At 69.7% G+C, this 56278-nt stretch carries 47 protein-coding genes and 5 pseudogenes; 36 read left to right on the top strand and 16 right to left on the bottom strand.

Annotated features, from left to right (window positions below; translation table 11 throughout):
• The 6 genes and pseudogenes from ABZ738_RS30770 to ABZ738_RS30745 all read left to right on the top strand — a co-directional run.
• A partial coding sequence (locus ABZ738_RS30770; RefSeq protein ID WP_357219097.1) for a helicase associated domain-containing protein occupies positions 1-906 on the top strand: 906 nt, incomplete at its 5' end.
• A gap of 52 nt (positions 907-958) precedes the next feature.
• A complete protein-coding gene (locus ABZ738_RS30765) occupies positions 959-1903 on the top strand; it encodes an endonuclease/exonuclease/phosphatase family protein (protein ID WP_357219094.1) in 945 nt (314 codons plus the stop codon).
• Between the two features lie 924 nt (positions 1904-2827).
• Positions 2828-3178 carry an Lsr2 family protein gene (locus tag ABZ738_RS30760; RefSeq protein WP_357219091.1) on the top strand — a complete coding sequence of 117 codons (351 nt, stop codon included), beginning with the start codon at positions 2828-2830 and terminating at the stop codon, positions 3176-3178.
• A gap of 366 nt (positions 3179-3544) precedes the next feature.
• Positions 3545-4072: pseudogene (locus ABZ738_RS30755) on the top strand (DUF6244 family protein).
• A gap of 2 nt (positions 4073-4074) precedes the next feature.
• Entirely contained in the window at positions 4075-4554 is a 480-nt protein-coding gene (locus ABZ738_RS30750) for a DddA-like double-stranded DNA deaminase toxin (RefSeq protein WP_357219088.1), read from the top strand.
• Positions 4551-4964, top strand: a complete 414-nt coding sequence (locus tag ABZ738_RS30745; RefSeq protein WP_357219085.1) for an Imm1 family immunity protein — start codon at positions 4551-4553, stop codon at positions 4962-4964. Before ABZ738_RS30750 ends, ABZ738_RS30745 begins: the two co-directional genes overlap by 4 nt.
• Before the next feature lie 556 nt (positions 4965-5520).
• Here the strand turns inward: ABZ738_RS30745 and ABZ738_RS30740 are convergent.
• The 3 genes from ABZ738_RS30740 to ABZ738_RS30730 all read right to left on the bottom strand — a co-directional run bounded on the left by ABZ738_RS30740 (position 5521) and on the right by ABZ738_RS30730 (position 7851).
• The gene (locus ABZ738_RS30740) at positions 5521-5739 is read right to left on the bottom strand and encodes a hypothetical protein (protein ID WP_357219082.1); all 219 of its coding nucleotides are present in this window, start codon (positions 5737-5739) and stop codon (positions 5521-5523) included.
• A gap of 214 nt (positions 5740-5953) precedes the next feature.
• Positions 5954-7480 (bottom strand): tyrosine-type recombinase/integrase, encoded by a 1527-nt coding sequence (locus ABZ738_RS30735; RefSeq protein ID WP_357219079.1) that lies wholly within the window; start codon positions 7478-7480, stop codon positions 5954-5956.
• A 92-nt stretch (positions 7481-7572) separates the two neighbouring features.
• A complete protein-coding gene (locus ABZ738_RS30730) occupies positions 7573-7851 on the bottom strand; it encodes a helix-turn-helix domain-containing protein (RefSeq protein WP_357219076.1) in 279 nt (92 codons plus the stop codon).
• Between the two features lie 125 nt (positions 7852-7976).
• Here ABZ738_RS30730 and ABZ738_RS30725 point away from each other — a divergent pair.
• The 3 genes and pseudogenes from ABZ738_RS30725 (at position 7977) to ABZ738_RS30715 (ending at position 11362) form a co-directional block, all read left to right on the top strand.
• A pseudogene (locus tag ABZ738_RS30725) lies at positions 7977-8329 on the top strand (helix-turn-helix transcriptional regulator).
• Positions 8330-8516: 187 nt separating this feature from the next.
• Entirely contained in the window at positions 8517-8981 is a 465-nt protein-coding gene (locus ABZ738_RS30720; protein WP_357219073.1) for a hypothetical protein, read from the top strand.
• A gap of 143 nt (positions 8982-9124) precedes the next feature.
• Positions 9125-11362 (top strand): tetratricopeptide repeat protein, encoded by a 2238-nt coding sequence (locus ABZ738_RS30715; protein WP_357219070.1) that lies wholly within the window; start codon positions 9125-9127, stop codon positions 11360-11362.
• A gap of 462 nt (positions 11363-11824) precedes the next feature.
• Here the strand turns inward: ABZ738_RS30715 and ABZ738_RS30710 are convergent, their stop codons facing one another.
• From ABZ738_RS30710 to ABZ738_RS30700, 3 genes are all read right to left on the bottom strand, one after another.
• Positions 11825-12271, bottom strand: a complete 447-nt coding sequence (locus tag ABZ738_RS30710; RefSeq protein ID WP_357219067.1) for a hypothetical protein — start codon at positions 12269-12271, stop codon at positions 11825-11827.
• 143 nt (positions 12272-12414) lie between these two features.
• Positions 12415-12549, bottom strand: a complete 135-nt coding sequence (locus tag ABZ738_RS30705) for a hypothetical protein (RefSeq protein WP_357219064.1) — start codon at positions 12547-12549, stop codon at positions 12415-12417.
• Between the two features lie 81 nt (positions 12550-12630).
• Positions 12631-12789 (bottom strand): hypothetical protein, encoded by a 159-nt coding sequence (locus tag ABZ738_RS30700; RefSeq protein WP_357219061.1) that lies wholly within the window; start codon positions 12787-12789, stop codon positions 12631-12633.
• A 121-nt stretch (positions 12790-12910) separates the two neighbouring features.
• Here ABZ738_RS30700 and ABZ738_RS30695 point away from each other — a divergent pair, with 121 nt between their 5' ends.
• From ABZ738_RS30695 to ABZ738_RS30680, 4 genes are all read left to right on the top strand, one after another.
• A complete protein-coding gene (locus ABZ738_RS30695) occupies positions 12911-13999 on the top strand; it encodes a tyrosine-type recombinase/integrase (RefSeq protein WP_357219058.1) in 1089 nt (362 codons plus the stop codon).
• A gap of 28 nt (positions 14000-14027) precedes the next feature.
• On the top strand, positions 14028-14327 hold the full coding sequence (locus ABZ738_RS30690) for a helix-turn-helix transcriptional regulator (protein ID WP_357219054.1): 300 nt from the start codon (positions 14028-14030) through the stop codon (positions 14325-14327).
• A 330-nt stretch (positions 14328-14657) separates the two neighbouring features.
• Positions 14658-15716, top strand: a complete 1059-nt coding sequence (locus ABZ738_RS30685; RefSeq protein ID WP_357219051.1) for a hypothetical protein — start codon at positions 14658-14660, stop codon at positions 15714-15716.
• A 115-nt stretch (positions 15717-15831) separates the two neighbouring features.
• Positions 15832-15972, top strand: a complete 141-nt coding sequence (locus ABZ738_RS30680) for a hypothetical protein (protein WP_357219049.1) — start codon at positions 15832-15834, stop codon at positions 15970-15972.
• 9 nt (positions 15973-15981) lie between these two features.
• Here ABZ738_RS30680 and ABZ738_RS30675 read toward each other — a convergent pair whose 3' ends face one another.
• The 8 genes and pseudogenes from ABZ738_RS30675 to ABZ738_RS30640 all read right to left on the bottom strand — a co-directional run bounded on the left by ABZ738_RS30675 (position 15982) and on the right by ABZ738_RS30640 (position 25058).
• Positions 15982-19770 carry a HEAT repeat domain-containing protein gene (locus ABZ738_RS30675; RefSeq protein ID WP_357219046.1) on the bottom strand — a complete coding sequence of 1263 codons (3789 nt, stop codon included), beginning with the start codon at positions 19768-19770 and terminating at the stop codon, positions 15982-15984.
• Between the two features lie 139 nt (positions 19771-19909).
• Positions 19910-20143: a hypothetical protein gene (locus ABZ738_RS30670; RefSeq protein ID WP_357219102.1), complete on the bottom strand. Its 234-nt coding sequence runs from the start codon at positions 20141-20143 to the stop codon at positions 19910-19912.
• A gap of 260 nt (positions 20144-20403) precedes the next feature.
• Positions 20404-20955 (bottom strand): annotated as a pseudogene (locus tag ABZ738_RS30665) (DNA methyltransferase); the annotation flags it as partial.
• An 89-nt stretch (positions 20956-21044) separates the two neighbouring features.
• Positions 21045-21818: a hypothetical protein gene (locus tag ABZ738_RS30660; RefSeq protein WP_357219042.1), complete on the bottom strand. Its 774-nt coding sequence runs from the start codon at positions 21816-21818 to the stop codon at positions 21045-21047.
• Positions 21787-22338 carry a DNA (cytosine-5-)-methyltransferase gene (dcm, locus tag ABZ738_RS30655; RefSeq protein WP_357219039.1) on the bottom strand — a complete coding sequence of 184 codons (552 nt, stop codon included), beginning with the start codon at positions 22336-22338 and terminating at the stop codon, positions 21787-21789. The genes ABZ738_RS30660 and dcm overlap by 32 nt, the downstream gene beginning before the upstream one ends.
• Positions 22335-23198 carry a hypothetical protein gene (locus tag ABZ738_RS30650; protein WP_357219036.1) on the bottom strand — a complete coding sequence of 288 codons (864 nt, stop codon included), beginning with the start codon at positions 23196-23198 and terminating at the stop codon, positions 22335-22337. The genes dcm and ABZ738_RS30650 overlap by 4 nt, the downstream gene beginning before the upstream one ends.
• Positions 23195-24151 carry a DNA methyltransferase gene (locus ABZ738_RS30645; RefSeq protein ID WP_357219033.1) on the bottom strand — a complete coding sequence of 319 codons (957 nt, stop codon included), beginning with the start codon at positions 24149-24151 and terminating at the stop codon, positions 23195-23197. Before ABZ738_RS30645 ends, ABZ738_RS30650 begins: the two co-directional genes overlap by 4 nt.
• Positions 24144-25058 carry a hypothetical protein gene (locus ABZ738_RS30640; RefSeq protein WP_357219030.1) on the bottom strand — a complete coding sequence of 305 codons (915 nt, stop codon included), beginning with the start codon at positions 25056-25058 and terminating at the stop codon, positions 24144-24146. The genes ABZ738_RS30645 and ABZ738_RS30640 overlap by 8 nt, the downstream gene beginning before the upstream one ends.
• 193 nt (positions 25059-25251) lie before the next feature.
• On the opposite strand from ABZ738_RS30640, the pseudogene ABZ738_RS30635 reads away from it, so the two are divergent.
• Positions 25252-25434: pseudogene (locus tag ABZ738_RS30635) on the top strand (transposase); the annotation flags it as partial.
• Positions 25435-25479: 45 nt separating this feature from the next.
• On the opposite strand, the gene ABZ738_RS30630 reads toward ABZ738_RS30635, so the two are convergent.
• Entirely contained in the window at positions 25480-25791 is a 312-nt protein-coding gene (locus ABZ738_RS30630) for a hypothetical protein (RefSeq protein ID WP_357219027.1), read from the bottom strand.
• Between the two features lie 292 nt (positions 25792-26083).
• Between ABZ738_RS30630 and ABZ738_RS30625 the strand changes: the two genes are divergently transcribed.
• The 22 genes from ABZ738_RS30625 (at position 26084) to ABZ738_RS30520 (ending at position 54697) form a co-directional block, all read left to right on the top strand.
• Positions 26084-26530, top strand: coding sequence for a hypothetical protein (locus ABZ738_RS30625; protein WP_357219024.1), 447 nt, complete (start codon positions 26084-26086; stop codon positions 26528-26530).
• Between the two features lie 620 nt (positions 26531-27150).
• Complete coding sequence (locus ABZ738_RS30620) at positions 27151-28023, top strand: hypothetical protein (protein ID WP_357219021.1); 873 nt, start codon at positions 27151-27153, stop codon at positions 28021-28023.
• A gap of 553 nt (positions 28024-28576) precedes the next feature.
• On the top strand, positions 28577-28948 hold the full coding sequence (locus ABZ738_RS30615; protein WP_357219019.1) for a pilin: 372 nt from the start codon (positions 28577-28579) through the stop codon (positions 28946-28948).
• A 3-nt stretch (positions 28949-28951) separates the two neighbouring features.
• Positions 28952-29866, top strand: a complete 915-nt coding sequence (locus tag ABZ738_RS30610) for a conjugal transfer protein TrbL family protein (protein WP_357219016.1) — start codon at positions 28952-28954, stop codon at positions 29864-29866.
• Entirely contained in the window at positions 29863-30816 is a 954-nt protein-coding gene (locus tag ABZ738_RS30605; protein WP_357219014.1) for a PrgI family protein, read from the top strand. Before ABZ738_RS30610 ends, ABZ738_RS30605 begins: the two co-directional genes overlap by 4 nt.
• Entirely contained in the window at positions 30813-32579 is a 1767-nt protein-coding gene (locus ABZ738_RS30600; RefSeq protein WP_357219011.1) for a DUF87 domain-containing protein, read from the top strand. The genes ABZ738_RS30605 and ABZ738_RS30600 overlap by 4 nt, the downstream gene beginning before the upstream one ends.
• Before the next feature lie 477 nt (positions 32580-33056).
• The gene (locus ABZ738_RS30595) at positions 33057-33431 is read left to right on the top strand and encodes a hypothetical protein (protein WP_357219008.1); all 375 of its coding nucleotides are present in this window, start codon (positions 33057-33059) and stop codon (positions 33429-33431) included.
• Positions 33428-36886 (top strand): tetratricopeptide repeat protein, encoded by a 3459-nt coding sequence (locus ABZ738_RS30590; RefSeq protein WP_357219005.1) that lies wholly within the window; start codon positions 33428-33430, stop codon positions 36884-36886. The genes ABZ738_RS30595 and ABZ738_RS30590 overlap by 4 nt, the downstream gene beginning before the upstream one ends.
• A 1000-nt stretch (positions 36887-37886) precedes the next feature.
• Positions 37887-40283 (top strand): DUF87 domain-containing protein, encoded by a 2397-nt coding sequence (locus ABZ738_RS30585; RefSeq protein WP_357219100.1) that lies wholly within the window; start codon positions 37887-37889, stop codon positions 40281-40283.
• A gap of 204 nt (positions 40284-40487) precedes the next feature.
• A complete protein-coding gene (locus tag ABZ738_RS30580; protein ID WP_357219002.1) occupies positions 40488-41363 on the top strand; it encodes a replication-relaxation family protein in 876 nt (291 codons plus the stop codon).
• Between the two features lie 490 nt (positions 41364-41853).
• Positions 41854-42651 carry a hypothetical protein gene (locus ABZ738_RS30575; protein ID WP_357218999.1) on the top strand — a complete coding sequence of 266 codons (798 nt, stop codon included), beginning with the start codon at positions 41854-41856 and terminating at the stop codon, positions 42649-42651.
• 186 nt (positions 42652-42837) lie between these two features.
• On the top strand, positions 42838-43254 hold the full coding sequence (locus tag ABZ738_RS30570; protein ID WP_117230652.1) for a hypothetical protein: 417 nt from the start codon (positions 42838-42840) through the stop codon (positions 43252-43254).
• A gap of 367 nt (positions 43255-43621) precedes the next feature.
• Positions 43622-44524 carry a hypothetical protein gene (locus ABZ738_RS30565; protein ID WP_357218995.1) on the top strand — a complete coding sequence of 301 codons (903 nt, stop codon included), beginning with the start codon at positions 43622-43624 and terminating at the stop codon, positions 44522-44524.
• A gap of 148 nt (positions 44525-44672) precedes the next feature.
• Entirely contained in the window at positions 44673-45563 is an 891-nt protein-coding gene (locus tag ABZ738_RS30560) for a MarR family transcriptional regulator (RefSeq protein ID WP_357218992.1), read from the top strand.
• A gap of 96 nt (positions 45564-45659) precedes the next feature.
• Complete coding sequence (locus ABZ738_RS30555; protein WP_357218989.1) at positions 45660-46295, top strand: GGDEF domain-containing protein; 636 nt, start codon at positions 45660-45662, stop codon at positions 46293-46295.
• A 100-nt stretch (positions 46296-46395) separates the two neighbouring features.
• Positions 46396-47028, top strand: a complete 633-nt coding sequence (locus ABZ738_RS30550; RefSeq protein ID WP_357218986.1) for a hypothetical protein — start codon at positions 46396-46398, stop codon at positions 47026-47028.
• A 164-nt stretch (positions 47029-47192) separates the two neighbouring features.
• Positions 47193-47555 carry a hypothetical protein gene (locus ABZ738_RS30545; protein WP_357218983.1) on the top strand — a complete coding sequence of 121 codons (363 nt, stop codon included), beginning with the start codon at positions 47193-47195 and terminating at the stop codon, positions 47553-47555.
• A gap of 42 nt (positions 47556-47597) precedes the next feature.
• Positions 47598-48638 carry a hypothetical protein gene (locus ABZ738_RS30540; protein WP_357218980.1) on the top strand — a complete coding sequence of 347 codons (1041 nt, stop codon included), beginning with the start codon at positions 47598-47600 and terminating at the stop codon, positions 48636-48638.
• 145 nt (positions 48639-48783) lie between these two features.
• Complete coding sequence (locus ABZ738_RS30535) at positions 48784-49422, top strand: hypothetical protein (RefSeq protein WP_357218977.1); 639 nt, start codon at positions 48784-48786, stop codon at positions 49420-49422.
• Between the two features lie 1024 nt (positions 49423-50446).
• A complete protein-coding gene (locus tag ABZ738_RS30530) occupies positions 50447-51598 on the top strand; it encodes a DUF4314 domain-containing protein (RefSeq protein ID WP_357218974.1) in 1152 nt (383 codons plus the stop codon).
• 332 nt (positions 51599-51930) lie between these two features.
• Positions 51931-53082, top strand: a complete 1152-nt coding sequence (locus ABZ738_RS30525) for an AAA family ATPase (RefSeq protein ID WP_357218971.1) — start codon at positions 51931-51933, stop codon at positions 53080-53082.
• Between the two features lie 22 nt (positions 53083-53104).
• Positions 53105-54697: a VWA domain-containing protein gene (locus tag ABZ738_RS30520; protein WP_357218969.1), complete on the top strand. Its 1593-nt coding sequence runs from the start codon at positions 53105-53107 to the stop codon at positions 54695-54697.
• A gap of 810 nt (positions 54698-55507) precedes the next feature.
• Here ABZ738_RS30520 and ABZ738_RS30515 read toward each other — a convergent pair.
• Positions 55508-56278: pseudogene (locus ABZ738_RS30515) on the bottom strand (hypothetical protein); the annotation flags it as partial.

The raw sequence follows: 56278 nt of genomic DNA, 5'->3' as shown, positions 1-56278 counted from the left end.
CACGGACACCTGAAAGTCCCCGTCGACCACGTGCGCCACGGCGTGCGACTGGACCGCTGGGCCGCGCGCCAGCGAGCCGACTACCAGGCACAACGGCTTCCACAGGACCGGGTCCAGTCCTTGACCGAGATCGGCTTCGACTGGACACCCACGACGCGAGCCTGGGAGCGAGGCGTCGCTGCCGCCACCGCGTTCCGTGCCGAGTACGGCCACCTGGACGTGCCCACCGGACATGTGGTCGACGGACTCGACCTCGCCCTCTGGCTAGGGCAACAACGCGGCTACCACCGCAAGGGCACCCTCGCCGCCGAGCGAGTCGCCGCCCTCACCGCCCTCGGGATCGACTGGACCGCCAAACGCCGCCCCTCCTACCAAGACGGCTTCACCGCCCTGCACCACTTCCACGCCACCCACGGCCACATCCGAGTCCCGTACGGCCAGCTCATCAACGGCATCAACCTCTACGATTGGCTCGGCGCCCGCCGCACCGACTACCGACTCGGACGCCTCACCACCGACCGCATCCGCAGCCTTGAAGCACTCGGCATGCAGTGGTCCATCCGGGACGCCACCTGGGAACGCAACCTGGCCACCGCCACCGCCTTCCACCAGCGCGAAGGACACCTGCACCCACCCCGAGGCCACCGCGACGGCGACATCGACCTCTCCCGGTGGATCCACGCCCAACGCGCCGCGCGACGCGACGGCACCCTCTCGCAAGACAGGATCGCCGCCCTCGACGCGATCGACATGCACTGGGAGATACCCAGCGGCTGGAGCGGATTTCACCAGGTCACCGCGAGCCGAAGTAGCCGCTCGCACGGCGACACCGGCCCCACAGCACCTGGCACCGCACCGTCACCTCCAGCCGACCTGGCCCCCCAAACAGGGCAGCCCACCGGATGAGAACGCCTTCTGAACCCGCTGTAACACCCCGCGCACCATGCTGGAGTAGCTATTGACCCGCCTGGAGATCGCCTTACTCAACTTCGAAGCCGGCGGCCTACGACCAGGTCAGGGACGGTACCTGCGACTGCTCGTCGACGCGTTCCATACCGTCGAACACGCCCCCGCGTTGCTGCTGCTCAATGAGGCGAAGTACTGGAGGGAGGACGGGAGCCGACCCTTGCACCAGGCGGCCGAGCTGCTCGCCGACCGGTTCCACACCCGCTACGTCGGTCTGCTCGGGCACGATCCCGACAGCCCCATGCCGTCGGCGATCATCTACGACCCCACCGTGCTGACCCTCCGAAGCTGGCCTGAGGCCGGTGACCCGCACCTGTTCCCCGACAAACGCAACATCGCGGTCTTCGCCGTCACCGACACCGCCGACGTCGAAAGCGACCGCGTCGAGTTCGCCGCGGCCGTCACCCACTGGACACCGCACTGCGGCATCCGCCGCCGCCAACAAGCCGCACTTCTCGACCGCTACGGCACCACCCGCCGACCCGTCATCATCGGCGGGGACCTCAACTCCACCGCCAGCGGCGACCACCTCCCCCAACGGGACTGGACCGCCGCCGACCACCGCACCCGTGCCCAGAAAGGCCGACGCCTACCCGACGGCACCTGGACCGCCGACACCGACGCCGTCGACCACCTCATCGGCCGCTGGAATCCCCACACCCGACAGCGCGACGACGGATGCGGCTTCCACGCCCTCGCCGACCTCGCCTGGCAAACCAACCCGGACACTGAGCTGCTGCCCACCGTCAACGACCAAGACCACGTCGGCGGCGGCCTGCTCATCGACTGGCTCCTCGCCAACACCGCCATGCTCCCGCACGTCATCCCCGACAGCTACCACGTCCACCTACCCCACACCAACCCGCCGCCGTCCGACCACCGCCTCATTACCGCCACCCTGACATTCCCGACAATATCGTCCGGTAAGGGCGGTTGACGATGATGTGGATCTCGGCACCAGTGGAGTCGGAATCAGCGGCTGTCCGGGTGATCCGTGTGGCGCATCGGATCGCAGCCCTCGTGCTCGTCCACACGCCGATCTCGCTGATCGCAGGCGCGGTCACTTACGTGGTGACCGCCACCGCCCTGCGTGCGGTGGCACCGGATCTTCCCACGTCGGCACGCCGGTAACGCGATGACGTAACCCTGACTGTGGGTTGTTTGCCGGACACCGGCGGACTTCATTGACGCCTACGGTGATGGCAACTCCTCAGAGGAGTTTAATGTTCGTCTCGTAGAAGGGAACGCGCTTCAAGGCCCCGCGAAGATTGATAGAGGCCAGTGCGATTAATGATAGGCGTCGTCGCGCGCTAAGGCATCAACCGCCTGTAGCGAGTCACCTCCTCACGTGTTGGTCGCATCTCGGCAGCGTCTACCGACACCACTCACGCTCGGCTGGTGTGCCACACCCATCGCGGCCCCCGTCGTCGCCGAACCTCGTGCTCTCCCTCGGTCGTTGGCACCCGCGAGCCGCGCTGTGCCTCCAAGAAGGCGCTGGACCGCGACTGGGCGCGGATGGCCGCGCCACTTCCGTGAACCCCTGGGCGGGCCATGTGCCAGGCGGCCCATGCCTATCGAGCGAGACCGAATCGACCTCAGGTGTCGCGCCGCTGATCAACGGAGTCGTCCGCCAGTCGAATGCAGGTCACCCCCTCCCGGACATCGCCTGCCAGGCTGACGAGGGGTCACCATTCACTTACTGGAAGCCAGAGTGCTTGGCAGGTTAAGGAGTAGTTTCCGGAAGGCTCGACCGGTCAATACGAGTCCAGCCGAGTCCATCTGGTTGACGCGGCAAGCGTCACTCGGGATATCGTGTCCCTACGTTCGTAGGATCACCCTGCTCGAGAGGAATGCGCGTACCGTGGCGAAGCAGATAATTCAGAAGCTGATCGATGACCTGGACGGCGGAGACGCCGAGGAGACCATCAAGTTCGCTCTCGATGGCGTGCAGTACGAGATTGACCTGTCGAGCAGCAACGCCGGCAAGCTGCGCGAACTGTTCGCTCCCTATGTCGCCCATGGCACGAAGGTCGGCCGAGGCGGAGTGGTAGTCGGTGGACGCGCTGCTCGCGGCCACGGCACGGCCAGCACCGACCGCGAGCAGAACAAAGCGATCCGGGCATGGGCCAAGAAGGCCGGCAAGGACATCTCCGATCGAGGACGAATCCCGCAGGAAATCGTCGACGATTACCACGCGAAGGCCGGCAGGTAAAGGCACACACACGCCGACCCTGCGCGCACCTCGACCGCACCGTAGTCGTGGTCCCGTGACAGCGGCGTCGTCCTGCGCCACCACGCTAGTTATGCCCACACAAGATTCACTGGGCGACGTTCGATGTCGCGGCGTCGGTCGGCGTCGCGTTCACGGATGACGTGTGCCACGTGCGGATGTCCCGCGTTGCCAGCTTGTAGGCGTGAACGAAGTAGTCACGCACGCCGGGATCATCCTTCAAGAAGCAGCCGGAAGAGGACACCGCTGGCGGCTTCGCTTCCCGGACGTTGTGTTCCGTCGGCGGGCGTCTCTAGGCTGCCACCGTCGGGTGGTAGGCGCGAGGCGTTCGAGCGGGGTGATGAGGCGATGTCACTGACCGACACCATCGGCGCCGACCTGCAGGCGATGACCGCGGGTGTAGACCGGTCCCAGCAGGAGACCGCGGCGGTCGACCGCGCCATTGAGCAGATCGCCGCTCGCGCGGTGGCCTCTGGCTTCATCGGTATCACGGCCGGCCTCGGGCGGGTACGAGAGGTGCTCGGGCAAGCCCAATCCCGGTTGAACGAGGCATCGGGCGTCCTGAGTGAGGCATCGCGGTCCGTAGGTTCGGTGGCGCAACAACCATCGCCACAGGAGACCATCGCCGCGCTCACCCCAGTGCTCGCGGCGCTCAATACGGTGGATGGCAGCGTGGCCGCTGCGGCATCCGCTGTCGACGAGGCGCGGCGGCTCACCATGGCGGCGCTGTAGGGCGGTCAGCCCGGTCCGACGCTGGCGCGTCTGCAGCAGGTGATGCAGATCCTCGCGGCTGTCTGTACTCGCAGGACTGAGGCCCAAGGCCGGGTCGACGCGGCGCTGGCGCAGGCACGGCAGGTCGGTGAGCTGGGAAACTGACCATGGGCGGTGGTCGCGACCTCAGCTCACCGCCCACCCCACGCGACACCGCCACGAGTGCGACCGAAGACGCCCCATCCGCGCGGCTGCCCGAGTGGCTGACGGACGCCGCCCGAGACCTGCCTTGGCGGCAGGCGAAGGATCCGACCTCCGGTGTGGCGCTGATCAACGGGCAGCGGATACCTATGAAGTCTGGCCGTGACCCGGCTGCCGCCGTCGACCTCAAACCGGCGTATCAGCTCATCGCTACCACGACCGATCATCTGGAGGCCAAGCTCGCGGCCCGGATGCGTCGCGACCACGTCACCCAGGCGGCCGTGGTGACGAACAACCCGCCCTGCGACTACACCCCCTACGGCTGCGAGAAGATCCTCTCCCGGCTACTGCCAGCCGGCGCGCAGATGGACGTGTTCGTACGCGACGATGACGGGCAGGTACGCCACTGGCGCACCTACACCGGCAACGGAAAGGCGATCGGATGAAGGTGACCTGGACCTACGACCGGGGCGACCACCGCGACAACCACGAAACCGACCTGACCGACGCCGATGCCCTGGAAGCCCTCCTACGCGAGATCGACCAGGCCGGCGAGCCTGTCGTCGTCACGATCTTCAGCGACATCACCGACGACCCCGACGACCTGCCACCCGGCCTGCAGATCGGCCTCGGCCACCGCACCCACGCCTTCGCGGTCCACATCGCCGACGACGGCGGCTACCTCAACGACCCCACCGTGCCACCACCGGACCAGCAACTCCACTTCGACCTCGGCGGTGTACCCACCGAGTACCCCACCGAACACCTGCGGCTGCGACCAGACACCGCCATACAGGTAGCAGGCACCTTCCTCAAGACCGGCGGAACACCACCACACCTGCCCTGTCCTGAGTAGCCGCGGCGAGATCGGGTGGGGTGGCTGGCGGCAGGGGCACTGAGGGCAGTCCGCTGACGCCGGCCGGGAGATCGACCGTCTCCTGTCTTTCGTGTCCAGGGATTTGGCGCCCTTCGGGCACCTTCACGCCTCCGTTCTTCGGAATTCGCGAACTCCTGCGAATGTGGTTGCCGCTCCTGCAAGGAACTGTAGCGAGCCGGAGATCAGCGAATACCAGGCGTCGCCCCGAGTGAGAGCCAAGGCCGATCCTGTAAACCAGAGGAGCGCGAAATTCAGAAAGCCGCAGCCGATCAGTCTTCGTCGGTTCCGCATCAGAAGACCACCCTCGCTGTCTGTGAAGTTGACGGCCACGTCCATCCGCGATCGGTGGCGGCCGAACCTCGTCGAGGCCGTCGAGTCACGTCTGCAAGATCCGCGATCTTGTGGAGGCGGAGGCTCCCAGCGTGGTCGACAGTCACCGCTCTCGCTCCACGAGCGCGCGCGACCGGAGCAAAGACTCCGGGCAGGACGGCAGGGATGAGCCCCATCAAGCCGGTGGCCAACAGGATCCAGTGGGTCACTCGGTGTCGCCCGTGGCTGTACGCGACCGCCGCCCTGCGGCTAGCACACTGACCATCAACAACCACACCAGCAAGACTTCGTCGAAACGATGGGGCAGTGCCTGCCCCCGCACCTCGCTGAACTCTTCCAGCGCTCCGATGGTCGCTAATGCTGACAAGCCGGATAAGCCAGTCAACGAAATCGTCAATAGCCGACGCGAGGTGTGGACAGCCATTTCCGCCCTCCTCGGCGACGGCTTGAACTCGGCGCTGCCAGTACACCAGCCGTGGCCCGCGTGGATCATCCACCGTCCGCCTAAGGATGTCGGCAGATGCCACGCGGACTCCGTCTGACCCGTCGCGTGCACCGCCCACAAGCGGCGAGCGCGCTTTCCGTCGGGGATCTCGGTGAGTGGGTTTCAGCAGCGGACGGCGCTGTCGCTGACCGCGTCACGCGGCGGAACGGTGTCCGCCCTCCGCCTCAAGGTCGCCGACGCGGTGGCGCCGGCGGGGGATGAGTTTGGTGGTGGCTTCGGCGGTGGAGTGTTTGAGTTCCTGGAGCACGCTGGTGTAGGTGTCGGCGGTCAGTTTGTAGCTGGCGTGTCCGAGGGTGTCTTGGATCTCCTTGATGCCCGCTCCGGCGGCGAGCATCAGGGTGGCGGCGGTGTGTCGCAGGTCGTGGAACCGGATGGGTGGGAGTCCGGCGTTGGTGACGTGCCGGTCGAAGCGGGTGGTGATCAGTTCGGGGTGCCATGGGCGTCCGTCGCGGCGGACGAAGAAGACGTCGCTGTGATGCCACCGGTCTCCGGCGGAGAGTTTCCAGGCGGCGCGCCGGGTGAGGTACTCGCGTAGCCCCGCCACCGTGTCCTTGGCCAGCGGCACCACTCGGTCACCGGCGGCGGACTTGACCGCCTTCTCGATGACCTTGTAGCCGACGCTGGTGCGTTGGTCGACGATGGTCAACTCGTTGGCGGTCAGGTCGACGTCGTAGTCGTGGAGTCCGGCGAGTTCACCGCGGCGGGGTCCGCGGTGCACGGCGAGGTCGAACAGAGTGGACAGCTCCAGGTCGTGGGCGTCGACGTAGTCGAGGAACTCGCCGACCTGCTGTGGGGTCCACACCATCACCGGGCTGGGACGTCGGCCGGTGTGACGCCACCGGTTGACCGCGGAGGCGGTCCAGAGTCGCGGCTTGGGTGGGGCACCGGAGCGCAGGATCACCGACTCCGCCGGGTTGTGGTCGACGAGCCTGTGCCGGTAGAGGCGACGGGCGTCGTTGAGTGCCTTGCGGAGGGTGGCCAGGATGCGGTGCATGCTCGCCGGTCCGACCGTCCGCACCCCCTTGACGCTGTCCCGCACGGACTGCAGCGTGCTTTGGCGGGCGGTGAGGATCTCGGCGTTGCGTGCCTCGATGCCGGCGAACACCGACTGGATGTGCCCGGCGGTGAGGGTGTGCAGCGGTACGTCGCCGAGCTTGGGGATCCAGTACTTGTTGATGTGGTCGCGGTAGCTGCGCATGGTGGCCGGTGCGAGGCCGGTGACGTCGGTGATCCAGGTGGTGAGATAGACGCCGAGGGTCAACGGCGTACCGGCACCGGCCGTGGGCGTACCGGCGTCGCCGCTTGCTGGGGTGGTGTGGAGGTCGCGGGCGAGGGTGTCGCGGTCGGGTAGCGGTTCACCGTGCCGGAGGCGATGCAGCAGATCGGCCACGTGACGGCGCAGAAGTCTGTCGGTGCCGCCGAGGTCGAGCAGCGCCTGCGCGCGGTCGCGTTCGGTGGCGGCGGCGGCGCGGCTGTCGAACCCGGCCCGCCGTAACTGCCGTCTGGCCCCGGTGGCGTCGGGTGGGAGTTCGAGTTGGTACGCCCACATGCCGTGGTGCGGGTTCCATCCGTTGCCGCGGCGCAGCCTGGGGCACTTCACGCCGAGGCGCTTGCCGTTGTGGCGGCAGCCGCAGCGTTTGGTGATGGATCCATCGGCCATCGGAACAAGGTCTCCTTCGTGCCGATGCCGCACGGGGCATCGGATTGTCGGGTGTCGTTGGATGGTGATCCACGCTCGGTCGCGGGGACGGGTCAAGTCACCTGCGGTGGACGGTTGAAGTCGGTGGCGGTGAGGATGGCGATGATGGCCGGCACGGACACCCGGTAGCGGGAGCCGATCCTCATGACCGGTATCGGCAGCCTGTTGGACCGGGCCAGCTCGTAGGCGCTGGACCGCGACAGACCGAAGATGGCGCCCGCGGTGGCGACATCGGTGGTCGTGCCGAGCGCGCGAACCTTGTCGAGGCTCCACGCGCCACTGCCCGACGTCGATGTAGTCGATGTAGAGGTCGAGGGTCGGTCGGATGACATGACTACTCCTTGAATGGCAGTGAAAGTCGGTCGGGGATCTGGCGCGCCCAGAACGGGGCCAGCCCCGAGGATCAGTCGGTATGCCGGAATCGAGGTCGGCGGCGCCAGCCGTGCGGCGCCTGCGGATGCGGCGGAAGGCTGCTGAACGCGGGATCTGGAGTCCACGGAGATGCGCCGGCTGCTGGCGGAGCACGGGCTGGAGATCACCGCGGGCAAGATGTCGGCGCTGTGGACGACCACGCCGACGTCGATCCGCTTAGACGACCTCGACGTGCTCTGCGCCGTGCTGAACTGCACCCCGGCGGAGCTGCTGCTGTACGAGCCGCAGCAGGTGAAGGCCCGCCGTGACGAGCTCAAACGGGCCGCCAACGCCGACATCGCGCCGACCGGCAGTCAGGTCGTACCGCGGCTGGGCCGTCATCGATCCCTGCCTCCGGCACGACGACGGCGCCGCCCAGCGTCCACGCTGCGCGCCTGACCCGTTGCACCGTCTGCCGGCAGCCGCCGGTGGCCATGCGCAGAACGGGACGGTTTGCCCGGCGCCGGACGCCCAGCCGTAGGCACACCTGCCGGATCGGGTCGTGGCTGCGGGACTTCTCGTCGATGTCGATCTTTCGACGAGATGTGACACAATCGACCAGTCCGGTCGACGGAGGGTGAGCTTGATGTCTGACGTTGAGTTGATCCTAAATGCGTTGATGGTCGGCGCGGCAGCCGGCACGACGGCCGGCGTGACCTCGGCCGCACAGTCCGTGGTCGTAGACGCCTACACCGGATTGCGGGATCTGCTAAGCCGGGCATTTGTCCGGGAAGGTCGGTCGGATGCGGTGCTGGAGGCGGTCGAGGCGGAGCCCGGCGCCTGGCAGAGCGACGTCAGCGAGGCCCTCACCATCGCCCGCGCCGGTGAGGACCCTCAGGTCCTCGCCGCTGCACAGGCGCTCCTGGCCGCAGCCGATCCGGCCGGGCGGCAGGCAGGCAAATACCGGATAGGAACATCAACGATCAGCGGCGGGCATGTCGGGGACACCATCAATCAGGTCACCAACAACTTGGGAGCGACGGGCGAGTTCCACGCCCAGGTCAGCTTCGGCGCCACTTCGATCCCCCCAGCCCAGCCGGGTGTGGCGTAGGGTCACCCATCCCCGGCGCACCGACCGACCTGGCCCAGCGTTCCACGAACGTCAACTTGGGCGCACAGGGAACCTTCCGCGGCCCCGTCACCGTCCATCACCACCAGTACGCAGCGGAGTCTGGACCAGCTCCGGTTCAGGTGGTGCACGGCCTGCCCCCAGGCATTGCCACGTTCACCGGTCGCGGCGAGCAAATCCGGGAAATCACCGATTCCATCACCCCCCTCACCGGCGGCGTGGTGGCCATCCACGCGGTCGATGGCATGCCTGGGGTCGGTAAGACCGCGTTGGCCCGCCACGTCGCGCACCTGGTGGCTGACAGATTCCCGGACGGGCAGCTGTTTGTCGACCTGCATGCCCACAGCCCGGACAGGGCCCCGTCCGAGCCGGGCGATGTCCTCGCCGGGCTGCTGGCCGCGACCGGCTTGACCGCCGAACACATCCCCGAAGGCACGTCGGCCCGCGCGGACCGGTGGCGCGACCGGATGGCAGGAAAGCGGCTGCTACTCGTTCTGGACAACGCCGCCACCGGCGAACAGGTCGCCCCGCTGCTACCCGGCTCAGCGGGCTGTCTCGTTCTGATCACCAGCCGCCGCCGGCTGGCCGGGCTGCGCCGCGACTACGGGGCCACAATTCTGCCCCTCGAAGTCCTGCCCGAATCCGAGGCTGTCGCCTTGTTCACCCGCGTCCACCCCCACCGGCTCGATGCTGCCGGGCAGGCCGCTGTGGTCCGCCTGGTTCGCCTCTGTGGCTACCTGCCGCTGGCCATCACTGTCCTCGCCTCCGGTATCGGCACCGATGGGCAGGCCGGCGGTGTCACCGATGTCCTGGCCGACCTGGAAGTCACTCAGGACCGTCTCGCCGGCATCGACGAGTACCGCGACAGCCTGGAACTTGGGGTTGCCGCCGTGTTCGACCTGTCTTACCAGCGGCTGACCGCAGAACAGCAACGTGTTCTGCGGCTGCTGAGCCTCACACCGGGCACCGATGTCGACCTCTACGCTGCAGCCGCCCTCACCGATTTGCCGGTCACCGCAGTCCAGAGGCATCTGCGGGACCTGTACACCCACCACCTGGCCGAGCAGCCCGCTCACCACCGTTACCGGCTCCATGATCTGATCAACCTCTACGCCCGCGCCCACACCATCACCGACGAAGCCGACGCGGCCGCCGGCCGGTTGCTGGACTTCTACCAGCACACCGCCGCCATCGCCGCGACGCGAATTCGGCGCCGGGGCACGACGCCCCGCCACACCACCACTCCTGCATGCACTAGCCCCATACCAGACCTACCCGACCAAGCTCAAGCCGCAGCATGGCTCCGCGCCGAACGCGCTAACCTGGCCGCCTGCGTCGCCTACACCCGCCGGCACAGCCAACACGCCCGCACCGTCGACCTGGCCGCCAGCTTCGCCGCTTTCCTCCGCCAAGACGGTCCATGGACCGACGGCATAGCCCTCCAGACCGACGTCCTGGCCATCGTCAGGGGGTTCGGTGATCGCAACGGAGAGGCCTGGACCCTCAGCGAGCTGGGCAACCTGCGGGTGGCGACCGGTGACTACCCGCAGGCCACCGTCCTGCTGGAGCGTGCGCTGACCATCCATCTGGACATTGGTGACCGCCACGGCGAGGCGTACACAGTCACCGAGCTGGGCTGCCTTCGTCGGTTGACCGGTGACTACCTGCAGGCCGCTACGCTGTTGGAGCGTGCACTGACCGTCTTCCGGGGCTTCCGTGACCGCAACGGAGAGTCCTGGGTCCTCTGCGAGCTGGCCAATCTGCGGCGGCTCACCGGTGACTACCCGCAGGCCACCGCCCTACAGGAGCAGTCGCTGACCATTCGCCTGGATATCGCTGACCGCCACGGCGAGGCCTGGACCCTCGCCGAGCTGGGCAGAATTTGGCGGCTGGCTGGTGACTACCTGCAGGCCGGTGCCCTGTTGGAGCGTGCACTGACCGTCTTCCGGGGCTTCCGTGACCGCAACGGAGAGTCCTGGGTCCTCTGCGAGCTGGCCAATCTGCGGCGGCTCACTGGTGACTACCCGCAGGCCACCGTTCTGCTGCAGAAGGCGCTGACAATTGCCCGGGATCTCGGCGACCGCCAGACTGAGTCCGAGGTGCTTAACTACCAGGGGGAACTGTTGCGGAGCTCGGGCAATTCTGAGCAAGCGCGAGCATGTCACGTCCAAGCACTTCGACTGGCCCGTGAGGCAGGAAGCCCCCTCGACGAGGCGCGGGCGTCGGCGGGTATTGGTCGATGTGCGGTCGCCACCGGTGTCATCGACGGTATCGCCGACATGAGACGGGCCCTAGAGATCTTCCGGCGTCTCGGCGCGGCCGAGGCCGCCGAACTGGCGGCTGAAATCGACGCGCTCAGCTGACTTCTTCGCCTAGCCCAGCACGTCGGTCGCAGCGCGCAGGCTGTTCACCAAGCGTTGCTGGCCTTGTCTGACCAGACCTCTGGCGGCGACATCGCCGTTATGGACGAAGGGCGCCCTGGAAACGCGGTCATCCACACACCCGGGGCACCCTTCAGTGCGCCATCACGAAGCTCAGCACCCGGCGGAGCAGGAAGTGTCGTGCGGCCCAAGGCACGCTGCGCCCCTTCGCAGGGTCCCGGACCGGCACCTCGATGTAGAGTCAGCTACTGCTGACGCCACTCCAATTCATGGCTCTCAGCACTTCGGAAATCGCGAACTCACGACCTTTCTGGGTGTAGGTGACCAGGCGCCGGTAGCCCCGCGCTCGGGCGGCCCGCCACGTCGCCGCGTACAGCAGTCAGTTCGCGTCGCGGGTGCCGTCGGTGGCGACCCCGGTCACTTCGACCTGGGTGTGTGCTGCGGCTACGAGCGGTAGTGGCCCCCGTCGCCACGTCTCGCAGTGTGCTGTTCCCGCAGCTGCTGGAGGCTGACGCCGTCCTCGGTGCGGAAGGCTGGCCAGCCGGCGGCGGGATAGCCGACGATCGCCCTGGTGGCGCTGTCCGGCGTGGGGCAAATCCGGCCTTGCTCGGTGATGAGGTTGCCGTGGACATCGACAGTGACGGTGTGCTGCTCACCGATGCGCGGCCGGTTCCAGACCAGACGCTGACCGGGTTGCAACATTCCGGCGCGTACGAGCGCGCCGAGCGGTGGCTTCGCATTCCAGGCCCGTCGGTGCCCACCCGACATGAGCCTCGGTCCCTCCAGATTCAGGTTCAAGACACCGCGTAGGACATCGTTGAAGGTGTCCCCCGTGCGGCCCAGTTCACGCAGCGTCGCATGGACCTGATCGTCGATGTCTATCTGGTGCACGGCGGCCGTCCTTTCCCTTGAACAGCGTGCAGGGTCCGACGCCGATGGACCGGGACCGGTCCCATTCACGCTCGTCTCACGGGGATAGGCAAGTCCGCCGCGGCATCCGTTGCCGGCCCGCTGCAACAGCGTGCGGGCATTCCTCAGGTTCGAATATCCGCGGTTGCGGTTAGCGTCAGGCCGTCGTCGAGCATCCGTGCGTCCGGACGCCCGACGACGGCGACGCCGACCAGGACGTCGTCCTGGTCGGCGGTCCCGATGCTGAACTTGGGGTCCACGTGGCGGCCGGTGATGCCGATGCCAGTCCTCGACGAAGCTGCTGGCTTGGGCGAAGGTGACCGGCACGGTGTGTAGGCGGCTCACCCGCCGTCCTCGCTCGGCGTGTGGTGGGGCAGATGTGGGGCGAGTCGGTGCAGCGCCTCGTCGTGGAACGCGGGGCTGATGTCGACGCCCAGGTACCGGCGGCCGAGGTGCAGCGCGGCGAGACCGGTCGTGCCGGCGCCACCCGTGGTACGCACACGTTCTAATCAACCGCAACGCCTTTGACCGTGGGAATACGCGGAAGTGTGGCTCCGTGACTCTTTCGGCGGTTGCCCGCATCTTTAGGCGGCACCTTGAAGTTCAAAGGGTGTCGAAGGGATGCGTGCGGTGATGAGCGGACGTCCAGGGCTACGGCTCGTCCAGGGAACAGTGGCGGTTGCGGTGGCGACCGGTGAAATCGAGCAGCCATGGGCGTTTCAGGCCCGGTGTGTCGGCGGCTGGGTCTCCAGCATGGTGGCGCGTAACTTCAGCGCGCTCACGATCGAGAACGACAATGCCACCCTGGACCGGTTTCTGGAGTTGGCGGGCCAGACGGCATGGGAGTTGACCCCCGCCGACGTGGATCGGGTAGTCGAGGCACTGGTCGCCAGGGGCACGGGGTCGGTGACGCGCCGAGACTATGTGAGGACGTTTCGTCAGTTCTTCCGCTACCTTCTGGCGCGGCACGCTGTTGAGATCGAGCAGCGGTTCGGGGTGCGGCTGCAGGATCCGATCGACGAGTTCCACGCTGGCCGGCATGTGGACGACACGACCGCGATCGTGCCTCCGACGCCGGAGCGGATGGATGAGTTCTTCGCCTTCATCCGCACCCGTATGGGCGTGGCCCGCAAGTGGGCGCCGTGGGCGCGTGACTATGCGCTGTATCGGACCTTGTACCACGCCGGGCTGCGGGCGTCTGAAGTCACCAAGCTGGAGATCCGCGACGTGCACTTCGACCGCGGTCCGTTCGGCAAGCTGCACGTGCGGTTCGGCAAAGCGGCCAAGGGGTCGGGACCGCGTCCGCGCTGGGTGCCGATGCTGGACGACCTGCACCTGATCTTGCGCTGGTACCTGCGCGATGTGCGGCCACGCTTTCGCAAGAACGAGCCGACATTGTTCTGTGACGAGGGTGGCGGCCTGCTCAGCAGCGGTACCGTCCGCAACCGGTTGAAGTATCTGCTGAAGGTGGAAGGACACGGCCGGGAGAACGGGTTCAGCCCGCATGCCCTGCGCCACGGCTGCGCTACACGCAACTACGAGCGCGGCGTCGATCTGGTAGCCATTCAACAGATGCTCGGACATTGGCATGTAGGTACCACGATGGGTTATGTGACGCCTTCCGCGACGTTCATCGAGGATGCGTACCGCAGCGCGGTCAGCGCCACGTTGAACGAGTTGACCGGCGAGCACGGCACGAATAAGGAGTAGCGCCATGCGAATTCGGTGGAGGCTGCGGATGGCAGCCGCCCAGCGCGAGGTGTGGACAGGCGCGCAGCTACGCCGACTGCTTATCGACAAGGCCGGACACGAACTGTCCTCCGCGTCGATCTCCGCGTTGATGACCAAGCAGCCAAACCAGGTGAAGCTTGAGACCCTCGCCGCACTGTGCACCGCGCTGCAATGCACCCCCAACGACCTCATCGAGGTCGACACCAGTCCGGTGACGCAACCCATCGCACCAACCCAAACCCGGACGATCGCCCGGACAGCCGGTGAGCAGATCAGCCCGGCCGGCCGCACCCCGCCGCCGTTCTGACCATGACCGGACTCAGCGACATCCGACGCGCGGGCCTGTGCACCGACTGCGGCACGAACGGCATCTTCGCCGCCCAGCGCTGCCGTCGCTGCTACACCGCCGCCGACGTCACCATCAGCTGCTCGCGCTGCGGTGCCCAATCACGCGCCACCCCCGGCCGGCTGCGATTGTGCGGCGACTGCCACGACCTGCAGCCGCAGCTGCTGTCGCGATGGCTGGACAACCGCAGCTCGGTCCGCAACGGACAACTGCCGACGTGGTTCTTCACCGCCGCGACCGAATGGGTCGCGATATCGCATTCCAAGCAGGTGATCCGACATCTGCTACGCGTTGAAAAGACTCATCCTCGCCGGCGTCTGCACGCCGGACGAGCTACTCGCGACGCTGAGCCGCGAACCCGGAGGCCGCAGCACCGCAGCCATTCTCGGAGACTTCTTCACCCGCCACGGCGTCCCCACCGACGGTCCCGACGCCGCGGTGGATGCCTGGCGGCAAGGACGACTGGACCGCCTCCCGGCCAGGCTTCAGCCCGCCGGCCAGCAGTTCGTCAACTACCTGGTCAGCCAGCAACGCCGCCCGCTCCTGTACGGCGGGGCCAGCCTCAGCGACAAGACGATCGCCTACCGCATCAACGTCCTACTCCAGCTCGCCGACCATCTCGACACCCGAGGCGTCGACGACTGGGCTGCCGTGACCGCAGAGGATCTGGAAACGTTCCTCACCGTCAACACCGCCCAGCGAATCCCGGCCCTGCGAGACTTCTTCGCCTTCACTCGACGCCGAAAGATCACGCTGATCAATCCCGCCGCCCACCTGCGCCGCAGCCAACGCAAGGGATACGCCGGACTGCTGATCAACCACACCCGCCAGCGGCAATTACTGCACCGCTGGCAGCGGGACGATACTGACCCCCGCGAGCGAGTCGTCGGGCTGCTATGCCTCATCCACGCAGCCAGCAACGAGGACGTGCGGATGCTCAGCCTTGACGACATCGACCTCGACCGGGCAACCGTCCGTCTACGTAACCGGCGTCATCCCGTACCGCTCGACCCGCTGACCGTTGAGGCGATCCGCGTCTGCCTTCAACAACGTCCGACAACCGCCACAGACAACCGATTCCTGCTCGTCACCCACCACACTCGGCAGCACAACCGGCCATGCTCCATCGGCTTCCCCGTCCGGGCACTAACCAAGGTCGGCGTCACGCCCCAAGCTCTGCGCCAAACCCGGCTATCCGACCTCGCCCAGCGTGCCGACCCACGCATGATGGCCGAGGCCATCGGGATCACCAAGGAGGCCGCCGCGCACTACATCATTGGCAACGTGCACCGCGCGGAGGACGCCTTCCCAGGCGCTGGTGATCAGCCGCCGAAGGAACACGACGAATAGTGCGGCCCGATTTGACGTCAGTGCGTCGCGTCGAACCGAGTGGCGCTGGACTTGTCGATTGCGTGAGTCTCCATCTGGCGGCGGGCCGGCGGGGCACAGCTGGGGGTATTCCGCAATGCGGCTGCGCAGCGTTTTGACGGTCTCCCTCGGCGAGGTCGGCACCATCGCCGACGTCGTCAACGACACCGGCGGTGCGGTCCCCCACCGCCAAGTCCAAGTCGTCGCCTACCCTGACCTGGTGGTGACGTTCCTCTGAACCCGGCGCTCACGATCTGGTCAGCGGCTCATCGGCGGTCACCGCGGCGGTCAGCTGGCGGCGTACCCGCAGGCGGTCAGTGCCGGAGAGCTTGAGATAGTGCTGTTCGCCGAGCCTCAGCGCGATCCCGAGCATGTCGTGCAGTATCTCCGCGGGCATCGCCGCCAACTGGTCAGCAATCGTCACCAGATCTTCCTCGTAGCCGCGGGAGAGTAGGACGTTGTGCGCGGCGATGCGGGTCTTTCGGGCTCCGTTCCGGCGCATCAGCAGCAGGAATTCGACAGTGCCCGGCGCCCGGCAGTGCAGCAGCGCCCACGCGACCTCCCGGCCCACATAACCGTTTTCCATGCCGGACCGGGCCGTCAGTTCGGCGAGGACGGCGTCGGGTTCGACCTGGGTCAGAGCCGTTGCGGCGGCCACACGGCTGGACGGTCCTAAATGTACGAAGAGGCCGCTGCCCGGTGTGTACTGCTGTTCGGTCTCCACCTCCGTCTCACCCCGCAGGCAAGCGAGCAGAACCTCTCTGACGTCCGGCTCCTGCTCGCGTCCGCGCAACGCCTCGATCGCTGCCACGACCACGCCCTCGTGTTCGCCGGGCATACGGATCCGCTCGAGTAACGCGACCGTCAGCCCGGTGTCGTCGCGGCCTGCGCACGCGCCCACGGCGAGCCGCCGCACCTGCGGGGCCCTGTCCCGCAGCGCGGCCGGCAGGATCTCAGCGAGGCCGGGCGGATCCGCCTCGACGAGCGCTTCCATGGCGCTCGCCCGAATACCGTCGTGCGGGTCCGCGAGCAGTGCGGTGATCGCCGCGACCAGCCGCTCGTCACGGCGCCCGAAGGCGGCCACCAGCGCCGGTCCGACGAGCGCCACGTCGCCGCTGCTCAGCAGGCCGAGCAGCGCGTCATCGATGTCGGCCGGGCGCATCGCGCGCAGCACCCGCGCGGCTCTGTGCTGCGGGCCACCCGGATGCCTCAGTCGTTGCACGAGTGCGTCCACCAGTTCGGGTGTCGGTGCGACGGGCCCGGTGTCACGGCCGAAGTGATCGAGGGTGTCGTCGCGATCGATGACCTGGCACAGGTAGGCTGCGGTGAAACCGGGTGCCTGCGATCCGCAGCGGTCGAGGGCGGCGCGAGCCGCCTGCGCGTCCGCGTCGCGGCGATGACCGGCTGGTCCGTCCCAGATGATTATGTCGTCGCCCGCGGCCGCCGCTGCCAAGTAGGTGTCCAGGCGCCGCAGTAGCAGGGCTTCCGCGCGCGGATGCAGCGGAGACTTCACGGCCTTTGCCGCCGCGACGAAGACGTCAGGATCCTCGTCCGCGAGCCCGGCGAGAATCATCTCAAGGGCTTCCGGACCGGCGCCGTGCAGCACGGCGTAGCAGGCGGCGCGGACCGCCGCCGGCTGGTCAGCGGCCAGACAGGGCGCGACGGTCTGGACCCGCAGCGCTACAGGGAGGGCCCGCAGCGATGCAGCACATGCCTCGGCCACCCGCCACCGCTCGTCGGAAGCCCTCTCCAGCAGCGCCCGTAGCACGGACGGCGACGTTCGTCCCGCCAGGGCCTTCGCGGCCTCCACCACGACCTGCTCGTCCGTGTCATCGAGCCGGGCCAGCAGATGGGCCGTCGACGGCGGTGTGTCGACGGCCGCGAGACTGCGCACTGCGGCCAGGCGCACGCCCTCGTCCGGATCCTCGGTGAGCCGCAACAGCGGGCGGACCACGGCCGCCGCGGGCACGGAGATCCCCCGCAGCGCTGTCACGACCGTCCACCGCAGGTCGGGATGCCGGACCGCCCGGTCCAGTTCCTGGTGCAGCGTGTCCCGGGCGGCCGGGGTGAGCAAGTCCGCGGCCTGCGGATGTTCGGAGATCACCCGGATCTCCATCAGCCAGGCCTGCCGGAAGGCGTCGTCGTCGCGGTCGCTGAGCCAACCCACCAGCCGTCTCGCCTCGTCCGCCTCGAGCAAACCACCGAGCATCGAGATGACCTGGAGCCATTCGGGGTCGAACCACAGGTGACATTCGATGATCTCCCACCGGTCCGGTTCGTCGAGGGCAGCCAAGTAGCAGGCGACGAGGTACTCGGCGAACGTCCGGTGGGCGAACAGGTAGCGGGCGCGGCGTCCCCGTGAAGCGTCGCCTTCGGGGACGAGGATGCCCAGGTCGACCACGAGCTGGTCGACAACCTGACCGGCGGTGCCGCCCAGTTCCCGCAGCATCGGCGACTCCCGGATGATCCTGGTGAGCGCGTCGCCGGGCATCAGGTCGGCCCAGCCGCTCCCTCGGGCCGCGAAATGGAAGGCGACACCTTGGAGCAGGTCCAACAGCGCCTGGTCGGCCGGGCCAGAACGGTCGGGGCCACGGTGTGGTCGTTCGAGGAACCAGCGCAACATCCGCCCGTACAGATCAGTCCTGGTCCTTGGAATGTCCTGGCCGTTACCGGCCAGCGAGCAGAGCAGGCCGAGCAACAGCGGAATCCTCGCCATTCCCGCCACCGCGGGATCGGTGACGGCCTTGAGCAGGCGTCCCCTGGCCGGATCGTCAAGACCCCAGGCGTGCACATAGGCCACGACCTGTTCGCCGGTCAGCGACAACAGCTCGATCTCCGCCGCGTCCGGGCTCTCGATACCGGTGTATCCGGCGATGCGGCTGGTCACTAGCCACCGCGGGGCGCCGGGCCGGCGGCAGCAGGCGGCGAGCGCCGCGCGGACCCGCTGTCGTGCGGCCGGGTCGGGCACCTCGTCGAGCCCGTCGACGAGCAGCACGGCACGGCCGGCGTCGACCTGCTCGGCGAAGTACGTCTGCGACCGCTCGGCGAGCTGATCCTGGCTGACGGCGTGCCGGGCGGCGGCGTCGCCGAGGGATCGTCCTAGCACCTCGGCTAGCTGGTCCGCCCGGATCGGGACCGGAACGACGGCGTCGCGGTCCTCGTCGAGGGCTTGCAGCGCCTCCATCGCCAGGCGGACGGTCTCGTTGCGAACCAGCCACGACTTGCCGAGTCCCGGGTCGGAGAGCACCACGATCCACGGGGCGGAGTTCCGCAGCTCGGTCCACGACCGTTCGGTCCCTGAATCGGCGTCGTCGAGTCCGGCAAACTCCACCGGCGGCTGGTAGGCGCGGTCGGTCTGCTCGCCGGAGCTGCGGTCGGCGAGACGAGCCTTGAGCCGTACCCGCACCCGCTGGTGCAGGTGCGCGGCCCGGTCGTGCGGCAGGAACGGGGGAAGGGTGCCGCGGGTGTCACGCAGCACGGCGCGCAGGTAGTCCAGCAGGTCACGTCGGCGCTGACGGGGGCCGGCCGGTTCGAGGCCCGCGTCGTGGTGATCGGCGCGCCGTCGGTAGAGCAGCTGGGCGAGGTCGCGCAGGTCGGACTGAGTGACCGCGGCGCGTGTCAGCTCCTGCCACAGGTGCTGCGGGAACGCGTGGACGAACTCCTCGATCGACAGGGTCTGTTCCAGCATGTCCGGGTCGCGGCCGGCGTCGCGCAGGGCGTCCCGGAGCGCTTCGCCGAACAGCCGCTGGTTCTCCGGTGACGGCGCGGCGATCACCGCCATGAGGCGCTCGGCGACATCGGCGGTGAAGACGGGCCCCCAGTCCGCAGCCACGGCGTCCATCCACTCCGGCGACGCCGCGAGGTCCTCGTGGCACGCGGCGGCGAAGGCGGTGGACAGCGCTCTCGCGGACACGTGGCCGAGAGCCACCCGTTCGGGGTCGCGACGGTTGTGCTGATGCGCGCCGGTCGCCGCGACGGCGTCCGCGATGATGTTGCCCAGAGCACCGAGACCCACCGTCACCAGCACTTCCAGCATGCGACTCCTCCTCCTCCTCGGCCCGAACCCACTATCAGCCTAGGGCGGTCACCGCTCAGCCTTTCAGCAAAGAATCCGAGTCCTTGAACCGGCGCATGACCGGCTGGCTGTCTTCACGGAACATGCGCCAGAACCCCGTTCACAGGAACGAAGCCATTGGAGCCCGAGGCGCCACGCCGAGACGTCGTTCGGTTCCACCTGTGGACAGAAGGCAGCAACTCGCACACCTTGGCTGGAACGTATGCGTTTTGGAGAACGGGTCCAGGACCACGCCGTCGGGCGGGCAGCCGGCCGCGATCGCCCGCAGCGGCAGGTCGATCGGGAACGGCGCCACATGCGATCCCCGGTAGGGGCGGGTCGCGATCCGCCACACGTCGCCTGGGTTGCGTCCCTTCGGATGGGCGGCGGTGTGGGCGTGGCCGAGCGGAACGAGGTTTCCCCGCCCGGCCCGAGGCTCGACCCGACTCTCCTCCGCGCCGTACTTGGCGGCGCCGTAGGCGGTGGTACCGCGGCGGCGTGCGGTCGCCCCGATCCCGCCGGTGCGGCCTTTGCGGGATCCGCCGATGATCCGGGTTCCGTCAGCGGCCTGCGGTCTGGCCAGCGGGATCCGAATCGGGTCGAGGTGAAGTAGTAGGAGTGGGATCGGGTGAGCAGGAACAACAGTTCGTAGCTGGCGGACAGGCGGTCGCGGACGGACTCGGGCATCGGGTTGCTCTTGGCCCAGATGACCGCGTTGCGCAGCCACCACCCGCGCGATTGCAGGGCGAAGGCGACCCGCCAGGGCACCCCGACCAGGTTTTTCGGAGGGAGCATGTCCTGGACGCGCGGCCTGGCGGGTCGCAACCCGCCGGGTTGCGGCCGACCGGCCTTGAGGCCGCCTGCGGCGCTGCTGTAGCAGTCGCCGAGGTTGACCCAGCAGGTCCCTGTCGGTGTGAGGACTCGTTTGGCCTGCTCGAAGACCGCGACGAGGTTGTCGAGGTAGTCGTCCAGGGTGGCTTCGAGTCCGTACTGCGGGTCGACCCACCGGGCGCGGCAGGCCGGGCAGGTGATGCCGTCGGTGCGGCGGGTCCGGCCGAGCGGGTGCGGGCAGGCCGGGTCGCCGCCGCTCCAGGCGCCGGTGCCGTAGTCACGCAACCCCCAGAACGGTGGGCTGGTGACGACGCAGTCGACGCTGGCGTCGGGCATCGCGGCGAGCACCCGGCAGGCGTCGCCGAGATACAGCTCGACCGGGCCGAGTCGCCGATATCGGTAGTCGTCCAGGCTGGTGGGATCGGTCATGCCGGCACCGCCCACCGGTGTGGGCACAGCAGCAGCCGCAACGCGACGGCCGCCTGTTGGGGGACGACGCCGTTACCGAGGACCCGCAGCGCGGCGGTGCGCGGCACCGCGAGCGTCGGATCGGTCACCCAGTGCGGGTCGAGGCCCATCAGCCATTCCACGAACGGCGGCGCGAGGACCGGTTTGCCGTGCCGTCCCGGTTGGGTCGGTGCCGGTGCCGGACGGTCGAGCAGCAGCTCCCAGCGGGCCACCGCTGCGGCGTACGGACCCCACCGGTCGGCGTCGGGCCGGCCCAGTCCGGTGACGGTGGTGCGTAGGTCTGCTCCGCCGTCGCCGTGCCTGCCGGGCCCGTGCGCGTCGGAGGCACGTGGCGTGGGTAGCGTCCGGACCGGAACCCGCACGGCTGCCGAGGGCAGGGTGAGGTCACCGTGCGACCCGCGTTGCCCGGGGCAGCCCTTGACGCCGTCGGTCGCCCTGGGGGTGGGCAGCAGCACCTGCGACAACGGTGGCCGCCATCCGGTGCCGGCCCGCCGGCCGGGGGTGCCGGTGTCGCTGGCCCGCGGCGTCGGCAGCAGCTTCGAGGCGACGCCGGACAGAGACGGCCGGCGGGCCGCCCCCGCCGAGGGGGACATGTTCGACCCGTAGCCGACCGCGGTCGGTGTCGGTAGCAGGCCGTGGCGGGTGCCGGTCGGCTCCACCAGGTCCGGCAGACCGTAGGGGTGGCCGGGGCCCTTACCGTCACGGGCGCAGGGTGTCGGCAACGTCGGCACCTCCTCCCCGCGGTGGGGTGGGGGTGGCCAGCAGGAACAGTCGGTCGCGTCGGTGGGCGGCGCCGACGTCGGATGCGCGTAGGCATAGCCAGCTCGTGTCGTACCCGATCGTGGCCAGGTCACGGTGGACGACGTCGAGTCCTCGCCGTAGGAGGGCGGCGACGTTCTCCACGAACAGCAGCCGGGGTCGAAGTATGCGAACGGCGTCGGCGACGTGGTTCCAGACGCTGGAGTGTGCGCCGGTGATGCCGGCGCGTCGGCCGGCGTTGCTGATGTCCTGGCAGGGGAATCCGGCGGTGACGATGTCGACCGGCGGGACCCGCGTCCAGTCGACGGTGCGGATGTCGCCGAGGTTGGCGACGCCGGGCCAGTGATGGGCCAGGACGGTGGCGGCGTGCCGGTCGGTTTCGGCGTACCAGGTGAGCCGGCCGCCGAGCACCAGCTCGACGGCCAGGTCGAGACCGCCGTACCCGCTGCACAGGGATCCGATTCGTGGGGCAGTGGTCTGCGCACCGCTCACGCCACCTCCCCGAGCCCGTGGCCGGTCGTCGATGCGTCGTGGGGGCAGGTCCACGGCCCGCAGCCCGGCGTATCCCCCGGCCGGGAGCGCGGGCGCAGGACCACCTGGTCGAGCGGCACCCGCTGCCGGTGCAGGAAGAACTGCCCGCGCAGCGGATGCCCGTCCGCGTTGGCCCGGGCGGAGCCGTCGCGGATGGCGTGGTCGAAGGCGACCGCGTCGGCCCACTCCTGCGGGCTGTGCTCACGCAGCGCGAACCAGAAGGCGTCGTCGTGGAACGGGCACCCCACACACGACGACTTCGGGGTGTCGGCGAGACCGTGCCGGGCCAGGAAACTCAGGCAGTCGGTTCGTCGCCAGCCCAGGTCGAGCAGCGGGAAGACGTTACGCATGTAGCCGACGTCGGCGTCGCGGGCGCGGTGGACCTCGTCGACCGAGATGCCGATGGCCATCTCGGCGACGACTCCGGCGGGCACCCGCCGCGGATGGGGATGACCGAGGCGGCGCCGTACTTCTGCCTTGATCGGTTTGATCTTGTATTCGGAGGTGCACTGCCGTCGGGCCATTCCCCGCTCGCCGTTGGGGCCGAGCGTGAACAGGGGCATGCTCGCGAACCGGTGTGCGGGGTCGAGGGCGTCGGCGCGGATGTCGCCGGTGCCGATGCGCACGACGTCGATGCCCGCCTGGGCGGCGATGCTGGTCAGGTGGTGTAGGTGCCGGTAGACCGGTCGTGGTTCCCACCGGGTGTCGGCGAAGATCGCCGCGTCGAAGCGGGGGATTGTCCCGTGGACGGCCAGCAGCAGGAGCGTGGTGCTCTGCACCCCGGCGCCGAGGGACAGGAAACGGTAGGTGGGTGCGGTCACTGCACCACCCCGGTCCCGTCCTCGGCGGCCTTGGTGAAGATCAGGACGTCTTCGTGGGCGATGAGGTGCATCGGTGTTCCGCCGGCCCTGGCCTTACGGACCTGTTGGAGTTGGAAGAACGACGGTCGGGCGACGAGGTGCCCGTCGCGGACGGCGGCGAGCAGGGCGACGCACCGTTCGGTCGGGACGAGCCCGGCGCGCTGGCCGGCGGCGATGACGGCGCTGGGCAGGTCGACCAGTTCGCCGCGTTTGCGCCAGGGTCGGGCGGTCACCACGACGACCCCGCCGGGGCGCAGCAGGGTGTGGCAGCCGGTCAGGATGCGGGTGAATCCGTCGGCGAGGCCGGTCAGGTCGCGGTAGGCGAGGTTGCCGCGGTCGTGGCCGTCGTTGTACCGGTCGTCGTACTTGACGACCCCGTGCTCGCCGGGCCGCACGAGGCCGTGCACGGTCGGCCCGTAGGGCGGGGAGGTGACCACGAGCGCCACCTGCCCGGTCAGCGCGGCGGGGACGAGGGCGGTGAGGCGGGTGGCGTCGCCGCGGATGACCGAGGCCCGTCCGGTGGCGCCGTGGTCGTGGGCGTGGCGGATGTTGGCGTCGGCGATGTTCGACCAGCGGGGCTCGTACTCGATGCCGAAGGCGTCGCGGCCGGCGTGGACGGCCTCGACGAGGGTGGTGCCGATGCCGCACATGGGGTCCAGGACCAGGTCGCCGGGGCGGGTGTAGGCGTCGACGGCGTGGGCGGCGATCGCGGGCAGCATCCGGGCCGGGTGCTTGACCGACTCCGGCACGTACCGGCCGCGTCGTTGGACGGGGCCGGTGGCCTGGGCGGTGACCCAGACCGACAGGTCGTCCGGGTCGGCGCGGTGGCGTCCCTCGTTCTCGCGGTGCCCGCCGTGGTCGTTCCCGCCCACGACGGGGTCCTGTCCGGAGGGTGTGGTGGTGGGGTCAGGCATGGCCGTCACCTCCGGTGCGGCCTCGCCGGGCACGGGGTTCGGCGGTGTGGTCGGGGTGGGGGGTGAAGACGAGCAGGTCGGCGTGGACCCGCAGGTGCGCGACCTGCCACCGCGCGGTGTCGTGGGCGAGGGTGAGTAGTTCCTCGTCGGTGACGTGGTAGACGAACTGGTCGCCGTCGGTGTCGGCCTCGACCGCGACGATGTGCTGCAGGTAGCCGAGGCCGGCGGCGGCCGCGGCGGTCACCAGCGGACCGAAGTCCTCCGGCGTGGGCTGCGTCCCGGCGGGCACACCGACGACGAGGACGAGGCATCCCCCGGGGCGCAGCAGCCGCGCGCAGGCCGCGAGGAGCCAGGCGAGGCGGACCCGCGCGGTGGTGTCCGCCGTGTGCAGCGGCCAGCACGCGACCACCAGGCTGGTCGCCGCGTCCCGCCGACCGTCGTGCGGCGGCGTGGGGGCGCCGGTATCGGGGTGGTCGCAGTCGGTGAGGTCGTCGCCGAACCACGCGCCCAGCTCAGGCGGGTCCTCGCCCCCGTCGGTGTCCGGCACCGGCGTGCCGGTGACCGGGGTGGTCCCCGACGCTGGGGGCGGCTCGGTGGTGGTGGGGCTGATGATCAGGGTGGAGCTGTCGGTGAACCAGGCCCGGTGGTGGCGGCGACCGCCCGTGGCGCAGATCGTGGTGAGGGCGTGGTCGGTGGTGAGGTCGACGACCGCCTCGCCGGGCCGGCTGTAGGCGGCGACGAGGCGGTACGCGAGGCGGGTGGGCAGGCTGGTGTGGGCGTCGGCGTCGGTGCGGGCCGTGCGCCAGACCGTGATCGGGACCGGCGGGTCGCCGGCGATCAGGTCGATGAGTGTGGGGTCGGCCGGCGGCTGGTGGCCGGTCTGAGGGTGCGGCGGGTGCTGGCTCATGTGGATGTCGGCTCCGCGCCGCGCCGTGAAGCGCTGACACCCCCGAACCGCGCCCTGTGAGCCGTGACGAACACTTGTTCCGCTCGCAGCCACTCACAACGCCTGACAGACGTAGGGCTGGGCGGTCCCCCGGCCGCGAGACTGGCGTGTCCTGCCGATCTTCTAGTGGTTGATCGTTGACCATGTGCCAGCGGTGCGTCGCGGTGAGCTGACCGATAAGGCGCGGGCGGTGATCGCGCCGCTGCTGCCCGAGCTGGGCGGTGCCCGGGGGCGGTGGCGGGATCATCGCCAGGTCATCAACGGGATCCTGTGGAAGCGGCGCATGGGCGCGCCGTGGCGTGAACTGCCGGAGCGCTTCGGACCGTGGGAGACCTGCCGGACCAGCCTCGTCATCATCGCCGCCATCGTCTGGCTTTCATGATCACTCGGATGCGTCATCCGAGATCACCAGCGCGTTCAGTCCATCGATCACCCGAAAGTCGAGATCCCAACGCCCAGCGAGATCGGTGATCGCCGCGTACTCCTCACCTGTCAGCCGCACCCGGTAGTCGAGGACGTTGACGCAGAGCGTGTCCAGCCCGAGCTGCTCCTCGCCCGCCATCACATCCACCATCGAGTCCGCGAGCCGCGGATCCAGGGGTGCACCAATCTCAGCCTCAGCCTGTGCATCCGCCCGTCCAGACAGCGCCTCGACCAGACGCTGAAAACGCCGGCGATCCTCGGTCCAGTACATGGCCGAAGCATGTCATGACCAGCAGTGCAGATCCATGATCGGCAGGACACGCCCGAGGTGCGGCTGAAGTGCGCTCACCCGCTATCCGGTCCGTTTCTGTGAGGCGACGGATACGGATCTCTCTCGATCCCGCCTCCACATGTCGTGACGGAAGCTGGCCGAGCTGCCGCTTTCGGCAGGCGAGCTCAGGGAGCTGCTGCACCAAGCTAGTCCTGTTTGTTGTTACTGATACTGGGTTGCGTCGCTCGGTCGTGAGCGTTTCCGGTGGAGCGTGTGGCTTACCGTGATCGGCGTGGCGTTCACTGTGGATCAGGCTGCGGTAGCGGGAGTCGGCGTAGCGGGAGTGATCTCCGTCAGCGCGGCCGATGGCCCGTACACGGTGTTCGACTCGGTGATGGGTGTGGTTCTGCTCATCCTGTTCTTGTCGTTCTATGAGCGAGGGACGCCCGGTGCGCGGTCCTCTGACCGCTTTCCGGCCGCTGCGGCCGCGGTGTTGGCCGTGATCTTCTGTCTTGTCCTGTCGCCGTTGGTCGAGGCCTTCTGGCTGATCGGGGGGTATGACCGGCGGGACTTCGCAGTCGACTCGACCCTCGCGGCGGTCTGGATCGTCCTCTTCTCGGTCTTCTGGCGCTCGCCCATCCGCCGGGAGGTGCCCCGTATCTTGACGGCCATTCAGGGCCGGATGAGAGCTGCCGCCCGGGAAGGGTGGGCGACGCGCGGCAAACGCACGGAGACGTGAGAGATCCGCTCGACAGCGTGGCCGCCTGAACGTCTGCTGCGCCGCCAGGCGATCCGCAGCCGGTAGGGGTGCGTGACCCTAGTGGTGGACCACAGAGCCGACCAGCGCGGTGAAACCTGTTCTGGTGTCACAGCGCCGATGTCGCCGGCCCTGGCACAGCCTCCGGCCTCGCGGGCGATGGCCGCCGCCCGGGAATGTCACAGGTTCGCGGCCGGCGGCAGGGTGCTGACAGCGCCGGGTGCTGACAGAAGCACCGTGATCGGACCGGCTGTCACCGCCGTTCGTCCGGGACCGACACGATGACAGCCGCCGCCACGACCTCGCGTGCCGGAGCCCGTTTGTGACACGGCGCCGCGACAGAGGCGCTCTCACAGGGTCTGTCACGGTGTCACAGGGCAGGTCAGTCGCCCTGCCCGGATCCGCTGTCAGCAGCCTCCGTCGATGTCCGCTCTGCCCGTGACAGTGATCCGACCTCTGACAGCCGCCGCCGTCGGGCGCCCAGGGGGTGGCGTTGTCAGAGCCGTGTGAGGCCCTCGTGGCGGAATCGATGTCACCGCCTGCCGTGACGACACCGGCCGGGCGGCACCGATACCGCCCTTCGCTGTCACGGGAGTGTTGTCATGAGTGTGTCCAGGGATTGGCCGTCGTCCGCGCTGGACGCGGCGGCGACCGCCTTCGCCGCGTTGACGTGTGAGCCCGCGCCGCTGGCGCTGGACTGCGCGGCGTTCGGCACCGCCACGGGGTTGCCGGCGCGGGTGATGCCGTTGCCGGAGCTGCGGGACTGGCTGCTGCGACGTCCGCAGGCCTACACGGCGCGCGACGAGGTGTGGCGGGAGTTGATCCGTCGGGCCCGGCTCGACGGGCCGCAGTGGGTCGTCGCCGCGGTCGGTATGGCGTTGCCGGCGCTGCGGCGGTACGCGGCGCGGCTGGGTGAGGGCTACGACGGTGATCCGGCGGACGTGGACGCCGAGATCCTGACCGGGTTCCTGACCGCGCTCCGCGACCGGCTGGACCTGACCCGACCCGCGCCGTATGCGGGGGTGTGTAAGGCGGCGTGGCGTGCCGGGCGTGACCTGCGGCTGCGGCAGCGGGCGTATCTGGCGGTGGAGGACATCGAGCACGTCGCGCTCGGCGCCCGTAGCCCGAGCGTGCCCTACGGGCATCCGGACCTGCTGGTCCGCCGGGCGGTGACCCTCGGGATCCTCGACGCACGAGATGAGCGGGCCTACATCGACGTGCGGCTCGGCCGTCGGGCGATCGAGCCCATCGCCGCCGCGATCGGTGTCAGCCCGGACGCGCTGCGCATGCGGCTGTCGCGTATCGACGACCGGCTCGCCGACGCCCTGGCCGACGGTCTGCTGACCGGTGTCGCGTCGCCGCAGACCGTGGCGCGGCTGCGCAGGCGCGCCACGCACAGCGCGCAGCGTCGTGCCGGCCGCGCCACGACCGCCGCCCGGCACACCGCCGACACGTCGGCTCCGGTGCCGGCCTGACCGAGGCGCGTACCGGTGGTGGCCCGACGGTGTTGACCGTCGGGCCACCACCGTCTCCGACCTCAGAGCGCGTCGCCGACGCCGAGGACTGTCAAGGGTGGTGAGCGCGCCCCGTCCGCACTCACGGGACCTCACAGCCGACCAGGTGGCTCATTGCGCGAAACAGGTGACACGGGGTGGTGGCAGGTGCGCTGAGCAGGGCGGTGAGTCCGCAGCCCGCATGTGTGGGTGGGTGTGAGCGCGGCAAGTGTTCGCCAGAGCCCACAAGACCCGGTTCGGGGGTGCGGGACCGTCCCGAGCCGTACCGCTCGCCGATCCCGCCCGCCGCCGGGCGACACAGGCAGCACCCCCGAATCGTGTGCCTCGGGTGCCGCGCCACGAGATGCGCTGACACCACATCGACGACCGCAACCACCCATGAGGGAGGACCAGCTCCTCCCGGGGCCGACGCGGTTCGGTCGCCTCCTGCGCCCGGCGGCGGTCCTGTCCCAACCGCCTACGCAGTTCGCCCCACCACGGGACGTCCCGGGGTGGGGCGGGAAGGGCAACCCTGATGTCCCGCACCCCGCATCCCCTCCGACGCGCCGCTCGGGTCGCGCTGCGCGTCGCCGTACCGGCGGCCGGCCTCGCCCTGACACTCGCCCTCCCGGGCGCCGCGTACGCCGGCCCCGGCGCCGCCGTGGAGCTGGCGGCGAACTCGCTGCCCGCTGTCATCACCAACCTCCGCATGTGGATCATGGGGATCCTCGCCGCGCTCGCCACCCTCTTCCTCGTCCTGGCCGGCGTGTACTGGGCCACCGCGGGCGGTGACCCGTCCCAGGTCGAGAAAGCGAAGCTGGCCCTGCGTAACGCGTTGGTCGGCTACGGCCTGGCCGTCCTCGCGCCGGTCCTGCTGCAGGTCGTCCGAGGCATCGTCGGGGGCTGACCCATGACGGTGTGGATGCTCGACCAGATCCTCGGCTGGATGACCACCGCGGTCCTGGCGTGCCTCGACGCGATCTTCGACCTCATCACCGGTGTCCTGCTCACCACCCCGAGAGTCACCGCGCTGCCGCAGGTGCAGGCGCTCGCCGGCCGATCGGTGTGGATCGTGGACGCCGTGTTCGTGTTGGCGTTCGTCGCCGCCGGAATCCTGATCATGGTCGCCGGCGGCGACGAACAGGCCCGCTACACGGCCAAGGACCTCCTGCCCCGACTGGTCGTCGGATTCACCGCCGCGCACTTCTCCCAACTGGTCTGCGCCCAGCTCATCGACCTCACCAACGCCCTGACCGCGGCCGTCGCCGACGGCTACGACAGCGACGGCACGTTCACCGCGATCCAGACCCACCTCACCGCCGCCCAGGACCGGGCCGTGCCCCTGCTGTTCCTCGTCCTGGCCCTGATCATCACGATCTTGATCGCGACGACCGCGGTCCAACTCATCGGCCGGTTCGTCGCGCTGCTGGTCCTGACCGCCATCGCCCCACTGGCCCTGGCCTGCCACGCCCTGCCGCAGACCGACCCGCTGGCCCGCCTGTGGTGGCGCGCCTACACCGGCTGCCTGGCGATACCCGTCGCGCAGGCGTTCTTCCTCACCGCCGGAGAACAGGTCCTGCTCGACCCGGCGACCATGCTGCCCGTGTTCGGGATGCCCGCCGACCCCGGCGGCACCCTGAACCTCCTGGTCGTCGTGGTCCTGCTGTGGACCACCGTCAAGATCCCCGCACTGATGGCCCGCTGGGCGGGCCAGAGCGGACACGGCACCACCGCGATGCTCGGCGCCGCCGCCCGCGTCGTCGTGGTGCAGCAGCTCACCCGCACCGTCCCCGGACTCTCCACCCTGCGAAGGACCGTCAGATGAGCACCCCCGAACCCGACACCGGCCCGGCACGCACGCGCATGCCCGCCGACGTCGACGCCCCCGACAAGGTCGCCTACGGCCTGACCTTCCACCAACTGGCCATCGTCGCCGCCGGAGCCCTCACCTTCTACGCCCTCTGGCGCGCCCTGCACACCGTCATGCCCGGGCCGGTCCTCGTCGCCGTCGGCGTGGTGCTCGGCGGGCTCGTCATCGGACTGGCCCTCGGCCGCCGCGACGGCCTACCGCTGGACGTGTGGCTGCTGCACGCCATCCGCCACACCCGGGCACCCCGCGCCCTGTCGACGACCGACACGACCGCCACGACCCCGTACTGGGTACAGGCACCGAAGAGCCGCATCATGATGCCGGCGCCGCTGACCCTGCCCGCCGATGCGATCGACGACGGCGGCGAGATCCACCTCGGCGCCACGCGGGCGGCGATGGTCGCCGCGACCAGCGTCAACCTCGCGCTCCGCACCGACGACGAGCAGGCCGCCCTGGTCGACGCGTTCGGCCGCTGGCTCAACAGCCTGTCCACACCGACGCAGATCGTCGTGTCCGCCCAACCGGTCGACCTGCACTCCGCCGCCCGCACCCTGTCCCAGGCAGCCGACCGGCTCGCCCATCCGGCGCTGACCGACGCGGCCTGCGACCACGCCCGCTTCCTCGACGACCTCGCCACCCGCACAGATCCGCTGCGCCGGCAGGTCCTCATCGTCACCCGCGCCACCACCACCGACCGGGGCGATCACACGGCCCGCCGGCGCGCCGACGACACCGCCCGCACCCTGTCCGGTCTCGGCGTCACCACCCGCGCCCTGAACGGGGCGGCGGTCACCGCGGCCCTCGCCGCCGCCGCCGACCCTTACCGGCCGCCACGACCCGGCGCACTCGCCGCCCCCGACACCGTCATCACCGGCCCCGACCCCTGCATGAAAGGACCGCGATGAGAACCCCCACCCACTCCCGCGCCCGCACCCGCCGGACGTCGTCGCTGGCGGGCGCCGTCGCACCCGCCTCGGTCGAGGTGACCCCGCGGATGCTGCGCGTCGGCGACGCCTACACCGCGACCCTCGTGGTCACCGGCTACCCCGCCGAGGTCGGCCACGCCTGGCTGGAACCCCTGCTGTCCTGGCCCGGCCGACTCGACCTGGCCCTGCACATCGACCCGCTGCCCGCACCCGTCGCCGCGACCCGGCTACGCACCCAACGCGCCCGTTACGAGTCCAGCCGCCGCGCCGACGCCGAGTCGGGCAAACTCACCGACCCCTACGTCGACGCCGCCGCCCACGACGCCGCCGACCTCGCTCAACGCCTCGCCCGAGGGCAGGCGAAACTGTTCCGCGTCGGCCTCTACCTGACCGTGCACGCCCGCACCGAAGACGAACTCCTCCAGGCATGCGCGCAGGTCAAAGCCGCCGCCGCGTCCACCCTCATCGAGGTGCAACCGGCCACGTGGCGCCACCTCGCCGGGTGGAGCACCACCCTGCCGCTGTGCACCGACTCGCTGCAGATGCGCCGCACCATGGACACCCACGCCCTCGCCGCCGCGTTCCCCCTCGCCAGCGCGGACCTACCCGCCCCACTACCCGGCGACCCACCCGCAGAAGGCGGCGTCCTCTACGGCGTCAACCCCGACTCCCACGGCATCGTGTGGTGGGACCGCTGGACACAGGAGAACCACAACTCCGTCGTCCTGGCCCGCTCCGGCGCCGGCAAGAGCTACTTCGTCAAGCTGGAGATCCTGCGCAACCTCTACCAACAGGTACACGTCGCCGTCATCGACCCCGAAGACGAATACCTACGCCTCGCCGACGCCGTCGGCGGCACCCTCGTCCGTCTCGGCGCCCCCGGCGTGAAGATCAACCCACTGGACCTACCCACCGGCGACACCCGCCCCGACGTGCTCACCCGCCGCGGACTGTTCCTCCACACCCTCATCGCCGTCCTCCTCGGACAACAGCCACCACCGGCCGAACGCGCCGCCCTGGACCGCGCGATCCTCGCCGTCTACCGCCACGCCGGGATCACCACCGACCCGGCCACCCACCACCGACCCGCACCACTACTACGCGACCTCACCGGATGCCTGGACGCCGACACCGACCCCGCCGCCACCAACCTCGCCGCCCGCCTCGCACCGTGGGTACACGGCTCCTTCTCCCACCTGTTCGACAGCCCCTCCACCACCCGCCTCCACGGGCACCTGGTCGTGTGGTCACTGCGGCAACTGCCCGACGAACTACGCACCGTCGGCACCCTCCTGGCACTCGACGCGATCTGGCGTCAGGTCGACGCCCCCACCACGACCACCACCCGCCGACTCGTGGTCGTCGACGAGGCATGGCTACTGATGCGCGACGGCGAAGGCGCCCGCTTCCTGTTCCGGATGTCCAAAGCCGCCCGCAAACGCCACGCCGGACTGACCGTCATCACCCAGGACGTCAACGACGTCCTCGGCACCGACCTCGGCCACGCCGTCGTCGCCAACGCCGCCACCCAGGTGCTCCTCAAACAGGCCCCACAAACCATCGACGCCGTCGGCGATGCGTTCGGCCTCACCGCCGGCGAACGACGACTCCTACTGGCCGCCCGCGTCGGCACCGGCCTGCTCATCTGCGGCACCAACCGGACGAGCTTCGAGGCGATCGCCTCCGACACCGAACACCACCTCGCCACCACTGGCTTCGAGTTCGACGGATCTGATCGGTAACCCCCGACCGACCGTGAGGATGGTTCGTGTCACGGACGGTGATGCAACCATCCGTAGCGGACCAATGAAAGGCCCAGAGCCCGGGTGAAATTGATCTGTGCAGGGCTACCGCGTACCGGATTCCTATTGCCGGGCGACGGCATGCCTCATGTCCAGCAAACCCGTGCTACCTCTGGCGAGATGCACGCCTGGATGGCGCTGCTTCGACTGGACGAGGGGCAAGGTGCGGTTCGGTCAGGAGACGGTCCGTCCGCCGGTTCTCGGCATCATGATCGGTTTGGGTGGTGTCGGATGTTAGTTGTGGCATTGATCTGATGCGCTGACGTCAGTAGGGATAGGCGTAACTACCGAGTTCGAGGGGGATGAGATTTGGACGCGACTGTACTGCTGGGATTGGCCACGTCTGCTGCGACGACGTTAGTCGCGGCAGCGGCCACCGACGCATGGGGGTACGCCCGTTCGGGGTTTGCTCGGCTGTTGACCCGCGGTGACCAGCGCCGCGAGGCGATCGTCGCGGGTCGGTTGGACGCGTTGCAGAGTGAGGTGCAGGCGGCTACGCCGGACCAGCGAGAGCAGGCCCGGCAGCGACTGCTACCTGGCTGGCAGATCCGGCTGGCAGATCTGTTGGAGGAGAACCCCGACTTGGCGGAGGCAATACAGCAACTGCGTGACGAGTTGCGGCCCCAGCTTCCCGTCGTTCAGCAGCAGTGGGTGCAGAACGTGACCGCCACTGCGGGCGGCGCGACCGCGCAAGGGGCGATGTTCGGCAACATCATCAACCACCCGGCACTCACACCACCGCGCTCGACACCTAATGGGCAAGGTCCGGACGGTGGGCGGTCTGATCAGTGAGCGGGCTAGCGGGCGCAACACAGAACATTACTGCCGTAGCTGGATTCGCCTACGGGGTGATCGGTGCTGATCTGCACGTGTTTAGTGACGGAACTCCGCTGTATCTGCTGGAGCAGCACCAGTCGCCCGCGGTGCCGGATCGCACGTGGCTGCGGCAGCTGCCCAGCCGGATGCTCAACGCGCGCGCCCAGGTCGTGGCGTTCACTGGCCGTCAGCAGGAGTTCCGGAATCTGAACGAGTGGCTGACCAGCGAGCCGAGGCTGGCGGTGCGGTGGCTATCCGCTCCTGGTGGCCAGGGTAAGACCCGATTGGCTGCCAACTTAGCGGAGACCGCTGTCCAGCAGCGGTGGAAGGTCGTCACCGCGATCCACGGTGTCGGTGCAGTGCGGTCCTCGCCGGCCAGTCAGGATTTGCGCCTTGATGGGCATCAGGGGGTGCTGCTGATCGTGGACTACGCCGACCGGTGGACGAGCAGTGCGCTGACCTTCCTACTGCGCAATTCGCTGCTGTATCAACTGCTGCCCACTCGTGTGCTACTGCTGAGCCGTACCGCCACCTCTTGGCCCGCCTTGCGCGCCGCCCTCGCCGACCCACAGCTCCACGCCGACACCTCTCTGCAGCCACTCACGCCGATCGCTGACAGCGACGGCGCCCGCCAGCAGATGTTCACTGCGGCCCGGGATAGTTTCGCTGCCCTCTACGACCTGCCCGACCCCGCCGTGGTGGGAGCACCGACAAGCTTGGAGCACCCCGACTTCGGCCTCACGCTCACCCTGCACGTGGCAGCCTTGGTGGGCGTTGATGCACACGCTACCGGCGGCCGGCCGCCAAGCGATCCGCACAACCTGACCAGCTACCTGCTCGACCGGGAACATCTACATTGGGAACGGCTCTACGAGCAACGCATCAGGGGCTTGGACTACCAGACCCCGCCCAGCGTTATGGCCCGAACCGCGTTCACCGCCGTGCTGACCGGCCCCATCTCCGACCTTGACGCCCACATGCTGCTCGACAAGATGGAACACGAACTACCCGCTCCGCGAGTAATCACCGACCACACTCGCTGTTACCCTGCCACCGACCCAGCGCAGCCCACTGCCCTGGAACCGTTGCACCCAGACCGGCTCGCCGAGGACTACCTCGCCATCACTCTCGCTGGCACCATCGAGCAACCCCCGCACGCCTGGGCCGCCGTCCGCCTGCAACAGACCCTGGCCCAAGCCATGGCAGACCAACCGCCCGCCAACCTCATCGCCAGGTCGGTGACGTTCCTAACGGCGGCCGCTGCGCGGTGGCCGTCGCTGGGACCGGCACACCTCTACCCACTATTGCGTGAACGCCCTCAGATAGCCCTAGCCGCCGGCGGCGCAGCCCTCGCCACCCTTGCTGCCATCCCCCATGTCGACCTCGCAGTGCTGGAGGCCATCGAACCGCTGCTTCCCCAGGACCGGCACGTCGACCTGGACATCGCCACCGCCGCGATCACCACCACGCTGACGCGCCACCGCCTCGCCGCCACCAGCGATCCCGCCGAACACACCCGCCTACACCTCAACCTAGCCCGGCGACTAGCCAACGCCGGTCAGCGCGAGCAGGCCCTGAGCGTGGCCGAGGAAGCCACTGCGGGCTACCGACGGTTGATCGAGGTCGATCCTGCCGCGAATCTTCCCGATCTCGCGATGTCGTTGAGTAACCTCGGTGGCTTCCTAGCGGCGTTGGGGCGTCGGGAAGAGGCACTGGCGCCGGTCAGGGAAGCCATTTCCATCTACCGCGGGCTGGTCGAGGTGAACTCTGCGGCCCATCTTCCCGATCTCGCGATGTCGTTGAGCAACCTCAGCGGCATCCTGACGGAGTTAGGGCGTCAGGGGGAGGCGCTGGGTCCGGTCGGGGAGGCCGTGGCCCTCCAACGCCAATTGGCCGATATCAACCGCGCCACCCACCTACCCGGCCTCGCGACAGCAATGATCAACCTCGGAACCTCCCTATCAGGGCTAGGGCGCTGGGAGGAGGCGCTGGATCCGGTCGAGGAGGCCGTGGCCCTTCAATGCCAGTTGGCCGAAGCCAACCCCACCACCCACCTACCCGACCTCGCGACAGCACTCAACAGCCTCAGTGGACTCCTGTTCAAGCTGGGGCGCAGAGCAGAGGCGCTGGACATAGTCGAGGAAGCCGTAGCCATCCGGCGCCGATTGGCCGAAGTCAACCCCACCGCCTACCTACCCGACCTCGCAGCGTCGTTGACTACCCTCGGAACCTCCCTATCGTGGCTGGGGCGCCAGGAGGAGGCGCTGGAACCGGCCGAGGAGGCCGCGACGATCCACCGTCAGTTGGCCGAGTCCAGGCCCGCGGCCCACCTACCCGACCTCGCAGCGTCGTTGACTACCCTCGGAACCTCCCTATCGCGGTTAGGGCGCTGGGAGGAGGCGCTGAGCACGGTCGAGGAAGCCGTAGCCATCCGGCGCCGATTGGCCGAAGCCAACCCCACCGCCCACCTGCCCGACCTCGCGAAATCGTTGAATAACCTCGCCATCTACCTGGTGGAATTGGGGGGTCGACATGAAGCGCTAGCCACGGCTGAGGAAGCCACGGCTATCTATCACCAGTTGGCCAAGGCCCGCCCCGCCGCGTATCTATCGGAACTCGCGGGGTCATTAGACAACCTGGGCAACCATCTGGCGGAGGTAGGGCGAAAAGAGCAGGCGTTGCATCGGGTGCAGGAAGGCCTGGCGATCCGGCGCCGATTGGCCGAAGTCAACCCCACCGCCCACCTACCTGACCTCGCAGCGTCGTTGCATAACCTCGGCGGCCTCCTGTTCGAGTTGGGCCGGCAGGAGGAAGCACTGGGGACGGCTGAGGAAGCTGTAGCCATCTATCGCCAGTTGGGCGAAGCCAACCCTGCTACCTACCTGCCCGACGTCGCGATGTCGTTAAGCAACCTCGGCACGTACCTATCGACCTTAGGGCGCCGGGACGAGGCGCTGGACGCGGTCAAGGAAGCTGTAGCGATGCGTCGCCAGCTGGCCGAAGCCAAACCCGCCGCCCACCTACATAGCCTCGCGATCTCGTTGGCGAAACTCGGTCTCCGCATGTCGGAGATGGGGCGCCGGGATGAGGCGCTGGACACCACCGAGGAAGCCGTAAGCATCTATCGCCAGTTGGGCGAAGCCAACCCCACCGCCCACCTACCCAACCTCGCATGGTCGTTGTGCGCGTACGCCCAAGTATGCGTCAACACCCGGCACAACTTGTCCCAGGCGCTCACTTCGGTACTGGAAGCGATCCGCCTTTATGAAGGCCTCGTCATGGAGCTGCCCCAAGCGTTTGAGTCACCCCTATTAGCAGCGCACCGTACTCTGGCCGACATTCTGGACGGTCTTGGTTGTCCAGACGAGGCGGCTGAGATGCGGCAACAGCTCGCCCCTCCCAGCTTGGACCGCCGCCCGAAACAGGGATGACGGCTGTCTCGCGGAGGTCGTCTACTCCGTGAAGGGATCCTACGGAGTTGCTCGGGGCCGCTGAATTGGAAGAACCTCTGTCAGGTGCGGCAGGTGCCACCGTGGTCGGGACCGTTGACGGTCTCGATGTAGCGCATGGCTCCAGCAGCGGACAGACCAGACAGTTCACACAGCATCCGTAGGTCACCCTTGGTGGCGTTCGCTTCATCGAGGATGCGGTCTTGGCGCGGACATACCGAGCTGTTTGCGGATCCACCAGAGTGTGACTGGCCGGTCGTGTTGCTTCCGCAGATCAAGCATCCGAGTCTCGTTCATCCTCAACCCGATCCGTCGCCACAACGACACCGCCAGGCAGTCCAGGCGCGGCCGACAGGAACTTACGCGCAGACGGCAGCCGCTGCCGCCACTGGGAGAACAACAACTCGACGTCGTCCTCGCCCGGTGGCACCTACGCGGCCCCGTAGTCAGCATTTACTGCCGGTTGAACTGATCAATAACCTGCTCGATAGCACAGCCAATCAGCTCACGGATATCACCCAGGGCGCCGGCCGATCGGGAAGTTGAAGAACTCTCCGAAACTCCATGCCTCCTCTGGCACGGTCAGAGCGGCCGGCCCCCACGGCGCTGCGCGTCGAGGAAAACGGTCCGCGTCAGCCGGCTTCGCGGTTCGCGCCGGCCCGACAAGGAAACAAACAAAATCCGGCAAACCCGGCTTATCGCCACTGGCGAAGCTGTCACAGATCCCGCGCTCCACGCAGGTTGGCAGGTACAACGACCGAATTTCCCACCCGCCCCGGTCAGCTAAGCCCACCCACGCGCCCCGACCACCCGCCATCGACGGCACCCCACCTTGATCAGCTACCGCGCCTGCGGGCGAGCCGATGCACCTCGATGAGGAGAACGACGTGTGACTCCGACGACCACTCAGGCACCGGCGCAAACGACGCCTCTGCCCACTCTGGACCTTCTACCCGCCTCGAACGGTGACATCAGCGGTGCCCTGGTCGATGCCGCCCTATGGGCCGGACAACGGCTCTGGTTGGCGGCAGTCGTCGCCGGCCTACTCGCTGCCTGGATCGCGGCCCGCAACCTGGTCGACCTCCATCGATATCGACACCACAACCAGCGGGCGCGCCTGGTCACGATTGCGCCTCCGCCCGACGTCGACCCGCACGGTGCCGCCGCTCTGTGGGCGAACCTCGCCGGCGTGCTCACCCCGTCGCGGCGACGACGCCTGCTCTACGGCGCCCCGCACGTCGTGTGGCAGTACACGTGGTCCGGTCGACAGCTGCTCATCTCGATCTGGGTCCCCGGCACCGTTCCCCCGGGGGCGGTCGAGGCGGCGGTACGGGCGGCGTGGCCCAGCTCGGCCACGACCACCGACGAGAACCCCGCGCCGCCGATTCCCCTGCACGCGCACCCCGCCGCCGGTGGGCACCTGCTGCCGGTGTACGCGGAGTGGCTGCCGCTGTCCACCGACCACGACACCGACCCGTTGCGCCCCCTCATGTCCGCCGGAGCGCAGCTCACACCCGGCGAGTACGCCTGCGTGCAGATACTCGCTCGCCCGGCCACCCCGCGTCGGGCGGCACGGGCCCGCCGCGCGGCCTGGCGCCTACGGTCCGGCACCACCGCCGCACCGGCGATCGACCCGGCCGCGCCGGTGCGGTGGCTGCTCGACGCGTTCCTGCCCGCCGGCGGCACCGGCCGCACCACGGCCCCGGCCAGGCGGGACCCGACCGTCGAGCGGGACGTGCGGGCGATCCTCGACAAGACGGCGCACCCGCTGTGGCAGACCGGTATCCGGTACGCGGTCGCCACCACCAGCCGCCGGCACGGCGCCGACCCGCTCGGTCGGCTGCGGGGCATCGCCGACACCCTCGCCTCGGCGTTCGCCATCCACACCGGCCGCAACCGACTCACCCACCGGACGCGGATGCCCACGCCCGTGGCCGTCCTGGCCGCCCGCCGCCTCGGCCCGGGGTTCCTCACCTCGGCCCCGGAACTCGCCGCACTCGCGGCGCTACCACAGGATCTCGCCGTCCCCGGCCTGGACCGGGCGCGCGCCGCGTCGATGCCGGCACCGGTCGCCGTCCCCAGCGGCGGACGCGGCGTGAAGATGCTCGGCGACGCCGAGATCGGCGGCCACAGTGTCGGGCTGTCGGTGCCGGATGCGAGGTATCACCTGCATGTGATCGGGTCGACGGGCTCCGGCAAGACCACCCTGCTAGTCAACATGGCCCTCGACGACATCAAAGCGGGGCGGGGCACCGTGGTCATCGACCCGCACGGCGACCTCGTCCTGGACATCCTCGACCGGCTCCCCGCCGACGTCGGCGACCGCGTCGTGCTCTTCGACCCCGACCAGGACAACCCGCCCACCCTGAACCCGCTCGAAGGCGAGGACCCCGACCTGGTGGTCGACAACCTCGTCAGCATCTTCGGGAACATCTTCGCCAAGGCATGGGGCCCACGCATGGACGACGTCATGCGGGTCGCCTGCCTCACCCTGCTGCGCCACCACAACGTGACCCTGCAGCACATCCCCCCACTCTTGAACTCGCCGCAGTTCCGGTCCGCGATGACGGTGGACCTGGACGACCCGGCCGGACTGAGCGGTTTCTGGCAGTGGTACGACGGCCTCAACGACAGCCTGCGATCGCAGGTCATCGGCCCGGTCCTCGCCCGACTGCGGTCCTTCCTACTGCGTGACTTCGTCAAGCGGACCATGCGGTACCCGAAGTCCAGCTTCGACATGGGCCGCGTGTTGGACGGCGGCGTGCTGCTCGTCCGCATCCCCAAGGGCGTGCTCGGCGAGGACACCAGCCGGCTCCTCGGCTCCCTCGTCCTCGCACAGGTATGGCAGGCCGCCACCGCCCGCGCCGCCATCACACCCGACCGGCGACGCGACGCGACGCTGATCATCGACGAGGCGCAGAACTTCCTCACCCTGGCGAACTCCCTGGACACGATGCTCGCCGAGGCACGCAAGTACCGGCTGTCGCTCGTACTCGCCCACCAGGACCTGGCGCAGTTCCCCCGCGACCTACTCGCCGCCGCCTCCGCAAACGCCCGCAACAAGCTGTACTTCACCTGCGCCCCGGAGGACGCCCGGGTGCTGTCCCGACACACCACGCCCGAACTGAGCGAACACGACCTCACCCACCTGGACGCATACACCGCCGCCGCGCGTCTGGTCGTCGACGGCCGCCACACCCCCGCGTTCACGATGAAGACCAGGCCACCGAGGCCGCCCGTCGGTGAGGCCACCGCCATCCGGCAGGCAGCCGCCGCAGCGGTACCGGTGCAGGACACCAGCGCCGTCGACGAACTCGTCGACCGACTCAGCCGCAAGCCCGACGACCGGCGGTCCCGCCCGAAGGGCACCCGCGCCTGAGCCTGCCAGCCGGTGGCATCACCCGGGTCGCGCACCGGCTCGTCACGGGGCTCGCCACCGGTGACCGCCGGACACCAGCCGCACCGTGCCGACCTGGGCTGTCAGTGCCGCACACGGCCCTGACAGACCCTCCACACCGCCCCGACCTCCACCAGACACCCCTCCCGATCGGGAGGGGACCTCATCCTGCCCAAGGAGCAAACCGTGTACTCCCGTGTTCCGTCCGCCTCCAGCAAACCGGATCCCCTCGCCGTCTTCGGTCGTATCGTCCCCCGCGACCACGCCCTGCTCGCCCTGCTGGCCGAGCACTACCTGCTGTCCACCGACCAGATCACCCACGCCCTCTTCGACAGCCGTCGCACCGCCCAGCGGCGGCTCACGATCCTGCACCGCCTCGACGTGCTGCACCGCTTCGGCCGCAGCGGCGCCCACGGCCGCTACGGATCGCTGCTCTACACCCTCGGACCCGTCGGCCTGCAACTACACCCGAGCGCCTACCACGACCCCGCCGGCACCGGCGGCAAACCGCCCCGCAGCTCGCTGGAGCGCAGCAAACGGATCGCCGCCAGCGGCCAGGTCAACCACCTGCTCGGCGTCAACCAGTTCTTCACCGACCTGATCGCCACCGCCCGCCACCGCGCCGACGCCGACCTGTCACGGTGGTGGTCCGAGCAGCACGCCACCACCGTCTACGCCCAGGCCGGCATCCGCCCCGACGGGCACGGCGTCTGGACGACGACGGGCACCTCGACGGGCTTCTTCCTGGAACACGACAACGACACCGAGAACCTGGCACGGGTCGTGGCCAAGCTCCGCGGCTACGAACGCCTCACCACCTTCGGTCCCCGCTACCCCGTGCTGTTCTGGGTGCCAAGCCGACGCCGCGAGGCCAGCCTGCTCAACGTCCTCGCCGGACTGCGTAGCGCCAGCCCGATCGCCACCGCCGTGCACGGCCCCGACCCCGCCGGCAGAGTCTGGACGCTCGTCTCGAACCCCACCCACCGGCGGCACCTACACGAACTGCCCTCCGACCACGGACCCGACACGGTCACCAACCCACAGCGCTTCGACGACCTGTAGAACGGCCTACTGACCACGTCTACCCAGAACGAGATCATTTGTGAGAGTCGCGGAGTCTCACAGCGACCCTGCCGACATCCGCGAGACAAGCGCCGTTCGCTCTCACAGCGCAGGTCAGCCCCACTAGTCGGCGATCAACTCGCCGGCCCGGCCTGACAGAACCGGCCGCTACCGTTCACGGCACCAATCACACCTCCATATTTCTCCACCCCGGTTCGGTCCCACCTCAGGGATCCCCGCCGCACCCTCCGGTGCGTCCCGCCCACCCGCTCACGCCGGTCGGCAGCACACCGCGCGGCGACCCCTAGGTCGCACCAACCACCCGCTCCACGGCGCGCAGCACGCGCCCGCATCACCGACCCGCCCCACGTACCCGGTAGACGCGGTCACCCCCGCGCCCTGCGCGCAACTCAGTCCTGTCGATCACCCGACCCACGCACCCGGTGGGCCGGGCCGCCGTCATGCCCACAAACCCATACCTGGAGGTTCCATGTCCCACGCCAACGGCACCGCGCTGACCCGTCACGGCAGCCGCGTGCACCGCCTCACGCCACCGCCCGCCGAGCGGCCGAAGAAGACCGGCCCGCGTCCCGTGGTCGTGCCGCAGGCGGTGATCCGCCAGATGATCGTCTGCGTCTCCGACGACCTCACCGCGGTCCTGCACGCCAGCACCCGCCACCTGGACCGTCACCTCGGCGTGGGCGGCACCAGCTGCCGCAGGTTCTGGGCCACCCCGACTCTGCGGCCGTGGCAGCGCCGCCACCTCATCGACTGGCAGAAGGCCACGACGGGCCCGCAGTGCTGCGCCGGCGGCCCGGTGCGTCTGCTCGACCTCACCGGCATGGGACACGCCGCGCACATGGGCGCGGTCCTACGCCACCAACAGTGGTCCCACGTCGTCGCCGGCACCCGGCCGGCCACCCCGTGGGCGGTGTTCCTGCAACGGCACCTGACCGACCCGTCGGACTACCCGATGCACCTCGCGACCGCCGAGTTCCACCGGCAGCCGCGGGTGCAGGCCATGCGCATGCACAACGCCACCGCGTACGGCCCGGGCCTGGAGGTGGCGGACCTGGAGATCTTCCAGGCCGGCGCCAGCGCCTACGCCAACTACCACGCCCTGTGGGCGTCATGCACCGACGCCCTGCTCACCGAGGACGGCCACCGGCTGCACCCGGCCAGCGCGTTCTTCGCCGACCGGATCACCTACCTGCAGCAGGCCCACCACCACCTGCAGTCCCTCCACGGCACGCAGCAGCTGTTCGCCATCGACCTGCGCACGCCGTAACCGCACTGGACGCGGTGGCTCACCCCAACCCCGCCATCGAGGGCCGGGCGAGCCACCCGCCCGAACCCGGTCCCGTGTGCCGACCGGACCTGGACGGGCCGGCACACCAGCGCCGCACACACGCAGGCGGATGTGCCGCCCCGTCCTCACCTCACCCATGTCCCGCACCCTGCTGGAGGCAGCATCATGTCCCGTTTCCTGTACTTCGACCTGCCCGCCGTCGCCGCCCACGCCCAGCATGCCGTCCTCGCCGACCGCAACCAGCCCACCCGAGGCACGGGCGCGAGTGGTCGCCGCGACGCCGAGCCGGCGCTGCAACTGTTCCGCCACGGCGGATTCGTCTGGCTCGCCGGTAACGGGCTCGACCGCGCGCACCATCCGGCACCCGCCCTGGCCAGGGCGCTGCACCACCTGACCGTTCCCGCGGTCCGACTGCCCGAGATCACCGATCCACAGGACCTGCCGCTGCTCGACAGCGACGGACCTCAGCTGATGGACCTCATCACGCGAGGAGTCACCGACGGCGCGAACCTGATCATGGTCGACCCGAACACGCTCACCGTCGGCGTCGGCCGCCTGCGCGCACGCCGAGCCCCGCGCTGAACCACCCGCCGCCCGGACGGCACCCCTGACCTCGGAACCCCGAGATCCCAGGGGCGCCGTCCGGTGCTCTCGTCCGACGCCACGAAGCGCGTGTCCCGCCTCGACCACAGCCCGCTCCCGCCCACAGCCGCGCGGGGGCTCGCACCGCGACCCGCAGATGCCGGGCCCGCCACTTGACCGGGAGACCTTCCCCACCCCCACCACGCCCGACCGCCCTGGCGCCGTCGCATCCGCCTGCCCGGCCATAGAGCCGTTCACGGCCGAGCGCCCCGGGCCAGGGGGTGCCCCACTACACCACGGCCTGAGACAGGCCGCTCTGTTCCTCTTCCCGCCGTTTCCCCCCTTCACCCAAGGAGGTCTGATCCCCATGTCCCCACGACTGTGGTTTCGCGTGCAGGACGTCCTGCCCCTGGCGGAGCACGCCCTCGCCTGCCCGACCCACCGCCTCACCCGCGCTCAGCTCACGGCCGGTGAACACAACACCCCCGCACTGGCGCTGCGCCGTCGAGGCAGCAGCGGCGACCTGCGATCCAACGGCGTACCCGTCTGGTTCACCTCCTACGGCGTCGAGCAGGTCGCCGACGGCACGTCGTGGCGCCGCGTCGACGAGCCCACCGCACCTGACGATCACTTCTTCCTGCCCCTGCGACACCCCGACCCGCAGGGACGCCGCCTGATCGACGTGCTGCGCGCCGCAGCCGACCTCGGACACTCCTGGATGGCGATCGACACCGACGTGGCACCGCACGCCACGATCGGTCTCGCACAGGTGGAGATCACCGACCACCGTGACGAGATCACCCCACCGGGAACGCGCTGGCGACCGGGCATGGTCACCTCACCGCAGGTCGACCATCTCGACTATCCCGCGCTGGTCGCCGACGGCTACGACACCGGCGACGACGACCACCTCATCTGCCGCTTCGACCCACGCACCACACGGCGCATCGTCGATCACCTGTCCGGGCCGTGGCGGGCCGCCACGATGCCAGGGGAGTACCCGCTGCCACGCCTCGACGGCACCACCCTCGTGCTGCTGGAAGAGACCGACCTCGGCGACACCGTCGACCTGACCGTCGACGACCGCTGCCACCCCGACCGCGACGGCTACTACAGCATCGGCGCCTACCGGTGGCTCTGGCTCCCCGCGCCCGCCACCCCCGGCCGAGCCACCCGGATGCCCGTGCGCGACCGACTTCGCCTGGAGACCACCGCGCTGTCCGGCCGCCTCCGCGAGCACACCACCACCCACCGCCGACCTCAACGGTGACGCGACACCGCAGGCCCACACCTGACCTGACGGCCCGCACCGGACCGCCCACCCCGGGTGCCATCCCGACATCCGGGCATCGCACTTGATCGACGCCGAGAACGAAGCGTGGATCAGTGCCACCTCGACCGCAGAAGGGACCCACCTCATGACCGATACGACGGAGCCGGTACCGGCTCACGCGATGTTCAAGGTCCTCGCCGCCCTCGCCGACCTCGGTGAGGCCACCGCCGCCGCCGTGGCCGACACCGCCGGCCTCGGCTACTCCACCGCCACCGCGAAGCTGCGGGCGTGGGAGTCGACCGGACAGGCCGAGCGCGTCCACACCGACAGCAAGGTAGCGGTATGGCGCCTCACCGCAGACGGCACGGCCACCGTCGGCGCGCACCAGAACCCACCACCCCAGCCCGCCCTCTCCGCCCCGCCCCCTGAGCACCCGACGAGTGCCCCGCAGGAGGAAGACGCCGACGGCCCACCCACCGTCGCCCCGCAGACGCCCACATCCGATGGCGCGGCGGACGCCTCCACCACGTCGGCGGCCGACGAAGACTCCTCCGACACCGCCGACGTCCACGGGCACGCCATGGCCGCCGCCGACGACCAGACGGACCCGCCGCCCGCCGAGCAGCCCGAACGCGACGCGCCCACCGCCGACCAACCCGAGCGGGACGGACCCACTGCGGACGAGCCCGATCGGGATGGACTCACTGCGGAGGTGCCCGCACGCGACGAGCCCACCGCCGACGAGCCCGAACGGGATGCACCTGCCGCCGATGAGCCGGTCACGGCTGCGAAGAGTCGACGCAGCAAGGGGTCGCTGGCCGGGGCGGTGCTCGACGTCCTCGAAGCCCACCCCGACCGGGCATACAAGGTCAGCGAGCTGTGCAAGCTCATCGACGCCGCGAACGCCGGCACCGACGCCAAGAAGGCATCGGCAGGTGCGGTCGTCAACGCCGCCGACAAGTTGGTCAACCAGGGCAAGGCCGTGCGGACCGTCGAGCGGCCCGCCACCTTTCAACTCGCCCCCGCCGAGCAGTAGCCGGCACCCAAATTCGTGAGCAGCCCGGGGGCGGGCGTCAAGTTTGACCGCTGTCCGCCCACCCCCGGTGCTCCTTCGTGCAAAGGAGCCACATCAGTGTCGCAAACCGTGCAACAGATGCTCGCCGGCGTCGGCGGGATCCTCGCCGGCCTCGCCCTCGCCGCAACCGCGTTGTGGCGCCAACGGCAGGCGTTGCGGGCAGCCCGCTACGACGCCACCCACGACGAGGTCACCGGACTGCCCAACCGAAGGATGTTCCTCGACCGGCTCCGCGCCGCCCTCGACGACGACACCGCGGTCGGCGTGGTGCTGCTGGACCTCAACCGGTTCAAGACCGTCAACGACACCCTCGGCCACGAAGTCGGCAACGATCTCCTGCACCAGATCGGCCGCCGCCTCGCCGGTCTCACCGCACCGGTGCGTGCCGTGGCGCGGCTCTCCGGCGACGAGTTCGCCCTGCTCGTGCACGGCGACCGCGACGACACCGAAGCCGCCGCCTACGCCGCGTGGCAGGTGATCGCCGCCGCGCCGATCCGTGTCGTCAACGCCACCCTGCCCCTGACCGCCTCCGTCGGATACACCCACCACCGTCACCCCGACACCAGCATCCGGCGACTGCTGACCGAGGCCGACAGCGCCATGTACGAGGCCAAGGCCGCCGGCTCCCGGGTGCGCGAGTACCTGCCCCACCGCACGCCGACGGTCCGCAGCCGCGACCGCCAGCGCCACTGACCCCACCGCCGGCCCGAAGTCACATTCCCCACCGGACGACCCCGCAGCCACCCCGGCTGCGGGGTCCCTCCGCTGTGTCCACCCCGACAAGGAGACCGCTGTGCTGTCCTTCAACGCCGTCCACACCCTGACCGAGAGCCTCCTGGCAGTCGACGCCCGCGTCGATCGGCTCGGCTGGGGACGCCCACCTCGCCTGCTCCTCGTCCAGGATCGCCCCGCCCCGGCGGAACCTCGGTGCGGCAGACGCCAGATGCGCACCGTCCACCTCCCGCTCAACCCGGCCCGCATCGGCCGATACCGCGCCGGCCTCGCCGACTTCCTCACCGACCTCACCGACGCGCTGCCCGCCGGCCGCCCACCCGCCCGGCCCACCCTGGCCGCCTGCGTCGACCTGCACCTGATCACCACCCTGCTCACCGACCCCACACCCGGTCTGCGTCTGCTGGCCTGGGCGCTCGACTACGAGGACGTGCTCATCGAACCCAAAAGGCTCCACGAGGTCCGCCGCATCGACGCCGTCGACAGCGATCACCGCCGCTACCAGGTCACCCGATGGCGCACCGCACCCCACATCACGGTCGACATCGACGAACACGACACCGACCAGGCGATCCACACCGCGCTGGCCACCCTCGTCGACACCACCCGCCTTGACCCGCGCGCGCCGACAACCGCCTGGCCTCCAGTCGCGACGAACAACCACAGCCCTCGGCGGCCCCGCCTCGAAGCCTGATCGGGCCGTGCTGCCACACCGCCCCCGCCCCGACGACTTGACCTTCATCAACAGATGAGCGTCGATCAACATGGTCATCGGTCGAGCCGGCCATCAGGCACAACACCCCGCCCCGGTCCGGACGGTGACCCCTGCCCGAAACCTGAACGAAAGGCCATCCCGCCATGCCGGACCGCAACCGACCCTCACGACAGGCCCTCCTCCCACGCGACGTCACCGACCCGCTGCTGTGGCGACTGGCCCTCGACGTCCTCACCGCCCACCCGACCGGACCCGACGACCACTGCGTCAACCTGCAATGCGCCGACCACACCGGACCCTGCGTCCCGGCCCGACGCGCCCACCGGGCGATGCGGGCCGCCCGCACCACGCCCGCACCCCCACCGCACCGCGTCACCCGCGTCCCCGAGCGGTTCGTCGGCTGGTTCACCGCCACCGCCACCGCCACACACCTGCGATCGCGGATCCCGCAGCGACTCCCAGACCGGATCCCCGGCGCGCCCATCACCGCCGCCCACGCCGCCTAGACCCCATCCGACCGCTTCACCGGCCCCCGTTCAGGAGGACCCATGACCTTCCGTACCGAGAACACGCTCGCCGGCTACGCGCGAGCCGCCGTCACGATCAAGACCCGCATGCACGAGTACTGCGCCAGCACCGCCGGACGCGAGTATCACCGCGCGTTCGTCGAGACCCACTGGACGGGCATCCCGCCCGTCGACGGCGCCGACGACACCGATCCGCACCACAGACTCGTCGACGTCCTCGACCGCACCGCCAGCAACGCGTGGGCTCACGGCGAGGCATACGTCCTCGCCCCCGCCATGACCGCCATCGTCGCCGCCGCCGCTGCCGCACTCGACCTCACCGGCGACCTGCTCACCGCCGACGCCGCCCCCACCGACCGCGGCGTTCTCTTCCTGCCCGAACCGATCTATCACCGCGCCCTGTCCGGCCAGGTCAGCGGAATCGCCGCGATCACCTGGAACACCATCTCCTCACCCACCGGCAGGTCATGGCTGATCTGCGGCTGGGCCGACCGCGACGACCCCGACGACCCCCACGCCGCCCGCATCCAGGACTACGCGCGACAGGACCCGACCCTGCTGTCCCGACTCGGCCCCTACGTCCTCACCGACGTCAACCTGCTCCCAATCGCCACGCCCGTGCCCACCACCGATCAACCGGACATCGACGAACCCGACCGCGACTGGGAGACCGCACCCGACGGCCGCTACCTCATCACCGACGCCACCGCCCGCACCCGCGTGTTCGCGGCGATCGCCTACGCGTTCTGGCGCATCCAAGCCCAACCCATCGCCGTCACCACCCCGGCACCCCTGGACCGCCCCACCCGCCGCCGCGCCGCACGCGCCTCGATCACCCACGACACCCGCGTGGTGATGCTGCGCCGCACCTCCGCCCTCACCGAACCCGCCACCGGACCCGCCAGATGGCACTACCGGGTCCGGTTCGTCGTCCGAGGCCACTGGCGTCGCCTGCTCGACAGGCACGGGCAGGCCTACCGGATCTGGATCCACGCCCACCTCAAAGGCCCGGAAGACGCCCCACTGCTACACGGCGAGAAGGTCGCCGTCCTCGCCCGCTGACACCCGTCCACCGACACCGATGACCGCGCGGCCTACCCATCGGCCGCGCGGTCATCCACGCCCACACCCCACCCGTCGCGCAGCGCCTCACAGCCCGCCGTCACCGACCCGTCCCCGACCACGCGCAGACCCTCGGAGGAGAGCCATGCCCCATCAGGGTCCCGACCCGCACCGTGCGACACACCCCGACACGACCGCCTCGAACGACCACCCCGCCGACACGCCACCCACCAGGCAGACGCCCCCAGGTCATCCGCTGCGGCACAGCCCGCTGCACCTGCCCCACGACCGACTCACCGTCACCAGCCTCGACGAGCGGGACGGCGACCACTACGTCGCGTTCACCGCCACGCTCTGCCTCGACGGCACGCCGGTAGGGGAGATCGGCAACGAGGGCGACGGCGCGGCGACCCGGCTGCGATGCCACGACCCGGCCCGGTTCACCGAACGCGACATGCACGAGTTCGTCCGCGACTGCCGATACCGGCGCCAACCGACCGACGAGGAGACGGTCCTGGACCGCCTGGTCGCGGAATACGACCTCGACACCCGCATCGCGACCCTCACACCGAACTCCACCATGGCCAGGACAGTCGACATCGACGGCGACTACTGCGGTGACATCGTCACCGTCGAGACCGACGACATCGGCCGACTCGACCAGCCCACCGGGCGGGCCGGCCTCGCGATCTATCTGGCGACGGCCACCACCAGCCCGTGCTGCAGAGGCTGGCAGATATGGCGTCACGACACGTGGCACCGCGTCGCGCCCCTCATCAGATGACCCAGGTCGACACCTGCACACGCCTGACAGGCCACCACCCTGCGACACCCTCCCGCGTGGACCACCAGACCTGGGCGCACCAGCCCGGCACCACCCCGCGGCAGGACATGGTCCGCGTCGTGTCGACGGCCACGTAGGGGCCCTTCTCCGTCACGGCACCGGTCACCGCAGTCCCCACGGGGCCGCCGTCCACCCGACCACAGAGGTCCGATGCGGCTCCGCGATCACACCACCTGACGGCAGGCCCTCGCCCCGGGACGACCTCCGCAACCCCATCCACCAACAAGCCTTCCTGAGAGGAAACAGCACGTGAGCACACCCACCCTGATCGGCGTCGCCGCGTTCCGCGGTAGCTATACCGCCCGCCACCTGCAGTTCGGCGAGGAACCCGAGAAGTTGGTACCGCTGCTGCGCCGGATCTGGACCGACACGTTCGGCCGCGACACCGACGCCATGGCCACCGCGCTGCTGGCCCACAACTGGTGGACCCTCACCGCCACACCCAAGCCCCGCCGGTGGGACCGGCAGCCGCCGGTACCGGGAGTGGGCTACCCGGCCGACACCGACATCGACCCCCGCGAGGGCTCCCTGCGCGAACCCGTCGCCGGGGCCCTCGAATGGATGTACCTGCTGCACCTCGACCAGCGGCGACTGGTGGTGTACGAGGCGACGATCCACAGCCGGTGGCTGCGGCACAGCGCCCACCACCTCGACCCGGCCGAGGACCTGTTCGTCACCGCACCCGCCCTCGACGACGGCGGCGCGGAGATGACGGTGTGCACCGCCTGCGGCGCCGTCGACGAGATCGACCACATCACGGTGCCGTCGATGGCCGGCTACGGCCACGACACCGTCACCTGCTGCACCCGCTGCGGCTCCTCGGTCGCCACCGACCCGATGTTCGGCGACCACGTCACCCGCAAGCCCTGGCCGCCGCAACACCCCACACCGGACAACACCCGATGGCCCCGCACCCCCAGCGCCATCTCGGCCCGGCGGCCGAAACCTGTCCATACACTCGCGATTGGAGAGCACCGTGATCTACCAACGCGGCGACCGCGTCGCCCTGGTCCACACCAGCGACCCGCACACCCTGCTGCGGCCCGGCGACACCGGCACCGTCCGCCGCCACGACCAGCGGCACCACATCGTCGAGGTCACCTGGGACAGCGGCTCCACGCTGTCGATGTGCCTCGACGACGGCGACCGCATCGCCCCGCACACCACCACCGCACCGCCGACCGGCGACCCCGTCGGGGACGCCACCGCATGGGCCGCCACGCTGCAACGGATGCGCGCCGCCGGCACCGAGGCCGGACAGACCGCCGCCGAACGGTGGGCGCAGCACACCATCGGCGCCCAGGCCGGCGGCGACCGCCGCCCCGCCGCCCGCCGGATCCTGGCCGGCATCGCCGACGGCGACCCGGCAGTCCTCGACGCCCTACCCCACTTCACGTTCGACGACTCGGTCGACACCAGCGGATGGGAGCTGTTCGCCGACGCCACCGGCGACGTCACCGGCTGGTTCGGGCTGCGCATCCCCCAGCGCGACGAGGCGATGACCGTCTACCGCGACGCCTTCGACACCGCCGCCGCCGACCGGGCCACCGACCTGTGTCGCCTCGCGGCCAGCCCCACCGGCCGCGACGTGTCCCACCTCCACCCCGACCAGATCCGCCTCGGTGACGTCGGCGTCTTCTCCGGCGACTGGGCGCACACCGAAGGCCCTGACGGCCGCGACCGCATCGCCGTCGGATTCGTCGGCACCCTCATCGACCACTGGAACGGGTGGGCCGTGTTCTCCTGCACCCGCACCGTGGCCGAGGCGATCGTCGACGACCAACAACGCCACCGCGACCAGCACCGCCGGCACCTGCGCGACGCGGGCGTACCGGCCGACGAACTCGACGGGCGGGTCGACACCACGCTGGCCGACCTGTCCTTCGACGGCGACGTCATGGTCGCCGACCAACGCGCCATGTTCGACGACCCGGACGCCATCGACCGCATCACCCCCGACGCCGACGGCCGTTACGTGGTGATGGGTTACAGCTGGTGCTGGGAGGCCGTCGACCCGTACGACTGCGATCGGATCGTCGGCGACCTCCCGGACCAGCCGAACCCTCGCTCGGATGGCTGGCGCAGGACAGCGCGCCGACTGACAGCGACAGGATGACCGGCGGAAACGACAGCCCCGTACGGCCGCCACGGTGACCACGATTCCCCGTTCCACAGCCGACACCCATCCGACTTAATCAATCGAATCAAGGTGTCGCATCGTCGGCGCTGACGCCGCCCGCGCCACGCCGCTCCCGACCAGCACGCACCAGCGGCGAACCTGCGCGTCGCCGTAACCCTCCAACACCACCACTGGGGTGTGGTCGCCCACCTGCCCGGCCCGAACAGGGCCGCCAGGGGTTGGCCCCACCCGTCTCCGCTGTGCGGCACCCACCGCCCGCGCACCCGGAGACGGGTGCGCGGGCCCGACCTGCGAATCGAGGCAACCACATGACCACACCACACCCGCCGACACCGCCCGCCGCTTCACCCGACGTCCCGGCCGGCACCGGCGCTACGCCCGATGCCGCCTCCGGCCGGTCCGGCTACCTCTACCGCGCGGTCGCCCTGCACCTCGCCGGTCACCCCGACGACATCCTCAAGGTCGGCGAGATCACCCGGGCGATCGGCGCACCGTCCACCGGCGCGGTGTTCGAGGCACTGAAGAAGATGGCCGCCGCCGGACACGCCACGCACCTGACCGGGCCGCACCGCTTCCAGATCACCCAGGCCGGTATCGACGCCGCCGGAGCGATACCACCACCGGCCCCACGCGCAGCCCGGCACGGACCACGCGGGACGGGCCGGCGGCAGCCGGTCACCCGCCCCAACGGCGAGTTGTACTTCCCCCGCAAGCTGGCCGGCGCCACCGACGTGGACGTGCTGCGTCGGCTGCGGGACAAACGCATCCCGGTGCTGCTCTACGGCCCGCCCGGCACCGGCAAGACCGCCCTGATCGAGGCCGCCTACGCCGACCTGCTCACCGTCGCGGGCACCGGCGACACCGTCGTGGAGGACTTCCTCGGCAACTTCATCCCGCTGCCCGACGGCGGGTTCGAATTCGTCCACGGACCGCTGGTCACCGCGATGCGGCAGGGCAGGGCGCTGCTGGTCGACGACGCCACCCTCATCCCACCCAAGGTCCTCGCCGTGCTCTACCCGGCGATGGACGGCCGACGGGTCATCACCATTCCCGGCTACCGCAACGAACGCGTCGAGGCCGTCGACGGGTTCTACGTCATCGCCGGACACAACCCCGGCGTGCACGGCGCGATCCTCACCGAAGCCCTCGCCTCCCGCTTCGACGTCCACATCGAGGTCACCACCGACTGGGACCTCGCCCGTCACCTCGGCGTGTCCCGACCCGCTGTCGAAACCGCCGTCGCTCTCAACGGCGACCTCGCCGCCGGCCGGATCAGCTGGGCGCCGCAGCTACGCGAACTGCTCGGCTTCACCCGCGTCAGCAAGACCCTCGGTCCCGCCGCCGCGGTGGCGAACCTCGCCGGCCGCGCCCCCGCCGAGGACCGCGACCACGTCCTCGCCGCCCTGCGCCAGCGATTCAGCGCCGACATCACCCCACTGACCCTCGGCAAACAGCGCTAACCCCATCAGAGAGGCCACCGTCATGCCGCACCCCTCAACCCACCGCACCACGGGCCCCGCCACGGCCGGCGACCCGGACTGGCGGTCGTGGAGCGACGCCTGGACCCGGCACCTGCCGACCCTGACCGGCCGCCACGACCTGACCGTCACCGTCGCCCCCGGCGCCGGCGGCGCAGCCCCCGCCCGCTTCCTGCCCGACGCGCGCCGCATCGAGGTCGACGCCACCCACATCGGCGCACCCGAGATCACCAACCCGTACAAAGCGGGCCACAAACGGGTCGTGCCCACCGCCTACGGGCTACTCGTCCACGAGGCCGCCCACGCCACCCACAGCCTGTGGGACACCCCCACGGACACCCCACCGGTCGTCGCCGACGTCGCCGCCGTACTCGAAGAGTCCCGCGCCGAGAACCGCCACCGCAGTAGACGTCGCGGAGACCGCCGCTGGCTCCGCCACGCCGCCACGACGCTGCTGCAACCGGACGACGCACCGGTGGACGACGCATGGCACGCCGCTCACCTCGCCGGCCTCCTCCTGGCCCGGGTCGACGCCCGCATCGTCACCGCCAAGGACGTCAAAGGCGTTCGCGCCGCCATCACCACCGTCCTGGGCCGCACCACCCTGCGGCAGCTGCGGGACGTGTGGCGGCAAGCGCACACCGTCGACGACACCGACGCCGCCACGATGATCGACCTGGCGTGGCGGTGGTGCCGCATCCTCGGCATCGACCCCCACCAGCGTCCACAACCCCCACGACCCGACCCCGGCCAGTTCGCCGGGCACCTCGCCCACGCCGTGACCGACTACCTCGCCCACGCCCTCGGCCTCACCCCGACTGAGTACGCCGACCAGCAGATCCAGTCCCGACACGGCGCCCCCACCACCTGGACCCGCCGCGAACCCACCGACACCGAGCGCGCCGCCGCCCACCACCTCGCCGCCCGGCTCCGACGAGCCCGCACCCACGTCCCCGAACCCGACACCCGCCCCAGCCCCACACCACCCGGACGGCTACGCACCCGCCACGCCATCACCGCGAAGGCACAGATCGCCGCCGGCAGCATCCCCACCGCCACACCATGGCAACGCCGAACCCAGACACCGCCACCCAAGCCACACCTGCACCTGGGCGTACTCGTCGACACCTCCGGCTCCATGTACGCCTACGCCGCACCCATGTCCTCCGCCGGGTGGATCCTCGCCCACGCCGCCCGCACCAACCAGGCAACCACCACCACGATCAGCTTCAGCACCGGCGCCACCCTGCTCGTCCCGCCCCGCCGCCACCCCACCGAAGTCCTGGAGATGGGGATCGGCGGCGGGAGCACCGCATTCCTCGACGCAGTCAAACTCGCCGACCAACTCCTGCACCTGCGGCAACCCGGCAGAGTGCGGATGCTCGCCGTCGTCTCCGACGGCGACCTACCCAACCTCGACTCCGCGCAACGGCTCATCACCACCCTGCACCAGTCCGGATGCGCGGTGCTGTGGCTGCGACCCGACGCCCTCACCGGGCACACCTTCGCCTACACCACCACGCTGCTGGTCGACGACCCGGTCCACGCGGTCGCCGCCATCGCCGACGCCGCCGTCACCGCACTCGAACAGGCGTAACCCCAGCACCCGCCCAACACATCAGCGAGGTTCTCGACCTGCTGCGCGCGCCGGCGCGGATACTGCCGCCACTCACCTGAGCGGCCAGCAGCCGCCACGTCGACTAGCCCGGCCAGCCCTCGCCGCATCCCGTGAGGCAGGGCGCTGACCTGGCCTGACCTGCACTGCACCCACTGCGGCCGGTGCCCGGCCGCCCGCGCACCAGCGCACCGCCCGGGCACGGCCGTACGGCCGTGCCTGGGCTTCCCTGTCGATCGCAAGGAAACCCGGATGGCGCGGCCACACCTCCCGCCCGATCGCGCACGACGCGCCACCCTCACCCATCCGTCTGACCCTGACCGCAGGCGCGGCAGCCGCGCATCGCCGTAGTCGGTGGCTGCCTAACCGGCGCCACCACCGCCCTGCTCCTACGGCACGCCGGTGGCTTCGACCACATCACCGTCTACGAAACCGCCCCCGCCGCGGCACCGCGCGGCGGGGGCCTCATCGGCCTGGAACCCGCCCTCGACGCCAACACCTCCGAGACCGTCATCGAGGTCACCCGCGCCCGCCAGCCCATCCACACCACCCAGCGGTTGTATCCGGAGCGCTTCACCACAAGGGTCGGCGTACGGATTCCAAGGCAGGGTCAGGTACGCCAGACGTACACGGGCCGGGTTGCCTGCCGCTTGGGCTGCGGCCGTAGTCATCTGCCGTCTGCTAGTGACTCTGTGTTACCAATGGAGTCGAGCCGGCACCCGGATTCGGCATGTCCATAGATTCGATCTTGAGCCGACCGCTGTAGAGGTGGCCGGTTCAGGATCACTCCGATCAGGCAGTGTCGCGAGCTATCTCGTCAGTATGGGGTGACTTGGGTGGGGCCAGTTTGGAGTGCTGTCCGGCAGCGCTGTTCTGCAAATCGGCCAAGGTCGCAGCTGCCGCGTCGCGGCGTGCGGTGAACACCTGCGGCTCGGCGGCAGCGAGCTCGTCAAAGTACTGCACACCTTCAGCAACCGCATCAAGAATCTGCTCCGACGTCTCTTCGACATTGCACGCTACGTAGCCAACGTTCCACAGGGAATTAGCGAGGTCGGGCAGGTAGGCGTCGCGGTTATCGGCGGCCAACTCCCGATACAGGTTGACGGCTTCCTGGCTGGTCGCCAGCGCCTCGGCCCGTCGTCCCGCCTCCGCCAACCGGTTCGCGTGGTTGTTCACCGACGCGGCGAGGTTGGGCAGGTAGGCGTCGCGGTTATCGGCGGCCAACTCCCGATACAGGTTGACGGCTTCCTGGCTGGTCGCCAGCGCCTCGGCCCGTCGTCCCGCCGCCGCCATCATGGTCGCGTGGTTGTTCACCGACGCGGCGAGGTCGGGCAGGTAGGCGTCGCGGTTATCGGCGGCCAACTCCCGGCGCAGGTTGACGGCTTCCTGGCTGGTCACTAGCGCCTCGGCCCGTCGTCCCGCCTCCGCCAACCGGTTCGCGTGGTTGTTCACCGACGCGGCGAGGTTGGGCAGGTAGGCGTCGCGGTTATCGGCGGCCAACTCCCGATACAGGTTGACGGCTTCCTGGCTGGTCGCCAGCGCCTCGGCCCGTCGTCCCGCCTC

Origin of the sequence: Micromonospora sp. NPDC047793 (assembly GCF_040642635.1) — a bacterium.
Classification (GTDB): domain Bacteria; phylum Actinomycetota; class Actinomycetes; order Mycobacteriales; family Micromonosporaceae; genus Micromonospora.
The sequence above is the reverse complement of the archived record's forward strand: the minus strand, read 5'-3'. Positions and strand labels throughout refer to the sequence as shown.

Excerpts from the sequence above, each read along its gene's own strand:
- ABZ738_RS30575 (WP_357218999.1), top strand. The coding sequence starts at position 41,854 with ATGTCCCACGCCAACGGCACCGCGCTGACCCGTCACGGCAGCCGCGTG.
- ABZ738_RS30750 (WP_357219088.1), top strand. The coding sequence starts at position 4,075 with ATGGGCGGTGGTCGCGACCTCAGCTCACCGCCCACCCCACGCGACACC.
- ABZ738_RS30630 (WP_357219027.1), bottom strand. The coding sequence starts at position 25,791 with ATGTACTGGACCGAGGATCGCCGGCGTTTTCAGCGTCTGGTCGAGGCG.
- ABZ738_RS30565 (WP_357218995.1), top strand. The coding sequence starts at position 43,622 with ATGTCCCCACGACTGTGGTTTCGCGTGCAGGACGTCCTGCCCCTGGCG.
- ABZ738_RS30570 (WP_117230652.1), top strand. The coding sequence starts at position 42,838 with ATGTCCCGTTTCCTGTACTTCGACCTGCCCGCCGTCGCCGCCCACGCC.
- ABZ738_RS30745 (WP_357219085.1), top strand. The coding sequence starts at position 4,551 with ATGAAGGTGACCTGGACCTACGACCGGGGCGACCACCGCGACAACCAC.
- ABZ738_RS30740 (WP_357219082.1), bottom strand. The coding sequence starts at position 5,739 with ATGGCTGTCCACACCTCGCGTCGGCTATTGACGATTTCGTTGACTGGC.
- ABZ738_RS30520 (WP_357218969.1), top strand. The coding sequence starts at position 53,105 with ATGCCGCACCCCTCAACCCACCGCACCACGGGCCCCGCCACGGCCGGC.
- ABZ738_RS30610 (WP_357219016.1), top strand. The coding sequence starts at position 28,952 with ATGACGGTGTGGATGCTCGACCAGATCCTCGGCTGGATGACCACCGCG.
- ABZ738_RS30730 (WP_357219076.1), bottom strand. The coding sequence starts at position 7,851 with ATGTCATCCGACCGACCCTCGACCTCTACATCGACTACATCGACGTCG.
- ABZ738_RS30680 (WP_357219049.1), top strand. The coding sequence starts at position 15,832 with ATGCGGCTGCGCAGCGTTTTGACGGTCTCCCTCGGCGAGGTCGGCACC.
- ABZ738_RS30620 (WP_357219021.1), top strand. The coding sequence starts at position 27,151 with ATGAGTGTGTCCAGGGATTGGCCGTCGTCCGCGCTGGACGCGGCGGCG.
- ABZ738_RS30690 (WP_357219054.1), top strand. The coding sequence starts at position 14,028 with ATGGCAGCCGCCCAGCGCGAGGTGTGGACAGGCGCGCAGCTACGCCGA.
- ABZ738_RS30720 (WP_357219073.1), top strand. The coding sequence starts at position 8,517 with ATGTCTGACGTTGAGTTGATCCTAAATGCGTTGATGGTCGGCGCGGCA.
- ABZ738_RS30645 (WP_357219033.1), bottom strand. The coding sequence starts at position 24,151 with ATGCCTGACCCCACCACCACACCCTCCGGACAGGACCCCGTCGTGGGC.
- ABZ738_RS30600 (WP_357219011.1), top strand. The coding sequence starts at position 30,813 with ATGAGAACCCCCACCCACTCCCGCGCCCGCACCCGCCGGACGTCGTCG.
- ABZ738_RS30540 (WP_357218980.1), top strand. The coding sequence starts at position 47,598 with ATGACCTTCCGTACCGAGAACACGCTCGCCGGCTACGCGCGAGCCGCC.
- ABZ738_RS30695 (WP_357219058.1), top strand. The coding sequence starts at position 12,911 with ATGCGTGCGGTGATGAGCGGACGTCCAGGGCTACGGCTCGTCCAGGGA.
- ABZ738_RS30535 (WP_357218977.1), top strand. The coding sequence starts at position 48,784 with ATGCCCCATCAGGGTCCCGACCCGCACCGTGCGACACACCCCGACACG.
- ABZ738_RS30560 (WP_357218992.1), top strand. The coding sequence starts at position 44,673 with ATGACCGATACGACGGAGCCGGTACCGGCTCACGCGATGTTCAAGGTC.
- ABZ738_RS30615 (WP_357219019.1), top strand. The coding sequence starts at position 28,577 with ATGTCCCGCACCCCGCATCCCCTCCGACGCGCCGCTCGGGTCGCGCTG.
- ABZ738_RS30640 (WP_357219030.1), bottom strand. The coding sequence starts at position 25,058 with ATGAGCCAGCACCCGCCGCACCCTCAGACCGGCCACCAGCCGCCGGCC.
- ABZ738_RS30525 (WP_357218971.1), top strand. The coding sequence starts at position 51,931 with ATGACCACACCACACCCGCCGACACCGCCCGCCGCTTCACCCGACGTC.
- ABZ738_RS30545 (WP_357218983.1), top strand. The coding sequence starts at position 47,193 with ATGCCGGACCGCAACCGACCCTCACGACAGGCCCTCCTCCCACGCGAC.
- ABZ738_RS30675 (WP_357219046.1), bottom strand. The coding sequence starts at position 19,770 with ATGCTGGAAGTGCTGGTGACGGTGGGTCTCGGTGCTCTGGGCAACATC.
- ABZ738_RS30735 (WP_357219079.1), bottom strand. The coding sequence starts at position 7,480 with ATGGCCGATGGATCCATCACCAAACGCTGCGGCTGCCGCCACAACGGC.
- ABZ738_RS30605 (WP_357219014.1), top strand. The coding sequence starts at position 29,863 with ATGAGCACCCCCGAACCCGACACCGGCCCGGCACGCACGCGCATGCCC.